We start from the raw sequence: 57,407 nt of genomic DNA, 5'->3' as shown, positions 1-57,407 counted from the left end.
GTCGCCTGCGGAGCCTCCGCGCCCGGCCCGGGGCTCAGCCGGCCGCGACCGGCAGGAGGCCGCGCCCGGCGAAGACCTTCTTGGCGACGAAGGTGGCGTTGAGGGCCTTGGGAAAGCCGCAGTAGGCCGCGGCGTGCAGCAGTGTTTCGACGATCTCCCCGGGGGTGAGGCCGACGTTGAGGGCGGCGTTGATGTGGACGTCCAGCTGGGGCTCGCAGCCGCCGAGCGCGGTGAGCATGCCCAGCGTCACCAACTGCCTGTCCCGCGGTGAGATTTCGGGTCGCCGGTAGATCTCGCCGAAGCCCCAGGCGACGATCTGGTGACCGAGTTCGGGGCTGACGTCGGCCAGGGAGTCGACCACCCGCTGTCCGGCCTCGCCGTCGATGCGGGTGAGCAGCTCGATGCCGCGGTCGTAGCGGTCCTGGCGGGTCTCGGCGGTGTCCGGGGTGCTGCTCATGGAGTCGCTCCGTTTCCGGTGGCGCACAGGCGCCCCCGCGTGCAGTCGGTTCTGGCACGACCGTAGAACGTGCGGTGCGCTCGAACCCGGCCCCGACACGCCGGCCGCCCGTCGATCGCCTTCGCGTCGCGCCGCGCCTCGGCCGGCCCTCGTCCACGACCGGGTTCCGCCGAGCCAGGTGGGAGCGAGCCGTCCCGGGCCGGCGCCGCCCGGCCGCGCGGTGACTGCTCAGCCGTGCGTGGCGCACGGGAGGCTATCCGGGCACGGCCGCGGGCCAGTTGGTTCTGACGACCGTCAGGGCGGTGCTCAGCTGGCTCTGGGTGGGGAAGAAGGGCGTGCCCTCGACGGTCGGCAGTTTCGAGGCCAGCGCGGTGTCCAGGGTGCCGTCGTGGGCCATGGCGTCCATCAGGACCGGTCGCGCGTAGTCCACGAGCCGCAGGTTCTGGCCTTCCGGTGAGGCGAGGTACTCCTCCCAGAGGCGGGCCGCGGCCGGATGCGGGGCGTCCTTGTTGATGGCCTGCGCGTAGTACTGGGCGAAGCTGCCGTCGAAGGGGATGGCCACCTTCCAGTCCACGCCCGCTCCCCTGAGCCCGTCGACGTGCTGCAGGTTGAGGTAGTCCCACTCGATGCTGATCGGGGTCTGGCCGGCGGCGATCGCGGCCACGCTAGCGTTGGTGTGGTTGAAGTTGCCGATCCGGTTCAGGTGGGCGAAGAAGTCGATTCCCGGCTGGATGTTGTCGAACGAGCCCCCGTTGGCGAGGGCGACCGCGTACACGGCGGCGAAGGCCGACCCTGCTGTGGTCGGCTCACCGGTGAGCGCGACCATGCCCTGGTACTCCGGTTTGAGCAGATCGGCGAACGACGCCGGGCAGGTCTTGACGCGCGCGGCGTCGCAGCCGATCGCGACGTAGCCGCCGTAGCTGTTGTACCAGCGGGCCTGGTGGTCCTTCTGGGAGGCCGGGATCCGGTGGTAGGTGGCGCTCCGGTACGGGGCCAGCAAGCCCTGGTCCGCTGCGGACTGGGCGAAGGAGTCGCCGAGGTCGAGCACGTCGGGGGCGTTCTGCTGCCCGTGGTAGCGCCTCATGTCGTCGATCTCCTGCTGGCTGGAGCCGTCCGGGTTGTCGTTGACGACCTTGATCCCGTACTTCTTCGAGAACCCGTCCATCAGGCCGCCGTAGTTCGCCCAGTGGGGCAGCAGGGTGGTGGTGTTGAGCTGGCCCTCGGCCTGCGCCTGCTTGATCAGCTCGTCCATGCCGCCCACCGCCTGGGCGGAGACTGCCTGGGACGGGGGCACCGTTCGGTCGGCGTTCTGCGCGTCGCAGGCGCCGAATCCGGCCGCCACGAAGCAGAGGCAGACGGAGAGCACGACTGCGCGGCCTCGGCGATGACTGGTCACGACGCCTCCACGGGCAGTGAGAGGACGGCACAGGCGGGTCGCCGTCGCGGGGCAGCGGCACGGCGTCGTCGGTGACCGCGGTGCCGGTGCGTGACCTGAGCCGCGCGGCCGGGACACCGCGGGACCGTCTCCCGCCGGACACGGTCCGAGCCTGCCGGGAGCGACATCGCCCGGACGGACCGCCGGACCGTCCCTGCGAGGTCACTGCGGGTTTCCATTCCCCCGCCGTGGTGACGGAGAGTTCCACCCTACCCGGCTGGCCTGCGAACTCGTCGGAAATGTCCCCTTCCTGCACGCAGGGACTGCACGGCCTCACCGTGGGTGCCGTTCCCGCCGGCACGACGTGGTCCACCGCCTGCGGGACCCGCCCGGCCGCCACGGACGTGGGTGCACCGGGTCCGAGGCCCGCGCGAAGGTCCCGGGCGCCGTCGGCGCAGCCCGCCGGTCGGCCGCCGGGGCAGCCGGCGATGACCGGCGGGGGCCGCTCTCGCAACAGATCCCGGGGGCTGGGCCGGTGCCCCTTGGGAGTGCCGGGTGTCAGTGGGGCCACAGCCGCAGCAGCCAGTGCTCGGCCCGGTGGGGGAGGGGGGCCCGGGTGGGACGGGAGGCGCTGCGGTGGACGGAGAGGGTGTAGCGGCCGGGCGGGAGACGCAGGGCCGCGTCGGCCGGGAGGTGCGAGACGCCGGAGGTGAGGGTGAGGCGGCCGCCTTCGAGGTCGACGGTGAGCCGGGTGTGGCGGGGCCAGCGGCCGGACGGGGGCGGGGGCGGCGGCGCGGACCAGTGCTGGACGGTGACGTGGGGGTAGTGGTCGGACAGCGCGCTGTTCAGGGTGACGGTGCCGGTGGCGGGCGCGGTGGTGGCGAGCTGGTCGTGCCGCGGGGTGGGCGGTCGGTCGTCGGGGTCGCCGCTGGGCGGGGTGGCGGTGTCGACGAGGTGGAAGAGGTGGTGCTCGGCCCGCACTTCGGTGGTCAGTTCGGCGACCGGTGCGGCGAGGGGGTGGCCGGTCATGGGATCCACCGGCGGGTCAGGGGTCGATCTGGACGTGGAAGGGGTCGTGGGTGAGGTCGCTGCCGAGGATGCGCCGGTTCTGGTAGAAGCCGCTGAGTTTGCCCCCGGCGCCGCGGTTGTCCCAGTCGTGGATCGGTTCGACGCTGTAGTTCTTGAGGTTGTCGTCGGCGCCTTCGAGGGTGGACGCGAACGGGTACTCGTCGCAGTCCAGGCCCTCGCGGGCGTAGTCGGGGAAGTACGTCAGGCAGGCGGCGACGGCGACGGCGCGGTGGGCGTCGATGGCGGCCTGGTCGGCGACGCGGTGCAGCGGCGCGGCCCCGGGGGCACCGGGGATCTGCTTGTTCGGGGCGTCGGGGGCGGTCTGGTCGGGGTGGTACTGGGCGGTGATGATGTGGTCGGCGGACTCGGGGTGGTCGGCGCGGTTGATGTGCAGGGTCTCGGTGACCCAGGGGAACACGCAGCCCTCGCCGGCCGCGGTGGTGACGAGGTAGGGGGCGGAGTCGCAGCGGATCCCGCTGTCGGGTCCGTCGTAGGGGTTGGCCGCGCCCTCGCCGATGACCGAGACGTGTGCGGCGAGGTCGGCGTAGCTGATGAGGGCGGTGCCGAGGCCGCCGGCGGCCTCCTGACGGAAGGAGTAGTAGCGGCTGGTGACGGAGCCTTCCGCGGCCCACAGCCCGATGGGCTGGACGTAGGGGCCGCCGAAGCCGCTGTCGACGACACAGGGCCCGAAGCCGGGCCGGGCGGTGCAGGTGACGTCGAGGCTGAGCGGTACTTCGGCGATGTCGCCTTCGAGGTGCCAGTCGTCGAGCACCTGGACGACGTCGACCTCGCGGCGGGCGTTGTGACCGTACTGGATGTCGGTCATCCCGGCGTCCGCACTGCCGGTGACGGAGCAGAAGATCCACCAGCAGGTGACGTGGGTGGGGTGGAGGTGGAAGGCCTGGCAGGTGACGAACCGCGATTTGCCGTATCCCTGGTCGTGGAAGGCGGAGTCCTGCTCGCGGCACTCGTAGGCGGGCAGTTCGTCCTGGCCCGAGCGCTTGGCGGTGCGGGAGGCGTGGTTCTCGTGGGGCCCGGGCTCCATGGCGCGAATGCCGTCGAGGAGCTGGTCGAGGGGCTGCGCGTGGCCGGGTTCGGTCAGCGGGACGTGGGTCGGGGCCAGCAGGACGTAGTCCCGGCGTGCGGGGACGTCGTCGGCGCCGGCCGCGCGTGCGGGGGCGGCGGCCGTGGCGGTGGCCAGCGTCAGCAGCGCCGTGACGAGGGCGGTCACGGCGGTCGCGGTGCCGCGGGGCCTGGGCCGGTGGCGGGGGGTGTGGCGGCCTGGACGCATCGTTGCCTCAGTTCCTGGTGCTGGGAGTCGGGGGCTCAGGAGCGGGGGTCGATGCGCCAGCCGCGGGCGTCGCCGATCACTTCGGTGGAGCTGTCGGTGATGACCTGCCGGGTGTAGTCGTCGCGGAAGAGCCGGTGCTTCACGTCGAACGCGGCGAGGTCGTTCGCGCACTTGCCGTTGGCGTAGCAGTGGTCGACGCGGATCCTGAGGACGACGGTGCGGTAGTCGGGCGTCTGGTCCTGGTTCTGGAACCAGGCGCGGATCTTCCAGCCGGCGAGGCCGTAGCCGCGGTTCGGAGCGGCCTGGACGACGTCGAACGTCCACTTGTCGGCGGGGGTGAAGGCGCACGCGTTGATCGAGGCGTCGACCTCGGCGGCGCGCTCCCAGTCGCCGTAGATGTTCTGCGACTGCAGGTGGTAGGTGGGCGAGGGGGCGCACGCCGTGGCGGCCCGGCCGGTCCGCGCGGAGGCGGCGGGCGCGGAGGTGGCCACGGCGGTGACCGTCAGGGCGGCGGCCGCGAGGCGGAGCCCCGTGCGGCGCGGGGTCGTGCTGTTCATCCGGTTTCTCCTCACGATTGACTGTTCGTGGGCTACCCATCGAGCGTGACACGTAGTCATCGGGCGCGCACACATTGTCGTCCGAGTGGATCCCGCCGGCCTGGGCCGTCCGGTGGAGGGCCGCACCGACCCCGCTCGACCTGCCCGACCGCTTCGATGCTGCGCGAGGAGTCCTGGCCGGAGGTCAGGAACGCCCGGTCGTCCGGCGGTCGCGCCGTCCCCCGGTGTCCCCGCTCGGGCTGCCCTTCCCGTTCCGGCGACGGGGTGGGTGTCCGGGGCTCACCGGAACCGCGCCCTTCGCGGCCGGCCGCCGGCCAGGGGCGCCGGAGCGGGGGAGCGGCCGGGGTCACAAGGCGGTCTCGGCCGTTCCGTTCCCTTGACGGTGCTGCCGTGACCGGGATCTTATATGCCCCATCGCGTTCAAGCGTGTTCGTTCCTGAGTGATTTCGTTGAAGTGATCCAGCGTGTCCACCGGTCCTCATCATCCCCTCGGGCCTTCGGCGACGCCCGGTCGCTGCGGCTGAGGCCCGGCCACCGCTTCCCGGGGCTTCCGCCTCGTCGAGTCTCCCGTGCCGGTTCCTCGACCGGATCCCTCGGCATCCGCGCCGCCGCACCCATGGCTGTTCGTGGAGTCGTCCGGGTCACCTCACCCCGGCTCCGGCCGGACCCGCCGGTGGATGCCACGCCCCCACCCCCGCTGTTCCCCCCTTCGCTCCCGTGCAGAGTCGCGCGTCCCAATGGAGTCGTCATGTCCGTCACCCCGCAGCGCCGTATCGCGGCTGCCACCGGTCTCCTGCTCACGGTCGCCGTGAGTACCGCGTGTTCCACCGGTCAGGAGCCCACGTCGTCCTCCGGCGCTTCGGTGGCGCCGGTGAGCGGCAGGATCTCGATGACCTACCTGCAGAAGCAGGGGGACCAGGAGTACTTCATCGGGGAGGCGGCCGGCGCCAAGGCCAAGGCCGCGGAGCTGGGCGTCGACCTGAAGGTGGTGAACCTCGGCAATGACGCGAACAGGACCGTCAGCGAGGTCCAGTCCGCGATCGCGCAGAAGTCCAACGGCCTGATCATCGTCGTTCCCGACCCCGCGGTGGGTCCGCAGGTCGTCCAGGCGGCCGAGCACGCCAAGGTCGCCCTGCTCACCTCCGACGACCAGATCTGTGCGACCGGCCCCGACCCGTCCGTCTGCGCCAAGGCGGACCTGGTGCCCCGGATCGGATTCTCCGGCGCCCAGATGGGCGGAGAGGTCGGCAAGCGCGCCGCCGAGGAGTTCAAGAAGGCCGGCTGGAACCCGGCCGAGACCCGGACCATCTCGGCGTGGAAGCAGGACGTCACCGTCTGCACGGACCGTGTGAACGCGGCCAAGGCGGCGTTCGCCGCGGGTGCGAGCGCGGGCGTGCCGAACATCGACGTCGCCACCGACAACACGCCCACCGGAGCGCAGGACAAGATCGCCGCGACGGTGACCGCCAACCCGGGCGTGAAGAACTGGGTCGTGTGGGGCTGCAACGACGAGAACGTGCAGGGCGGCGTCACCGCGCTGGAGAACGCCGGCTTCAAGGCCGACCACGTCATCGGCGTCGGCCTCGGCGCCTACCTCGCCTGCAAGAACTGGACCGGTGGCAAGCCCACCGGCATGCGGGCCGCCCTGTTCATCAACGGCAAGGACGTCGGGGCGCTGGCGGTCCAGACCCTCTACGACCACCTCAAGAACGGCAAGGCCATGCCCGCCGAGGCGTTCGCCCCCACCACCATGGTCGACGCCACCACCTTCAGGACCAGCGGCGCCGCCTGCAACTGAGCCCGGCCCCGCACGAAGCGGGACCACCCGGTGGCAGCGGGCAGTGCCGGGGCTCGTCCGTCATGTCCTCGGACCGGTGGCAGACGGTCCGAGGATGCGTCTCAGCGGAACGAGTGCGCGTCGGGCCGTACGAGTGACGGGCCGCCCATGCCGGGCAGGCCGCCCTCCCGGTAGAGGGAGAGGATCCGCCGGAGTCGGCGATGGACGCCGGAGAGCTGAAAGGTCACACCGGATTCGGCGGCGATCCGGCCGGAACGCTCCAGCGCCATGAGTCCATGGGAGTCACAGAACGTCACGGCGGCGAGGTCGACGGTCACTCGGCGCACTCCGTCGCGGAGGCAGGCACCGACGGCCCGGTCCACCAGCGGAGCCGAGTCGAGATCCAACTCGCCTGCCAGTCCCACCAGGACGGATTCGGTCGATGCGACCACGCGGACGTACAGCGGCTCTGAGCTGTTCATCGGCTGGACCCTCCCGAGCGGGCTGGGGCAGCGCGCGCCGTCCCGGAGAGGAAGCGGCGGACGCGTGAGGCCAAAGGCCGCACGCCGCCAGAATGCCCTAATCAACCCATTTGGGGTAGTCCTGGGCCGAAGTGCCTCCTACGGTCACCGTGTGTGTGCAGCCCGCCCCCGGGTGCCCTCGGCGGCGTTCTGGCCGAGGTGGCGGCCGGAGCAGTCGCCGGCGCCGAGCCTGGTGCAGAACGTGACGGCGGCATTGCCGTCCGGGGGCGTTCCCCCGGGACGGATCACCCGGTTCCCGGGCCGGCGGGAACCCCGGTCGTCGCTGTTGAGGATCTCGCATCGGGGACGTACTGCTGGACGGCGAGGAGTTGCCTGTCGCGTCTGTCGTCCGGGCGGTTTCGCGAAGGGCGTGCAGCCGGGCGATCCACGTCCCTGCCGCCTGCGTCGGGACGGCGCAGGCGTCGCCGAGCAGGAGTGGCGAGGCCGGACAGTGCCGAGCAGGAGCCCGGTGTGCAGGCGCACACGCGTGGCCTGATGGACCAGGGCCAGGTGGAGGGCAACGCCGGACGGGCGGAGCGGCCTTGCGGCAGCCCCGCCCGTCCGCGGCGGCGCAATTCCGTGCGGTCCCGGTTGCGTCCCGGCCGTTTGTGCCGGCGCCGGGGGTCTACCCCGGGTTCGGGGCCGTGGTGGCCCCTGTCGTGGTGGGCGTGCGGGTGGCGGCGGCGAGGTCGGCGCGCAGGGCGGTGACGTCCTGGGCGGCGCGGGCGGCGGGGAGGCCGGTGCCGTTCTCCTCGCAGACGCGGATCAGGTGCAGTTGTGCGCGCTGGAGCCGGTGGAGGGTGCGGGCGGCCTTGCGTCCGCGGGTCCTGCGCAGGTGGGTGCGCAGGTGGCGGCGCCGGTGCAGGGAGCCGAGGGCGGCGCGCTCCTCGGGGGTCATGAGGTCGTCGTCGAGGTAGTGGTCGGCGACGGCACGGATCTGGGTGCCTTCCTCGTGGCCGGCGAGCTTCCACAGCAGGTAGCCGGCGGCGAGGATCGGCAGGCCCTTGACCAGGGAGAGGACGACCATGCCGCCCACGCCGCCGCCTCCGACGTTCTGCAGCCAGGGGGAGTTCCAGAGGAAGTGCATGGACCAGGCCAGGGCGAACGCGCCGACGGCGACGGCGGTGCGCCGGATCAGGGGTTCGTGGCGGCGGGTGACGAAGTATCCGATGCCGAAGGCGGCGACCGAGGTGTAGAGGGCGTGGCTCCAGATGCCGGTGATCACTCCGCGCACCAGGAACATCAGCCCGACCGGGGCGATCTGGTTGGCGTAGGGGAACTGGATCGCGGTGTTGACCGAGTAGAGGAGGTCCTCCACGATCTGGAAACCGAGGCCGATCATCGCGCCGACGACCACGACGGACAGGATCGTCCGGAACTGGGTCCGGGCGATCATGATCAGCACGACAACGCCGAGCAGCTTGAGGATCTCCTCGTTGATCGGCCCGGCCAGCGCCGGGCCCCAGTCCGCGGTGAACTGCGGGCCGAAGAGTTTGGCGGACAACGACTCGACGGCGGAGTTGACGGGGAGCGCCAGGTAGCAGGCCGCGAAGCCGCCCCAGGCGAAGGCCATCGCGAAGCCCAGCGGCGGGTGCTGCTCGAACAGGTCGAGCGAGCGGAAGAACAGCAGGAACGGCACCGCGTACAGCGTCCAGAGCAGGGTGGCGAACACCACGGCCGCCGGCACGATGCGGAATCCGAGGGTGAAGTTCGACACCATCGAGAAGACGCCGTTGGCGAGGAGGAACACGTAGAGCCAGAACGCGGCGCGGCGGGGCTGGAAGAACCCGTCCACGCCGAGCGGCGCGCGCTCGTCGACCAGGGCGCCTGCGCTCAGTCGGCGGTGCGGGGTGAGCGGCTCGTGGAGTGTGCTCATGCCCGGGCCCCTGTCGTGACGCTGTCGACCATCTGCTGGAACTCGCCCGTCGCGGAGGGCTGTGCACCGGATGCGCTCTGCCCGTTGAGGGTGACCACGGTCTTCGCCCCGGGGTCGTAGGCGATCCACATGGTGCCCTCGATGCCGGAGGTGAAGTAGGAGAACTTCACGCCGGTCAGGCCGTTGCCGGTGTGGAAGGACTGGTCGTTGCCGTACAGGTGGACGGTGCCGTCGGCGCGGAGGATCTTCTTCTCCCTGGCGGTCTGCTCCTCCAGGGTGCCCATCCACTCCGCCGTCGAGACGACGAACGCACTGGACTTGCCGGTCACCACCGAACGCTGCCCCGGGGTGGTCCCGGCGCGCTCCAGCGACCAGCCGCTCGCCGGGACGAAGGAGACGCGGTCGGAGACGGCGATCACCGTGCCGGGCCGGACCTCCTCCTTGCCGGAGGTGTGCTCGTCCCAGAGCGTCCAGAACCCCACGTAGGCGAACACGAACGCCAGTACCAGGAGCGATCCCCTCAACGTCCCGTACCGCTCCCGTCGGGGTATCGCCGGCAACACCGCCGGCACCGGCGGTTGACCGCTGTGCATAAAGAATCCTCCTGCAAACCCTCAAATAAGCGTAAAGAGTGCACAGGATAGTCGAATTGCCGAAAACGGTCATAACGCTTCGATCCCGTGCCCGCAGGTGGATCCCGCCGGGATGCGGTGAAGTGTGCTCGGCGGTGGTCCGACAGACACCCGCAGTGCGTACGGAGAGCCGCTGGCGGGTCGACCGGGCTCCGGCGGGTGGGAGGTTCCTCCGAGTCCGATCCATGCCGACGGCCGGGCGGCGGCGGTCCACCGTCCGGTCGTCGGGGAGCAGCGCTCCGTCCGCGTCGCGCTGTCCGTGCTCCGCCCGGGCCGGGACGCCGTGACCACGGCCCGGGCGGCGGGTGCTGACCGAGCCCGTCAGGCGATGCGGCGGGCGCCGTCGGCGGGGGTGGCCGCGAACACGCGTGGCGGGGCGTGGCCGGCGGCCGCGAAGGCGGCGGTGACAGCGGCGGTGACGGGGTCGGCGCGGTCGGCGCGGACGAGCGCGATGACGGAGCCACCGAAGCCGCCGCCGGTCATCCGGGCACCGAGGGCGCCGGCGTCCTCGGCGGTGGCGGCGGCGAGGTCGGTCTCCGGGCAGGAGACCCGGTAGTCGTCGCGCAGGGAGGCGTGCCCGGCGGTGAGGACCGGACCGAGGCCGGCCGGCTCGCCGGCGTCGAGCAGGGCGGTGGCGTGCCGGACCCGGTCGTCCTCCGTGACCACGTGCCGGACCAGTGGTCGCAGCTCCTCCGGCAGTCGCTGGAGGGCCCCGGGCAGGGCAGCGGCCGTGAGGTCGCGCAGCGCGGGGAGACCGAGCAGCTCGGCGGCCCGCTCGCAGCCGGCCCGCAGCTTCGCGTACGCGCCGTCGGCGAGGTCGTGCTTGACCCGGGTGTCGATCACGAGCAGCCGCAGCCCGGCGCCCCGGAGGTCGAGCGGGACCTGCCGGGTGGTCAGGTCGCGGGTGTCCAGGAGCAGGGCGTGGCCCTCTCGGCAGCTCATCGAGGCGGTCTGGTCCATGATCCCGCAGGGGACGCCGACGTAGGCGTTCTCGGCGTGCTGGGCGAGCCGGGCGAGCCGCACACCGTCCAGGCCGAGGTGGTAGAGGTCGTTGTAGGCGGTGACGACGGCGCATTCCAGGGCGGCCGAGGAGGAGAGGCCGGCGCCCTCGGGTACGTCACTGTCGATGAGCAGATCCGCCCCGGCGACGACGTGGCCCGCGTTGCGCAGGGCCCAGACGGCGGCCGCGGGGTAGGCGGCCCAGCCTTTCGTGCCGCCGGGGGTGAGCCCGTCGAGGTCGAGAGTGGTGATCCCCTCGCCGCCCCGGGTGCTGTGCAGGCGCAGCAGGCCGTCCTCGCGGCGGCGGGCCTGGAGCCGCGTGGTGTGCGGGAGGGCGACGGGCAGCACGAGGCCGTCGTTGTAGTCGGTGTGCTCGCCGATCAGGTTGACCCGCCCGGGGGCTGCCCAGGTGCCTTCGGGCGCGGCGGAGTAGAGGGTCCGGAAGGCGGTCATGCGGGGTGCTCCAGGGTGAACTTCCAGGCGTCGGCCACGATGTCGTCCAGGTTCGGGCGGCGCGGCGTCCAGCCCAGGGCCTCGTGGGCGCGCTCGGCGGAGGCCACCAGCACGGCCGGGTCGCCCGCACGGCGGCCGGTGGTCCGCACCGGGATCTCCCGGCCGGTGACGCGCTTCACGGACTCGATGACCTCGCGCACCGAGAAGCCGCTGCCGTTGCCCAGGTTGCAGATCAGGTGCTCGCCCGGCTCGGCCGCGTCCAGCGCCAGCAGGTGCGCGTCGGCGAGGTCCGCGACGTGGATGTAGTCGCGGATGCAGGTGCCGTCCGGGGTCGGGTAGTCGTCGCCGTACACCGCGATGTGCGGGCGCTGTCCCAGCGCGGCCTGGAAGACCAGCGGGATCAGGTGCGACTCGGGGTCGTGGCGCTCGCCGTAGGCGCCGTACGCGCCCGCGACGTTGAAGTAGCGCAGCGAGACGGCGGCCAGGCCGTGGGCGACGGCCTCGCTGGTGATCAGGTGGTCGACGGCCAGCTTGGTGGCGCCGTAGGTGTTGGTCGGCGCGGTGCGGGCGGTCTCGGCGATCGGCACGACCTCGGGCTCGCCGTAGGTGGCGGCGGTGGAGGAGAAGACGAGCTTGCGCACGCCCGCCGCGCGCATCGCGGCGATCAGCTCCAGCGAACCGGCCACGTTGTTGCGCCAGTACTTCTCCGGGTCCTCGACGGACTCGCCGACCTGCGAGGAGGCGGCGAAGTGCAGCACCCCGTCGAAGGAGGCGTCCAGGACCTTCCCGGCCTCCTGGATCCGGCCCTCGACGAACTCGGCACCGGCCGGCACACCCTCCCGGAAGCCGGTGGAGAGGTCGTCCAGGACGGTCACCCGGTGTCCCGCCTCCAGCAGGCGCGCGGCGACCACGCTTCCGACATAGCCGGCACCACCCGTGACCAGGTACTTACTCATGATGCGACCTCCCGGAGGCGCTCGGCCGCCTGTTCCGGCGCGATGTCGTTGACGAAGGCGTCCATGCCGGATTCGACCCCGGCCAGGTACTTGAGCTTGCCGGCCGCGCGGCGGACGGTGAACAGCTCCAGATGCAGGGCGAGTTCCTCGCCGCCCGTGGCGGGGGCCTGGTGCCAGGCGGCGATGTACGGGGTCGGCGTGGCGGTTCCGCCGGCGCCGGCCGCGGGGAACAGGCGGTCGAAGCGCCGCAGCAGTTCCAGGTAGAGGCCGGGGAACTCGGCGCGTTCGGCCTCGGTGAGCCGGGTGAGGTCGGGGACGCGGCGGTGGGGGAAGAGGTGCACCTCGTAGGGCCAGCGGGCGGCGAAGGGCACGAAGGCGGTCCAGTGGCGCCCGGTGAGGACGGTGCGCCGGGGGTCGGTGTGTTCGGCGGCGAGGAGGTCCTCGAAGAGGTTGCGGCCGGTGGCGGCGCGGTGGCGGGCGGCCTGTTCGGTCATCCGGGCGGTGCGGGGCGTGGTGAAGGGGAAGGCGTAGATCTGGCCGTGCGGGTGGGCGAGGGTGACGCCGATCTCGGCGCCGCGGTTCTCGAAGCAGTAGACCTGCTCGACGCCGGGCAGGGCGGAGAGTTCGGCGGTGCGGTCGGTCCAGGCGTCCAGGACGAGCCGGGCCCGGGCCTCGTCGAGGTCGGCGAAGGAGGCGTGGTGGTCGGCGGTGAAGCAGACCACCTCGCAGCGGCCGGTGCCGGCGAGTGCGCCGCGCAGCGGGTCACCGGCGACGTAGCCGGGGTCGCGGCTGTCCGCGGCGAGTGACGGGAAGCGGTTCTCGAAGACGGCCACCTGGTAGTCGGAGGCGGGGATCTCGCTGAACCGGCCGTCCGCGGAGGGGCAGAGCGGACACTCGTCCGCGGGCGGCCGGTACGTCCGGGCCTGGCGGTGGGCGGCGATGGTCACCCACGCGCCGGTCATCGGGTCGCGGCGGATCTCCGAGCCGTTGGCCGGGGCGTCCAGCGGGCGGCGGTCGACGGTGTTGCGGGGGACGCGCCCATCGGTGTCGAAGTAGATCAGCTCGCGCCCGTCGGCGAGCTTGCTGGTCGTCCTGATCACGGCTTCCTCTCGGCGGGGCTCCGGGCGGCGAGTGCCTCGCTCTGCCGGAGGACTACGATGCAACATAATCAAACATTAATAAGCAAAAAGCAACAGAAGGTGGATGGAGTCTTCTGCGAACTCCCGTGCTCCGGAGGGCCCGTCGCGAAGAGCACGGGCGGGCATCGGCACGGGTCGGCCTCCGCGCGGGAACGAGCAGGGTGCTGTGCCGATCGAAGCCGTTTCCCCTGCGATAGGTGGACGGCAGCGTCGGCCGGCGTGGGGACGCGTCACGTTACGGGCGGCCGTGGGCGGGATGGAGACCGATCAGGAGCGTTGTGGCAGATCAGGGCTTGTTGGCGCACCAGCGCCGGGCGCTCATCCTGGAGCACGTGCGCAGGGACGGCGCGGTGCGGGTCGCCGACCTCGTCGAGGAGTCCGGCGTCTCGGACATGACCATCCGGCGGGACCTCGACGCGCTGGCCAGGGCCGGCGGTGTGGAGAAGGTCCACGGCGGGGCCGTCGTCGCGACCGGAGCCGCCACGGAGGAGCCCGGCTTCGAGGCCAAGTCCACCCGTGAGTCCGCGGCCAAGGCCGCCCCCGCCGGCCGTGCCACTGCCCCGGGGGACCTCACAGGGGCCGTGGCACGCGGAGGGCCGGGCCCGGCCTTCCGGCGGGGGTGTCCGCGGAGGCGTCGGGGGCGCCGGTGACGACCAGTTCGCCGACCCTCTCCGCGATGACCGCACGGGCCTCCGGCGGCATCCCGTCGTCGGTGATGAACCAGCCGACCTGGTCCAGGTCGGCGAAGGTGCTGAGCCCGGTGATGCCCCACTTCGTGTGGTCCGCGACCACCGCAACGCGGCGGGCGCGTGAGAGGAACACCCGATTGGTCTGCGCCTCCGCGAGGTTGGGGCTGGTCAGTCCCTCGCGCTCGGTGACTCCGTGGACGCCGAGGATCAGCAGGTCCACGTGCAGAGAGCTGATGGCGTGGTCGGCGATGGGCCCGACGAGAGCTTCGGTGGGCGTCGCACTTCCGCCCGTCAGGAGGACGACGGGCGGGCGGTGGGTGGTGTCCGCCGCGCCGCGGACGAGCCGCTCGATCGGGAGCGAGTTCGTGAGGATGGTGAGGTCCGGAACGTTCAGCAGGTGCGGCGCCACGGCGTGCGTGGTGGATCCGCCGCTGACGGCCACCACGGTGCCGGGCTTGACCAGGGCAGCGGTCGCCTCGGCGATGCGGGCCTTGGCCGCGGACTCGCGGGTGGACTTCACCGCGAAGCCGATTTCCTCACTGGTGCCGGCGGTGACCGCGCCGCCGTGCACCTTCTCCACCGCTCCGGAGCGGGCCAGGGCCTCGAGGTCGCGGCGGATCGTCATGTCCGAGACCCCGAACCTGGTCACGAGGTCGGACGCGCGCACGGCGCCGTCGCGTCGGACCAGCTCCACGATGAGGGCGCGGCGTTGCTCGGCGAGCAGTCCCTGGTCGGACATCAGCATGCTGTCGTCAACTCCCTCACGGATCGGACGGAAGGCCGGAGTTCGTGCGGCGGACCGCGGGCGCGGGGCCCGGCGCCGCCGGCTGCCGTGCGCGTGGCTCGCGGCCGGTCACGAACGTGCCGGTGGCGTCCGCTGGGGTGGACGCCACCGGCGTGGTTGGCGAGCAGGCCGACCCTCAGCGGCCGTCGCCGGTCCGCCGGGTGGCGTCCTGTCCGGCCGTCGCCCCTTCGCGACGGCTGTGTTCGACAGAGCTCCCGGCGGAGTTCGGGGTGGTGGTCAGGCGGGGAGGCCGATGGCGCGTTCGCCGTTGCGGCGTTGCTGGATGACGACGGCGATGACGAGGAGGGCGCCCTGGGCGACGTTCTGCCAGAAGGAGTTGATGCCCTGGACGGTGAGGCCGTTCTCCAGGCAGCCGAGGAGGGCGACGGCGAGGAGGGTGCCGCCGATGCCGCCCTTGCCGCCCTTGAGGGCGCAGCCGCCGAGGGCGGCGGCGGTGATGGCCTTGAGTTCGAGGCCTTCGCTGCCGGAGACGGGCTGTCCGGAGCCGGTGCGGGCGGTGAGGAGGATGCCGGCGACGGCGGCGACGGTGCCGATGAGGGCGTAGACGGCGATCAGGTACTTGTTGATGTTGATGCCGGCGAGGCGGGCGGCGGTGTCGTTGCCGCCGATGGCGTAGATGTTGCGGCCGATGTCGGTGTACTTGAGGAGGAGGTGGACGGCGACGGCGGTGAGGATGAGGATCCAGACCATGACGGGGAGTCCGGCGATCTTGCCGCGGCCGAGGAAGATGAAGATGTCGTCGTTGAGGACGTAGCCCTGGGCGCGGCCGTCGGAGAGGAGTTGGGCGAGGCCCTTGTAGGCGGCGAGTCCGGCGAGGGTGGCGATGGTGGGGTTGACCCGGCCGTAGACGATGACGATGCCGTTGAGGATGCCGACGAGGAGGCCGACGCCGATGGCTGCGGCGATGCCGGCGAGGGCGTTGGAGCCTGCGGAGGTGAAGGCCATGGCGGAGACGACGGAGGCGACGCCGGCCTGGGAGCCGACGGAGATGTCGAGGCCGCCGCAGATGATGACGACGGTCTGGACGACGGCGAGCAGGCCGGTGATGGTGGCTGCCTCGGCGATGACCTGCATGTTGGAGATCGACAGGTAGTTGTCGTTGAGGGTGCCGAAGAGGGTGAGGACGACGGCGAGGGCGCCGATGAGGCTGAGGTTCTGCCCACCGACCGAGGCCAGCAGCGTGCCGCCGGTCTCCTTGCGTCGGTGCGGGACGCCGTTCTTGGTGGTCGGCGGGGTACCGGCGGTGGTGCTCATGCGGAAGCTCCAGGAATGAGGGTGGTGGCGATGTCGTCGGCCATGGCGAGGTTGAGGATCGCTTCCTCGCTCGCGTCGGCGCGGTCGAGTTCGCCGGTGATGCGGCCGTTCTGCATGACGACGATGCGGTCGGCGAGGCCGAGGACTTCGGGGAGTTCGGAGGAGATGACGAGGACGGCGACGCCCTCCTTGGCGAGGTCGGCGATGATCTGGTAGATCTCGGCCTTGGCGCCGACGTCGATGCCGCGGGTGGGTTCGTCGAGGATGAGGACCTTGGGCTTGCGGGCCAGCCAGCGGGCGAGGACGACCTTCTGCTGGTTGCCGCCGGAGAGCTTGCGGACCTCGTGCTCGATGGACGGCGTGCGCACCCGCAGCCGGTCGGTGTAGTGCTGGGCGAGCTCGCGTTCGGCGCTGCGCCGGACGAAACGCAGGCGGCGCAGCCGTTCCAGGACGACGGTGGAGGTGTTGTCGCGGATCGAGCGCTGGAGGAAGAGGGCCTGGGCCTTGCGTTCCTCGGGGGCCAGGCCCAGGCCCGCACGGATGACGCCACCGGGGTTGCCGGAGGGCAGGCGCTTGCCGTCCAGGGTGACCGTGCCGGAGTGGATGGGCAGGTCCCCGGCCAGGGCGAGGGCGAGTTCGGAGCGTCCGGCGCCGATGAGGCCGGCGAGGCCGACGACCTCGCCGGCGTGGATCTGCAGGTCGATGTCGTGGACGACGTCGGTGGTGACGTTGCGCACGTCCAGGACCAGGCGGTCGGTGGCGACGTGCTCGCGGGAGAACATGGTGGACAGGTCGCGGCCGACCATGAGGCGGACGAGCTCGCCTTCGGTGGTGGTCGCGGCGTCCTGGACGCCGGCGAGGGTGCCGTCGCGCAGCACGGCGATGCGGTCGGCGAGCTGGAAGATCTCCTGCATCCGGTGGGAGACGTAGATGACGGCCACACCCTGGTCGCGCAGGCGGCGGATGAGGGCGAAGAGTGCGTCGACCTCGTGCTCGGACAGCGAGGAGGTCGGTTCGTCGAAGGCGATGACCTTGGCGTCGCCCGTGAGGGCTCGCATGATTTCGACGAGCTGGCGTTGGGCGGGGGTGAGCCGGGAGCCGAGGAGGTCGGGGTCGAGGACCTTGTCGAAGCCCAGGCGTTCGAGGTCGGCGGTGATGCGCCGGCGCAGCTCGGCGCGGTCCAGGCGGCGGCCGTTGCTGCGGGGCAGGGAACCGGCGTAGACGTTCTCGGCGACGGAGACGTGCGGGATGATCTCGGGTTCCTGCGGGATGATGCGGATGCCGGCGCGGCGGGCGTCGGTGGGTGAGGCCAGGGTGAGGGGCTGTCCGTCGAGGAGGACGTGGCCCTCGGTGGGCTGGTGGTCGCCGGTGAGGATCTTGAGCAGGGTGGACTTGCCGGCGCCGTTCTCCCCCATCAGCGCGGTGACCTGCCCGGCCGGGAAGTCGAGGGTGACACCGCCGAGCGCCTGGACCGCCCCGAAGCGCTTGGTCACCTGGTGCACACCGGCACTCCCGGTGGTCGGCGGACGGGGATCTGGGTTCGCGGCGGAAGCTGGACTCATCGGGTCACCTCGGCGTCGTGCGGGAGGGTTGGGTAGGGCGTGCGGCCGGTGCGCCGCGTTCGTCCGCGCACCGGGGTCGGGAGCGGGCCGGGTGCGGCCCGGCGCTCCGGTCTCGCTGGGTGTCGAAGAAAGGGGCTCTCCCGGGCCCGGCGGGGCAGCTGTCGGGCCCGGGAGAGCCCCGAGGCCGGCTGTGGGGGGAGCCGGCCCGACCGACGGGCGTCAGTTGCAGGTGACGCCGGCGCTCTGCCAGGTGGTGGCGTCGACCATGGTGGTCGGCGCGAAGGCCTCCTTGGGGAAGTCCTTGCCGTTCTTGAGCTTGTCGTACATGGTCTGGACGGCCAGCGCGCCGACGTCCTTGCCGTTGATGAACAGCGCGGCCTTCATGCCGGTGGGCTTGTTGCCGGTCCAGTTCTTGCAGGCGAGGTAGGCGCCCAGGCCGACGCCGATGACGTTGTCGGCGCCGATGCCGGCGTTCTGCAGGGCGGTGACGCCGCCCTGGACGTTCTCGTCGTTGCAGCCCCAGACGACCCAGTGCTTGACGCCGGCGTTGGCGGTGACGGTCGCGGCGATCTTGTCCTGGGCGCCGGTGGGGGTGTTGTCGGTGGCGACGTCGATGCCCTGCACGCCGGGGACGGCCGCGTTGAAGGCCTCCTTCGCGCCCTTGACGCGGTCGCCGCAGACGGTGACGTCCTGCTTCCAGGCGGAGATGACGCGGGTGTCGGCGGGGTTCCAGCCGGCCTTCTTGAACTCCTCACCGGCGCGCTTGCCGACCTCGGTGCCCATCTGCTGCCCCGAGAACCCGATCCGGGCCACCAGGTCGTCCTTCGCGCACGCGGCCGGGTCCGGGCCGGTGGAACAGATCTGGTCGTCCGAGGTCAGCAGCGCCACCTTGGCGTCACGCGCGGTCTGCACGACCTGCGGGCCCACCGCCGGGTCGGGTACCACGATGATCACGCCGTTGGACTTCTGCGCGACCGCGGACTGCACCTCGCTGATGGTCTTGTTGGCGTCGCTGCCGAGGTTCACCACCTTCAGGTCGACCCCCAGCTCCGCCGCCTTCGCCTTCGCACCGGCCGCCTCACCGACGAAGTACTCCTGGTCGCCCTGCTTCTGCAGGTAGGTGATCGAGATCTTCCCGCTGACCGGTGCGACCGAGGCATCGCCTCCGGCGACGGACTCCTGGCCGGTGGAACACGCGGTCATCAGGCCCAGCGAGAGCAGCAGGCCGGCCGCGGCGGCGGCACGGGTGGTGGGACGCAACATGGGAGCTCCTTCGAGGCCGCACCCGTCTTGGGGGACGGGACGGGTGCGAGGGGTGGGGCACGGGGTGCACACACTGGTGGATTGCGAGCGGTGAAGTGCGCTGCGGAGCGGGCCAGATGGTGGTTTGTGGCCCGAACCTCTCCGCCTGCGCTGGCTAATCCAACGTAAACAGCCAGTAACGAACACTTCCGAACGCGATGGAGATATGACACCCCTGTTTCGGAAGCCCGTCAAGCCACCTGCTGGGTCGAGATCACCTTGTGACGTCCCGCCGCCGCCTGCGCCGACCGGGCGGGCCGTGCGCGGGCCGCCCGGGTGTTCCGGCGCCGGAACGCATCGGTAACGCTTCTGTAAAGCCCCGGGACGGCGGTGGGTCACGGCGCTCCCACCAGTGACCGCCGCACCCGGACCGTCGTGTTCCGAGCCGCACGTGCAAGGAGAACAGTGAGAGAGCCCTCAGCCTCCCGGAGTGCCTTCGAGTCCCGTGGCCCGATGGTGCGGCAGGGCGACGGTGCCGCCAAGCCGTGTCCGAGGGGTGGGCGTGGCCCCCGGCCCGCCGGCGTCGCGCGGGCCGGTACGGCGGTGGCCGGCCCCGCGCTCGCGCGGGGCCGGCCGGGGTTGCGCCGGGTCGTTCAGTTGCCGAGGGTGACGGCGGTGTCGTCGATCAGGTACGTGGTCCGGGCCGCGAGGTCCTCCCGGCCCACGAAGGTCACGGTGACGTACTGCCCGGCGTACGCGGACAGGTCGACGCTCCTGCGCACGTAGCCGGTGGTGGCGTCCAGGTTGGACCAGGTGGCCAGGGCGGTGCCGTCGGCCTGGACGGTCAGCGTGTCGTACGGGACGGTCCTGGTCTCCTCGTCGGTCGTGATGTCCACCCAGAAGCTGAGGGTGGCCCGGCAGCCGTAGGGGATGTGGACGGGCTGGGACAGCGTGTCGGTGCGGGTGCTGCCGTAGCCGTTCAGCCAGGCCTTCCAGGAGCCGCTGCGCGGCGACGTGTAGGGGTTGGTGGAGTCGATGGTCCGGCTGTTCGACGCCGTCCACCCGATGGGGCCGGACTCGAAGCCTGGGTTGGCGAACAGCTGGGCGGTGGCGCACTGGCCGACGGTGTAGGTCGTCCAGGTGAAGGTCAGGCGGTCGAGGGCGCCGGTGGGGTCCGTGGCCGTGAGGGTGACGGTGCTCGTGGCCGGGGTGGTGGGGGCGCCGGAGATCAGGCCGGTCGAGGCGTCGATCGTCAGGCCGGCCGGCAGGCCGGTGGCGCCGTAGGTGAGCGGGCCGGGGTTGCTGCTGGTGGCCGTCGGCCGGAGGTGCACGGCGGTGCCGGTCTCGGTGACCTGGTCGCCGGGGTTGACCAGGGTCACGCCTGCGGTGAGGCGGGGGCCGACGTTGACGGCGGCCCAGGCGTTGGCGGTGTTCCGGTAGGCGGGGCTGTCGGTGCCGTACAGGTCGGCGGCGGCCCGGAGGGTGGCGGTGCGGGCGCCCGCGTAGTCGGTGGCGGACGTCATGTAGGTGCTGAGCGCCCGGTACCAGACGGTCGCGGCGGCGTCCCGGCCGATCGGGTTCACCGGCAGGCCGTCGGAGGTCGGCGAGTCGTAGGCGACGCCGTTGACGCGCTTGGCGCCGCTGCCCTCGGAGGCCAGGTAGAACCAGTGGTTGGCCGGGCCGGAGGACCGGTGGACGTCGGTGGAGCCGATGCCGGAGTACCAGTAGTCCCGGGAGTCGCCGTCCTTGGAGGGTTTGTCCATGGAGCGCAGCGGCGTGCCGTCGCCGTTGATGTCGATCTTCTCGCCGATCAGGTAGTCACCCGGGTCGGAGGCGTTGTCGGCCCAGAACTCCACGGCGGTGGCCATGATGTCGGAGGTGGCCTCGTTCAGGCCGCCGGACTCCCCGCTGTAGACCAGGCCGGCGGTGGCGGAGGTGACACCGTGCGTCATCTCGTGGGCGGCCACGTCGATGGAGGTGAGCGGGTGGGCGTTGTCGTTGCCGTCGCCGTAGGTCATGCAGAAGCAGGTGTCCCACCAGTACGCGTTGGCGTAGCCGTTGCCGTGGTGCACGCGGCTGGTGGCGGCCACGCCGTCGTTCCGGATGCCGTTGCGGCCCTGGACGTCCTTGTAGTAGTCCCAGGTCAGCTGGGCGCCGTAGGCCGCGTCGACGCCGGCGGTCTGCGGCTGGTCGGGGCGGCCGTTGCCCCACACGTCGTCGTCGTCGGTGAACAGGCTCCCGGTGTTCCCGTCGTCCTCGCTGTGCCGCTGATCGTACGTCCGGTGCCCGCCACGGGTGTCGTCGGTCAGGACGTGGCCGCCGTCGGCCGCCGTGGTCCCGATGGTGACCTGGCCGGAGTACTGGCTGTTGCCGGTGCCGTTCCTGACGTCCTGGTACTCGAACAGCTCGGCGCCGGTGCCCGCGTCGGTGACGACGTGCAGCTCCGACGGCGTCCCGTCGTGCTGCACGCCGCCGACGACGCTCTCCCAGGCGAGCACCGGAGTGCCGGAGGCGGCCCACACCACCTGGCGGACGGACTCCGCCGCCGCGTCCGACCCGCCCGCGGCCCGGGCGCGCTCCAGGGCACGGGCCTCGGCGGCCGCGGCGGGGACGGCGGCGATGCCGGAGGTGATCCCGAGGGTCGCGGCCGTGGCCTTGTCGACGCCCTCGACCGCGCCGTTCACGGTCGTGTGGACGACCAGATCGCCGCCGAGGACGGGCAGCCCGGCGAAGGTGCGGTCGTAGCGGGTGTGCCGCGTGCCGTCCGCGTCCTGCGTGACGGACTTCGGGACCAACTCCTCCTGGGCGCCCAGGCCCAGGGCTGCGGCGGTGTCGTAGCGGCGGGCCCGGGCGTCGGCCAGCAGTGCCGTCCGCCGGTCCGGGTCCAGTGCTGCCGCCAGCGCACCCGGGCGGGGAGCGGCGCCGCCGGAGGCGGCCCGACCGGCCCCGTCGTGCCCGGGGACGCTCGCGGAGGTGGCACCCGCGCCGACCGGGGTGGCGCCGGCCGGATGGACGGGAGCGACCAGGACGGCACCGAGCACCAGCGCGCTCGTGACGCCGGCCTTGTGGCGGAATCGTTTCAACGGAGCTCCTCAGGGGTGCGGTGAGCTCGACCGGTTCGGTCCGGTCGGGCCGGGGGAGGGCGTCCAGCGGGTGGTCAGGACCGCGCCGTGCACTCAACAAGCCCGTCCTGCACAGGCGATGAGGGTGCGTCAGGCAGGCAGCAGCGTGCCATGTTTGCGCAGCCATGTCATGGCCGCCCTCAGGGGAACGGCCGAAAGGCGAGCACCGGCGGCGGGGCGTCCGGCCCGCCGCCGGGCGCCCGGCGCCGGCCCCCGTGCGCGGGCGGCCGTGGCTCCGTCGGCCTGCTCGGGGCGCGTGCGGCGGTGGCGGAGGCGGTGCGTCGCCGGGGTGTGTCCGGGCGCGGCCGGGCCGGTAGGGCCGCGGCGGTGGTGATGGCCGAATGCGATCCGTCGGCGTGCCGGCGGGATCCGGGCCGTCCGCCGCCGATACCGACGCCGGCGGCTGGGCGGCGTCGGCAGTGTCGACGCCGCGGGGGAGGCGGTCGCGGGCCGCGGCGTCGGCGGCCCGGACGGCCTCCGGTGGACGGCCGGCCGCCCGCGTCCGGCCCGTCACCTCCGGGGCGGCGGCCCCCCGCACCGGTCTCCCGCCGGCGACTGTTCGAGGGCCGCCCGGCTCCGAGCACCGTAGAGGGCGAGATCGCGCTCCTCGCCGCGGATGCCGGCAGCCTGCTGGAACCCGGCCAGGGCGCGCTCGGTCACGGCGTCGAAGCGCCCTCGCACGAAGGCCGACTCCGGCGGGACGCACCCGGCCCGCACCAGCAGCCTCTGCAGGGCCACCACCTCGGGCCCGCTGTCGCCCCGCCGGAGTCCGGGAGTGGCGGGCGACGCGGTGGCGGACGGCGAAGCGGTCGGGGTCGGAACGACCGGTGGTGCCGGTGCGACCGGGACGCCCGATGCGCCCGATGCGCCCGGCGGGCCCGGTACGGCTGCGGTCGGGCCTTCGGCGGACGGCGCGGGCGGCAGGGCCGAGCGGGTGGGGGTCGGAGCGGGAGTCGTGGCCCTGACCCTGCTCGGAGCGGGTGTCGGCCGGGCCGGCGGTGATTCGCGCGCCGGTGTCGGCTGCGTCGTGCTCGGGGGCGCCGGGGCCGGGGCGACGACGTCCGCGGTGGTGGCCGAGGCCCCGCCCGACGACGCCGAGCCGGTGACGTCGCCCGGGGGGGTTTCGGCCATCGCCAGCCCGAGGGCCAGCGCGACCGTGCCGACGCCGGCGGCGCCGATGGCGAGACGCCGACGTGCCGTGCCGTGCTTCGGCCTGGTCCGGCGGTGGGTCCCGCCCAGGACGATCCCGTCGGACGGCTCCTCAGGTGGTGGCGGCCCCCCGGGGCGGGCCGGCTGCGAGCGGCCGGGCTGCGGGGGGACGGGCTCGGAGGCGGGCGGGGACGTCGGCCGGGCAACGGTCGCCGGCCGGAAGCGCACCAGCAGGGCGTCCCGCAGGTGGCCGGCCTCCCAGCGGTGCACGGCCCGCAGGTCGGCCAGCGCCCGGCGGCAGCGGTCGCACCGGGAGAGGTGGGAGGCGAGTTCGACGGGAGCGGGCGTGCGGGCGGTGGCCGACTCCGCGAGCAGGGCGGCCAGATGCCGGCACCGGCGCTCCGGCGCCCCGACGGCGTGGACCCGGACGTACGCGTCCGCCAGCGCCGTGCGGGCCTCCGCCGGGACGGCCGGAGCGGTGGCGGACGACGTCGGCGCGGCCCCGGTGTCCGGTGCGAGCGCCCGCCACAGCTCCGACGCCGGGTCGTCCGGCAGCTGCCCCAGCGCACCGAGCAGCGGGCTGTTCTCCTCGGCCACGGCGACGACCTCGCGGAAGCCCTGGTGGGGTGCCCTGCGGACGGACAACCAGATCCGGAAGTCCGGTGACAGGTCACCGCCCCGGCCGGCGGCGGCCCACCCGGCGGCGAGCAGGCGCGCCTCGCCCAGCAGGAGGCAGACCCAGGGCGGGCCCGGGAGCTGCCCACGGCGCGAGGCATCGAGCGACCTGTCGAAGACGGCGGCCGCCAGGGTCTGTGCCTCCTTCGCCGTCGCGCAGAGGGTGCCGGCGTAGGCCAGCACCAGGTCGCCGTAGCGGCGCGTCAGCTCCCGGGTCGCGGCGTGCCGCGCGGAGTCCGAGAGCAGGAGCTCGTCGAGCTCCGCGTCGCTGAAGGAGTGGGGGGAGGGTGGCATCGAGGGTCCTCGGTGGCATCGGCCTTGGGGCGGACGGGTACGAACCCCATGCCTGCCGCAGGCGGCGTTGCGCTTGCGGGCGTCCGGTCCCGGCGCGGCACGGCGGCCACGGCCGGTGGGACACCGGGCGATCGGTGGTGCGGGAGCTCGCGGCGCCACGGACGTCGACGACACGGTTGGACGGCACAGCACACTCCTCGGGGCCAGGGGGCTCGCAGAGAGGGAGCCGGGAGGGCCGCCGGCGTCCTGCCGCGTGACGTGATCGTTATCCGGACCGGCGGGGTGCCGCGGCCGATCGAGCAAGTCACCAGAAGTGCACAGGCCCGGACGTGATCGCCCGGGGACGAGCCACCGGGCCGAGAATCCGGGCGGGCCTCACGCACCACCGCTCCGTCGTGGCTCTGTGTTCCCAGGTTCTGACGGTCTGCTGACGCGTCCGGGGCGATGGTGCCGGAATGTGTCGAAGTTTGATGGATCTCTTGACATGCCGGGCATGCGCTTCGAAACTCTCGGTCGACCCCACTTGTTTGCGCCAACACAGCGGGACGGCTGTGTCCGGCGCAGGCAAGTGGGGCGGACGCCCCGGGACGTTCCCGCCCCGAGGGGCGGCAGCTCGCCGAGGCCGCCGGTAGCCGGGCCCGAGTCCGATCGGTCCGGTCCGCGCACCACCCCCACCAGGGCATTCGCTCTCCCCGGCACGGTGCCGGAAGGCACTCCGCACCCCCGGTTCGAGCAACGGGCCCCACCCCCACCCCCACCCACGATGCATGCGCGGACCGCACGCACCCCTTCCCGGCACGGGACGCCGGGGAACGGGCAGTACCCGCCGAGACGGTTCGGCGGATCCGTCGGCCGTGTCCTGTTCGCGTTGCCACGGCTCGCGGTCGTTCGGCGCATGCACCGGAGAACGAAGGTATGTGACCATGCCGAGACTTCGAACGATCCTGTTCGGCGCCGTACTGGCGCTGCTCCTCCCGCTCCTCCAGGGAGTCGCCACCGCCGAGGCCGCCACGGTGACGATCACCAACGGCACCCGCTTCACGGACACCGCCGGCAACCCCGTGCAGGCCCACGGCGGCGGTGTCATCAAGGTCGGTAAGTACTACTACTGGTTCGGCGAGGACCGGAACGCCGACAACACCTTCCACTACGTCTCGGTCTACCGCTCCACCGACCTGAAGAGCTGGGAGTTCCGCAACCACGCCCTGACCCAGGCGGCCGACCCGGAGCTCGGTTACGCCGTCATCGAGCGGCCCAAGGTCATGTACAACGCGGCGACCGGCCGGTTCGTCATGTGGATGCACAAGGAGAACGGCTCCGACTACGGCGAGGCCCGCGCGGCGGTCGCCGTCTCCAGCACGGTCGACGGCACCTACACCTACCGGGGCAGTTTCCGGCCGCTGGGCGAGATGTCCCGTGACATCACGACCTTCGTGGACGACGACGGCACCGGCTACATGATCTCCGCCGCCAACGAGAACCGTGACCTGCACGTCTACCGGCTGACGGCGGACTACACGGGCATCGACGCCCAGGTCCAGAACCTCTGGGCCGGCCAGTCCCGCGAGGCGCCGGCGATGTTCAAGCGCAACGGCGTGTACTTCCTGCTCAGCTCCACCACGAGCGGCTGGAACCCCAACCAGCAGCGGTACGGCACCGCCACCAGCATCACCGGCGCCTGGAGCGGTCTCTCGGACATCGGCGACGGCGTCACCTACGGCAGCCAGACCGCGTTCGTGCTGCCCGTGCAGGGCACCGGCGGCACCGGCTACCTCTACATGGGCGACCGCTGGGGCAACTCCTTCGGCGGGACGGTCAACGACTCCCAGTACGTCTGGCTGCCGCTGGCCTTCCCCACCGACACCACCATGACCATGGGGGCGTCGCCCCAGATCCAGGTGAACGCCGCGACCGGCGCCATCACCCCGATGAAGGCCACCTGGGAGAGCCTGACCGGCCGCGGGAGCGGCCGGTGCGCCGACGTGGGGAACTACTCCTTCGCCCCGAACGCCCAGCTCCTCCAGTGGAGTTGCGGCAACGGCGCCAACCAGAACTTCTGGCTCAAGAACCTCGGCACCGGCTACGTGCAGATCATGGCCAGGCACAGCGGTCTGTGCCTGGACGTGAGCGGCGCGTCCACCGACGACGGCGCGCCCGCCGTGCAGAACACCTGCGACGGCCGGACCTCCCAGCAGTGGCAGGTCCAGAAGGTCACCGGCGTCGGCTACGTCCGCCTCGTCGCCCGCCACAGCGGCAAGTGCCTGGACGTCATCAACCAGTCCACCGCGGACGGCACCGCGCTGGAGCAGTGGACCTGCGGCACCGGTACCAACCAGCAGTGGCTGCGCACCACCACCCCCTGACCGTCCCCACCCGATCCGCGCTCGACGACGCCCCTCCACTCCCCGTACGGCGGAGGGGCGTCGTCGTGGGCGCCCGCACCCAGTCCAGGAGTCTTCGTGTTCCCACCCAAGCAGCCGCCCGCCCGCTCCGGCCGGGCCCGGTTCGGCGCCGCCGCCGCCGCGGTCGCGGCCCTCACCGCGAGCACCCTGGGTGCCGCGCCCGCCACGGCCGCCGAAGCGACCGCTCACGTCACCGTCCGCCTCGATCCCGGCTACCAGCAGCAGCCGTTCCAGGGCTGGGGCACGGCGCTGGCCTGGTTCGCCAATGTCACGGGGGGCTGGCCGGACGCCCGGCGCAACCAGCTCGCCGACTACCTCTACGGCGCCGACGGTCTGGGCTTCACCGTCGCCCGTTACAACATCGGCGGCGGCGACAGCCCCGAGACCGCGCCGTACCTGCGTCCGGGCGCCGCGGTCCCGGGGTACTGGAACCGCCCCGCCGCCGACGGCCCGCCGGCGGGCGGCGCGGACGGCTGGACGGAGCCCGTCGACTGGTGGAACGCGGCCGACCCGACCCACTGGAGCGCCGACCCCGACCCGAACCAGCTCTGGTGGCTGAAGGCCGCGAAGAGCCGTGGCGCGGACACCTTCGAGGCCTTCTCCAACTCCGCGCCGTACTTCATGACCAACAGCGGCCTGGTGTCCGGTGCGACCGACAGCGGGCGGGACAACCTCCGCGCCGACCAGTACGACCGGTTCGCCGCGTACCTGACCGGGGCCGTGCAGCGGGCGCAGTCCGCCACCGGCGTCACCTTCGGCTCCGTCTCCCCGGTGAACGAGCCGGGGACGTCCTACTGGGGTGCGGGCGGGCGGCAGGAGGGCTCGCACTGGGACCAGGCCTCCCAGGCCCGCATCATCGCCGGCCTGCGCAGCGCGCTGACCGGAGCCGGCCTCGGCACGCCGGTGGCGGCGATGGACGAGACCAACGCGGACATGTTCCGGGACGCCTGGGACTCCTACGACGCGACGACCCGCGCTGCCGTGGGCAAGCTGAACAGCCACACCTACGGCCAGGGCGGCCGGACCGGCGCGCGCGACATCGCCAAGGGCTCCGCCAAGCCGCTCTGGATGTCCGAGGTCGATCTGGGCGGCAGCGTGCCGCAGAGCTTCACCGACATGTCCCCGGCCCTCGACTTCGCGCGGCACATCAACGACGACATCAGGGAGCTGGAGCCCAGCGCCTGGGTGATGTGGCAGGCCGTCGACGACTACGTCAACATGACCCCCGGCCACGAGGACTCCAACTGGGGCCTGATCCAGACGGACCTCGCGTCCACCCACCCGGCGACCGAACCGCTGCGGCTGAACAAGAAGTACTGGGCGATGGCCAACTACAGCCGGTTCATCCGTCCCGGGGCCCGGGTCGTCGGGAGCGACGACCCGGACGCACTCGCGGCCCTGCGGCCCGGCGGCACGGGTGCGGTGGTCGTCTACACGAACCCCACCGGCGCGGACCGGACGGTCACCTTCGACCTCGGGGGCTTCCAGAACGTCGACACCGCCGTCCCCGTCGAGCGCTACACCACGGACGCCGGCAAGAACGTGCAGCGTGAGGGCGACCTCTCGGCCACCGCCGCCAAGACCCTCACCGCGACGGTCGGCCCGGGCTCGGTGACCACCTTCGTCGTTCCCGGCGCCACGGGCGTCGACAGCTCGGTGTCGACGGATCCGACCGGCCAGGTGCGGCAACTGCTGGCGGAGAACAGCGGCATGGCGCTGTCGACCGGCGCGACTGCCGGCAGCGGCCCCGTCCAGCGCCGTTCCGACCCCGCGGACACCGCGCAGCAGTGGAAGTTCACCAAGGTCTCCGGCGCCTGGGAGAACACCACCGCGTACCGGATCACCAGTGCCAGAACCGGCAAGGCCCTCAGCGTCAACGCGGGGGTGCTCGGCTTCGCCGCGCCGGGCTCGTCCACGCAGCAGCGGTGGATGCTCTCCACGACCGGCGACGGCCGCAGCACGCTGGTCAACGCAGCCGGCGGGAACCTCCTGGATGTGACGGGCGCGTCCGGGGCCGACGGTGCCCCGGTCGGCGTGTACAGGCCGACGACCGGGAGCAACCAGTCCTGGAGCGTGCGCAGTGCCGCTGCCGACGTCTGGAAGGCACTGCGCGTGGCCGGCAGCAACAAGTGCGTCGACATCCAGGGTTCCTCCACCGCGGACGGCGCGCCCGCCCTGCAGTACACCTGTGTCGGCGCCTCGAACCAGAAGTGGTCCCTGAGGCCCGCCGGCCCCGGCTACGTCAACCTGGTGGGCCTGCAGAGCGGCAAGTGCCTGGACGTCTCGGGCGCCTCCACCGCCGACGGCGCGGCCCTCCTGCTCTACGGCTGCAACGGCGGCCGGAACCAGCAGTGGTCGGTGCGCACCACCGTCCCCGGCCACGTGACCCTGATGGCCCGGCACAGCGGCAAGTGCCTGGACGTCTCCGGCGGCTCCCCGAACAACAGCGCCCCGCTGGTGCAGTACCCGTGCAGCGGGAGCGCCGACCAGCAGATCAAGGTCGGCTGACAGCTGACGCCGGGCCGTTGGGCCGCGGACGGTGCCGCCGTCCGCGGCCCAACGGCCCAACGGCCCAACGGCCCAACGGCCCGGCGTCGCGCGTCCGCGCCGGGGGAGGGCGGGCCCTACCTGCGTGCGCCGGCCGGCGGGCGGGCGGAGCTGGAGCGGACGACCAGCTCCGGGGTGACGGAGATCGTCCGGGTCGAGGGGGGCTCGCCGGGGTTGCGGTCGATCTGGTCCAGGAGGAGCGCGACGCACTGGCGGCCGACCTCCTCGAAGTCCTGCCGGACGGTGCTGAGCGGCGGGGCGAAGTACGCGGCTTCGGGCACGTCGTCGAAGCCCACGACGCTGACGTCCTCCGGCACCCGGCGGCCGGCGTCGCGCAGTGCCAGCATCAGGCCGAGCGCCATGTGGTCGTTGGCGGCGAAGACCGCGGTGACCTCCGGGCGGGCGGCGAGCTCCTTGCCGACCCGGTAGCCGGACTCGGCGGTCCAGTCGCCCAGAGCGAGCGGCGGGACGGGCGCGCCGTCGCCCTTCAGGGTGGCGTGCCAGGCGGCGGCCCGGCGGTGGGCGGCGTAGGAGTCCTGCGGGCCGCCGATGTGCCAGACGGTCCGGTGGCCGAGGCCGAGGAGGTGCTCGACCGCCGCCGTCGCACCGGCCGCCTGGTCGGTGTCCACCGCGTGGAAGCGGCGCTCCGGGTCGCCGTCGGCGACGACGACCGGGACTCCGCCGGAGACGGTGAACCCCTTCCGGTCGAGGATCTGCGCCTCGATGACGACGAGGCCGTCCACCGCCTGCTCGGTCAGCTGTCGGACCGCCTGCTGGACGGCGTCCTCGGTCTGCGCCTCCGCGCAGACCACGTTCACCGAGTACCCGGCGGCCTGGGCGGCGTGCGAGATGGCGGCGAGCGTGCGGGCGTTCCCCTGCGCGGCGAGGTCGAAGGTGACCACGCCGAGCACGTGGAAGCGGCCGAGGGTGAGTGCGCGGGCGGCGCTGTTGCGCTGGTAGCCGAGCATCCGCATCGCCGACAGGACCCGTTCCCGGGTCTCCGGCTCCACGTTGGAGCGGTGGTTGGCGACCCGCGAGACCGTCTGCGAGGAGACGCCGGCGAGGGCGGCGACGTCGGCCTGCGACGGCGGGCGCTGCCGGCCCCGGGTGCCCGTCCCGGGCGTCGTCGCTCTTCGTTCCATGCCGGTCCTTCCTCGCGTGTCTGCGTGAACATCGTAACGGTCGGACGCGGAGGGGAACGATGCGGGTCGGCGGCCACGAGGGAAGGCCGCCGGCCCCTGCCCGGAGCGGGCAGGGGCCGGCGGCCCGTGGCGGTACGGCCGACCCTCGGCGGCCTACCGCCGGCTTCGACGGACAACGCGGAACAGGGGTCGCTCCTGGTGCGCACACCCCGATCGACTGCGTACGCACGTGCGTAGGCCAGGAGGCGCGGCGGGGACGGGCGGTCGTGGAATCCGGGGGAGGAGAAGGTTTGAGGGCGGGAGCCCGGACAGGCGGGACCAGGCCGGCCAGGTGAACGGCCGAACAGGATTCGACGCATTCCACCGTGTTCCAACGCATTCCCGTGTGCTGGAACGATGACACGCGGTCGTGGGCCCGCGCGTCAAGTGGGTGGGCGGACCGATATCCGCCCGTAACCTTCGGTTCGCCCGCACCGGCTGCGCGTGGGGTCATGCCGGCAGGGTCGGCCCAACCGGCCGGCCCTCGACGGGCGTTGCCGATGCCGGCGACAGGCTGTCTGCCGAAGCCGCTTCCACCGCGCCGACCAGGGGAAACCCGTTGGGATCAGTGCGGACCGCCTGTTGTCCGGGGGGTCGGCCGCAGGGCGTGTGCTTGGCCGGGAGGTCGCATCACGAAGGTGCATCGCGCTGTTACGGGCACTTGACGGCCCCGCTACCGGCGGTCAAGACTCGTCGCCAGCTTCATGTTGGCGTAAACATCAGCCGTGAAGGGCACCTCCGTGAGCACGACGCACCCTCCCGCCCAGTCCACCCCGGTTCGGACGACGAGCCGGTCCCGGCCGGCCACCCGCTCCGCCCGCCGCGGTCACGGCGCCTTCGGCTACGTGTTCTTCGCCCCGTTCCTGATCGTCTTCGTGATCGGCATCGCGGCACCGCTCGGCTACGCCGCCTACCTGAGCCTCTTCCAGGACCGGCTGGTCGGCGGGACCGTCTTCGTCGGGCTCGACAACTACACCCGTGCACTGGGCGACGAGCTCTTCCGGGCCGGGCTCTGGCGGGTCACGCTCTTCCTGCTCGTCCAGGTGCCCGTGATGCTGTCCCTCGCACTGCTGGCCGCGCTGGCCGTCGACAGCGGGCGGCTCCGGTGGCCGGGCCTGTTCCGCATCGGCATCTTCGTCCCGTACGCCGTCCCGGCCGTCGTGGCGTCCCTGATGTGGGGCTACCTGTACGGCGACCGCTTCGGGCTGATCCGTCAGGTCGGTGACGCCCTGCACGTCGGCGTCCCCCGGCTGCTCGGCGACTCCTGGATGCTCGCCTCGATCGGCAACGTCGTGACGTGGGAGTACGCGGGCTACAACATGCTGATCCTGTACGCGGCGCTGCGCACCGTCCCGCAGGAGCTGTACGAGGCCGCGGAGGTCGACGGCGCCGGCGAGCTGCGCAAGGCCTGGAGCATCAAACTCCCCGCCCTCAGGCCTGCGTTGGCACTGGCCACGGTGTTCTCGATCATCGGCACGTTCCAGCTGTTCAACGAGCCGAACGTGATGCAGTCGCTGGCCCCGGACGTGATCTCCACGAGCTACACGCCCAACATGTACGCCTTCAACCTGGCCTTCAACGGCCAGCAGTTCAACTATTCGGCAGCCGTCGCCGTCGTCCTCGGCGGGGTGACCGCAGTGGTCGCCTACGCCGTCCAGGCCCGGTCGATGCGGAAGGAACAGAGCCAGTGAGTGTCAAGACCCCCGCGACCGGCGGACGGCCACGCCGATCCAGCCCCGCGCTCACCGCCGCGATGGGGCTCATGCTCCTCTACGCGCTGCTTCCGCTGGCCTGGCTGCTGCTCTCCAGCACGAAGGACTCCAACTCCCTGAGCACCAGCTTCGGGCTGTGGTTCGGGCACGGGTTCCACTTCTTCGACAACGTGTGGAACGTCGTGACCTACGACGACGGCATCTACCTCCGCTGGTTCGCCAACACGCTGCTCTACGCGGTGGTGGGCGCCGGCGGGGCCGCGTTCATCTCCACCGCGGCCGGATACGCGCTGGCGAAGTACCGGTTCCGGGGCCGCACCGCCCTCGCCGCGGTGGTCCTCGGAGCCGTCGCGATCCCCGGCACCGCCCTGGCCGTACCGACCTACCTGCTGTTCAGCAAGATCGGCGTCATCGACACTCCGTGGGCCGTCCTGCTGCCCTCCCTGGTCAGCCCGTTCGGCGTCTACCTGATGCGCGTCTACGCCCTCTCCGCCGTCCCGGACTCCATGCTCGAAGCGGCCCGCATCGACGGCTCCGGCGAGATCAGGACGTTCTTCACCATCTCGCTGCGCCTGCTCGCCCCCGGCTTCGTGACGGTGCTGCTGTTCTCGCTGGTCGCCACCTGGAACAACTACTTCCTGCCGCTGATCGTGCTGAGCGACCCGCAGTGGTTCCCCCTCACGGTGGGCCTCAACCAGTGGAACGCCCTGGCCACCGGTGCGGCCGGCAGCGGAGCCACGACCACCGGCTTCTATCCCCTCGTGATCACCGGCAGCGTGCTCGCGATCGTCCCGCTCGTCGTCGCGTTCCTCTTCCTCCAGCGGTTCTGGCAGTCCGGTCTGGCCGCCGGGAGCGTCAAGGAGTAGCCCGCTCCCCTCCCTCCGCTCCCCTCCCTCCGCTCCACTCCCCTTCCTCCCCTCCCCTTCTTCCGTTTCCCTTCCTCCGGTTCCCTCTCTCGGTTTCCCTTCCTCCGGGCCCCTTTGCTCCGGCCTCCCTCCGGCCCGCCCCCGTGTCCGGGCCTGCCGCACGGGCCGCCCCGGCGGCCCTCCCCACCCGACCCAGCAAGGAATCCACGCCATGACCCGTGCAAGCCTCCCGTCGCGCCGCAGACTCCTGGCACTCGTGCCGGCAGCCGCGCTCGCCTTCACCCTGACCGCCTGCGGCTCGGACGCCGCTCCCGCCGTCTCCGCCGATCCGAGCGCCGCCCTGGACACCGAGACCACGCTGACCTTCTGGACCTGGGCCCCGAACATCGACAAGACGGTCGCCCTGTTCGAGAAGAAGTACCCGAAGATCAAGGTGAACGTCGTCAACGCCGGCCAGTCGGCTGCCGAGTACACCAAGCTCCAGACCGCGGTGAAGGCCGGCAGCGGGGGCCCCGACGTCGCCCAGGTCGAGTACTTCGCCCTGCCCGAGCTCGCGCTCTCCAAGCGCCTGGTCAACCTCAAGGACTACGGCGCGGCGGCCCTGGAGCCCAAGTTCGCGGCCTCCGCCTGGTCGCAGGTGTCGATGGCCGACGGTGTCTACGCCGTCCCGCAGGATTCCGGACCGCTGGCCATGTTCTACAACAAGAAGGTCCTCGACGAGCTGAAGATCGAGCCGCCCAGGACCTGGGCGGAGTTCGAGGCCGCGGCCGTCAGGATCAAGGAGTCCGACCCGAAGCGGTTCATCACCTCCATCGACCCGGGCGACGCCGGTGGGGTGGACAGCCTGATCTGGCAGGCCGGCGGCCGGCCCTTCCAGCGGAAGGACGCCTCCTCCGTCTCGGTGAACCTCCAGGACACCGGCACCAGGAAGACCGCCGACTTCTGGACGTCCCTGATCAACCGCAAGCTCGTCGACACCGCCCCGGGCTGGACCAACGAGTGGTGGCAGTCCATGGGCAGCGGCCAGTACGCCATGTGGATCATCGGGGCCTGGGCCCCCGGCAACCTCGCCTCCACCATCCCGGACACCGCGGGCGACTGGCGTGCCGCGCCCGTTCCGCAGTGGAACGCGGGCGACAACGTCTCCTCCGAGAACGGTGGCTCCGCCGTCGCGGTGCCCGCCACCAGCAAGAACAAGGCAGCCGCGGCCGCCTTCGCGATCTGGCTGAACTCCGACCCCGAGGCGGTCCGCTCGCTCTCCGCCAACGGCCTGTTCCCCGCCACCGCCGAACTGCTCAACGACCCGGCGTTCCTGGACCAGCCTGTGGCCGGTCTCGGCGGTCAGAAGGCCAACCGGCTCTTCGCCGACTCCTCCGCCGCCGTCGGCAAGGGCTGGCAGTACCTGCCGTACCAGCTCTACTCCAACTCGGTCTTCAAGGACACCGTCGGCCAGAACATCTCGACCGACATGAGTGCGGGCCTGAGCGCCTGGCAGAAGCGCATCGTCGACTACGGCAACCAGCAGGGCTTCAAGGTCACCTCCCCCTGATCCGCGGTGGCGCCGGCCGGCCGCCGACCCGGCCGGCCGGCGCCACCGCGACCGGTCCTGCGCCGCACCCACTCTCCCCCAGGAGCTCCAGCACCATGCCCGTCCTGCAGATCACCGACGAGGGATTCCGCCTCGACGACCAGCCCTTCCGGATCATCTCCGGCGGCCTGCACTACTTCCGCGTCCACCCCGGGCTCTGGGCCGACCGGCTGCGCAAGGCCCGGCTCATGGGCCTCAACACGGTCGAGACGTACGTCCCCTGGAACCTCCACCAGCCGAACCCGGGCGACTTCCGCCTCGACGGCGAGCTGGACCTGCCGGCCTTCCTCGACCTGGCCGCCGCCGAAGGGCTCCACGTCCTGCTGCGACCGGGCCCCTACATCTGCGCGGAGTGGGAGGGCGGAGGGCTGCCCTCGTGGCTGCTCGCCGACCCCGGCATCCTCCTCCGCAGCCAGGACCCCCGCTACCTGGCCGCGGTGGACGACTACTTCGAGCGCCTGCTGCCGGCGGTGCGCCGCCACCTGTCGACCAACGGCGGCCCCGTCCTGGCGGTCCAGATCGAGAACGAGTACGGCGCCTACGGGGACGACACCGCGCACCTGGCCCACCTCGCCCGGCTCCTGCGCCGGGGCGGCGTCGACGTCCCGCTCTTCACCTGCGACCAGCCCGGCGACCTGGCGCGCGGATCCCTCCCCGGGTTCCTCGCCACGGCCAACTTCGGCAGCCGCTCCGAGCAGGGGCTCGCCGCCCTGCGCGCGCACCAGCCGACCGGCCCGCTGATGTGCACCGAGTTCTGGATCGGCTGGTTCGACCGCTGGGGCGGCCACCACGTCGTCCGCGACCCCGCGCAGGCCGCCCGGGAACTCGACACCGTGCTCGCCACCGGCGCCTCGGTCAACCTCTACATGTTCCACGGCGGCACCAGCTTCGGCTTCACCAACGGCGCCAACGACAAGCACACCTACCGGCCGACCGTCGGCTCCTACGACTACGACTCCCCGCTGGACGAGGCCGGCGACCCGACCGACAAGTACGAGGCCTTCCGCGAGGTGATCGCCAAGTACGCCCCCGTCCCGGCCGAACCGGTGCCCGCCCCCGGTCCGAAGATCGCCGCCACGGGCATCCGGCTCGGCGCCCGCGCGCCGCTGTTCGACGACCTGGACGTACTCGGCGCCGCCGTCGTCTCCGAGCGGCCGCTCACCATGGAGCAGCTGGGCCAGGACTTCGGATTCGTCCTCTACGAGACCACCCTGCCGGCGGCCGGCCCCGTCCTGCTGGAGCTCGGCGCCGTCCACGACCGTGCCCAGGTCTTCGTGGACGGGCAGCCCGTCGGGGTGCTGGAACGCGAGAACCACGAGCAGGCCGTGGCCTTCACCGTGCCGCGCGAGGGCAGTCGGCTCGGCATTCTGGTCGAGAACCAGGGCCGGGTGAACTACGGCAGCGGGATCCACGACCGCAAGGGGGTGCTGGGAAGGGTCCTGCTGGACGGTACGGAGCCGGCCGGCTGGACCAGCCGGCCCCTGCCGCTCGGCTCCCTCGACGGGCTCCGCTTCACCGAGAACACCCCGACGGCGGTCGGCCCGACGTTCCACCGGGGCACGGTGCAGCTCGACGAAGTCGCCGACACCTTCCTCCACCTGCCCGGATGGACCAAGGGCAACGTCTGGGTCAACGGCTTCCACCTCGGCCGTCACTGGTCCCGGGGGCCGCAGCGCTCGCTCTACGTGCCCGGCCCCGTCCTGCGTCAGGGGTCGAACGAGATCATCGTGCTGGAACTCCACGCCGCACCCCGCGCGCTGACCGTCGAACTGTGTGAGACGCCCGACCTCGGACCGACCGAGGAGTAGGAACCGGACCGGCTCCCGGCCTCCCGGCGCGCCGGCGTATCCGCAACCCGCACCCCGGATCGCGCGTGCGGGCGGCCGCTCGCTGGGCGCGGGCCGGCCTGCCGCGGCACCCCCGTACCCCGGGGGCTGTCGCCGGGCTCCTGGACGGCTGGGACCGGGAGGAGCTCGGGGGCGGAGCCGTGCCGTGCCGGGCCGTGGCGGGTGTGTACGCGGTGGCGGCGGTCGGCGGCGACGGCGCAAGGTGACGGCGAAGGTCTCCGGCACCGGGCACCGGCCCGTCACGCCGGATGTCTGCGCCGAGCGCTCGGGTGAGGGGAAGCACTGCCCAGTGGACGGCGCTGCCGTGATCGCGGACGGCGCCGTGGGCGATGGCGAGGGCGGCGACGATGCCGCGCCCGCGCCCGCTCTCCGCCGGACCGCCGCGCTGCTCGGGAGCGGTCCCGGCGTACGAAGGACCGCCGTCCGAGACCTCGATGCGCACGCTGTCGTCCGAGGTGCGACGGAGGGTCATCACGACCGGGGGCATGGCGTGCACGACCGCGTTGGTCACGAGTTCGGACACCACCAGCAGCGCGTCGCCCGCCGCGCCGGTCGCCCGCCCCACGTCTCCCACGTCAGCCGGGCCCGCTTCCGCGCCTGCGCGCGGGGGTGGCCCCTCCCGGCCGTCGAGGAGCGGAAGTCCCTGCTGCTGCTCCCTGCGGCCCCGCGGCCGCCGCCCGAGCCCGCGCGGGCCGGTCTGCTCCCCGGGCCCGCACGGATGGTCCCCATCCACCGGTCACCGGGCGGTCGCGGGGTCGTGACGCGCCGTCGTCGGATGGGATAGCTTCTCCCTCGGTCAAGATCTATAACTCGGGGGAGTCAGTGAACCGTAGATCGTTGCTGAAGGGCGCCGCTGCCGCAGTCGTCGGCGCGCCGCTCGCATCCCTGGCGCTGCCGACCGGCGCACACGCTGTCGGCGGCACGTACGACGTGGCCGTCTGCGAGCAGGCCAAGAACCAGATCCTCATCCATCCGGCCAACGCGGACTGGACGCCGCAGAACCGCAGGTGGGCCTGGACGCCACCGTCCGCGGTCGTGAACGGCTTCAACACCTGGACCAACCTGTCCGACGTCAGGTTCCGGGACACCACCGCGCACGGCTGGGTGGCTCTGGTCGCCGCGTCCTACGGCAAGGTCGGCATGGTCGACATCGGGGACGGTGACGCGCTGCTCTGGTCCGCCAGGCCCTACGGCAACCCGCACGCGATCGAACGCATACCCGGCGTCGGGGCCGTCGTGGTGGCGTCCTCGGAGCAGGACACAGGGTTCGGCGGCCCTGGCAACCACCCCGCGGTGACCACCATCGAGGGTGGGAAGCCGGTGACCCGGCAGGGTTTCCTCACCGTCTACGCTCCCCGGCCCGGGCAGTCCGACAACCCCGCGAGCCTCACCAAGGTCGACGAGTTCGAGTTCAACGGCGCGCACGGTCTCTGGTACGACGGCACCTACCTGTGGGTGCTCGGTACCGATCTGCTCGTCAGGTACGCATGCACTGGCACCGCCCTGGGCTTCAGGCTCGCGGACAGTGGCGTGCGGATCCCCGTCTCCAACGGCCACGGCCTCGACGCGGACTACGGCGACTCCCGATACCTGCTCCTCACCGAGGGCGGCACGGTGAGGAGATTGGACAAGTCGGGCACAACCCCGCAGCTGTGGACCCCGACCGGGGCCGGCGTGAAGTCCTACTCCCGAACTGCCTCCGGCGAGTCATTCTGGCTGCAGGCGATCAACGTCACGGATCCCGTGAACTTTCCGGACCCGGACAAGGGCTACTGGAATACGTACGTGCAGTTCTTCGACGGCGCCGGAAGCAAGTACTTCACGCGCCCCCTGACGGGCTACGGGTACGACGCCAAGTTCTACAAGGCCCGAGTGTCCGGCGTCGCCTTCAGCTGACCCGGGCCGGCCCTCTGCAGACCAGGGGCAACCGCCCAGGGCCTACAGAGGGCTCAAGACGCGGCGCCGAGCACAACCGAAAGCACAAGCAGCCTGCCCGATACCGCTCCGGCGACCGGGGGAGTGGTCCCCGCCCGGGTGCTGCGGTGCCGTCAGGTGAGCGCGTGCACCGCCGCCCGGACGACATCGGGCCGGGCGAGGAGGTCGGTGCTGTCGGCCCACTGGTCGACGCTTCCGGTCAGGGGCAGGTCGCGCAGTTGCGGATCGGTGAGTGTGCGTGCGAGGGCGCTGCTGAACCGCTCCGCGTGGAGAACCAGGAATGGGCGGCTGTGGTAGGGGCGGCGGGTCGGTTCCACGGGAGCGGTGAGGCCGGCGGCGTTGTGCATCCGGGCGACGGTCTCGTACGCGTCGCACAGGTGCCGCTCCCGGTCCGCGTAGTCGGTGGCGGCCAGCGTGCCCCGCAGGGACGGCATCAGCCGCTCCGCCGCTTCCAGTTGCGCGAAGGCGCTGCCGAGCCACTTCGTGTAGGGCGCGTAACGGCGCTCCAGCAGTAGGCACAGTCGCATCAGGTCGCGCACCAGGCGCCCAGCCGTGACCGCGGAGCCGAGCTCGTCGCCGGCCTCCGCGCAGCGGCCGACGAACGCCTCCTCCTGCGAGAGGCGCTGCCACTGGCAGGCCAGCAGATACCGCCAGACCTGATCCGGGTACCACGCCAGCCGCTGCCGGGCCTCGGTGAGAGTGCCCGGGCCGTCGTGGAAGACCTCCCCGCCGGTCACCTCGGCCAGCTTCTGCTGCGGCATCGCCAGCCAGTCACGTGCGGTCAGCTTCCCGTCCGTCCCGGCCGCAGCAGATCCCAGCTGCGTGGCCAACCAGGTGTTCACCTCCCGCACCACCACCCGGTGGGCGACCGGCCCCGCTGTCACCTCCAGGTGGGCAACCGGATCACTCGGGTCACCGCTGGGCCGGAAGTGGGTGGGCCAGCCGTGCACCTGCTTCGGCAGCCGGTGTGCCAGCAGCTCGTTGAGGTCCGCGGCGTGCCGGGCAACGTCCTCGGCGGCGAGGAACAGGTCCAGACGCGGACCCCAGTCGTGGTCGGCCGACCTCGGGGTGTCGAAACCGAGCACCTCCGAACCCGGCCCGACCCGCGCGGCCGCGTACCGCAGGCCCGGGTAGGCGCCATCGAGGAGCGGTTGTACGGCTTCCTCGTACAGGATCCTGGAGAGTTCAAGGCCGGGGACGAAAGCGGCCGTAGGTGTGACCATGAGGCCACTGTGGCCAACGGCGGGCGCCGGGGTCCACTCGATATCAGGCACCTCGCAGGTGCAGCATCCCGGCGGTCTCGGCCGTGGGCCCGCTGCCCTCGTACTTGACCGGTCCGGGCGACACTCCGAGGCGCCGGACCTGGGTGGCGGCCGTCCGTGCGGCCCGCCCACCCTGGCGATGGTCGACGGCGTAGCGGCCGACGACGTTGGCCGCCAAGCGCTGGACGTCGGTGGCGCCGGTCCGTTGCCCCGGCCGGCGCGGGCAGCACCGCGGTGCCGACCGCACGGGACGGCGGGCGGGTGCGCGCACGGTGAGGTGATGGGCCGCTTCTTGCAGAGTGCAGATGGGTCGTCACCGCCGCAGCGGTGACGACCCATCGCGGGTGATGCTCATACGGTCGGGCCGACCAGGCCCGCCAGGGCCAGGTGTGCCCGTCGGGCGGTGCGCTCGGCGCGGCTCTTGAGTCGGAGCGCGCGCGCGAGGCGGTGCTTCTCGGCCTCGCGCAGACGCTCGTCGATCGTCGCCCGCGCCACCTCGATGTGGTAGGTCATGATGCTCCCCCTGTTCGCGGCTGATCCGTCGACATCACCGCGATGCCGACCCTTCGGACCACCCTCTGCGCTTCAGAGCCTACACCCAAATACGAGGTGCAGGCTTGCATTTAACGCTCCGTTCAGAGAATCGCCTGCTGATCGAAGGTATTGGTAACGACTGACTCCCAGGTTCTGCGTGGCGGTGATTCGGCGGCCGTGAGGTCCTGCCGGAACGGAGTGCCCCGGGGACCGTCCGGGGCGATGAAGCGGGCACCCGGGTTGCCGTTCGGGACCGCTCGAAGGCCGACAGGGATCCGGCGGACCGGCTGCCGGTCCGCCGGCCGGTCCGTGAGCAGGCCGCCTTCGACAGCCGCCGCGCACGGTGTGAGCACGGGCGATCCGGGTACACGACCGCTCCAGCGTAAGGGAGTTGGAGGGGTGGAGATGGTGGGGCGGATCGTTGGTGCGGGCAGGGCGTGGGGCCGGCGTCGTCGGGATCGCATGGACGCCGGCGAGTACGGCGAGTACGGCAAACGGCCTCGTGACGAGGGGGTGGGGGAGGGCCTGACGGGAGGGGAGCCGGTCGGTGCGGCAGTGGGCGGAGGAGCCGGAGCGGCGCAGGCCTCCGTCGCCCGCCGCGAGGCCTGGATGGCGATCGCCGTCCGCTGGCTCGTCCTGATCGCGGCCTTCCTGGCCGCGGTCGTCTTCGCTGCGGCGCTGGCCCGCGTCACCCTGGTGGCCGTCCCCGGAGCGGTCGGCCAGGTGCACAGCAACGTGCGGCCCGGCGACTCGCTGCGCCACTACCTGCTGCATGCCACCACGTTCGATGCCGGCCGGCAGGTGGGCGGCAACGTGCTGCTCGGCGTCCCGTTCGGGCTGCTGCTCCCGGTGCTCTGGCCGAAAGCCCGCGGGTTGTTCCGGGTGCTGTTGCGGACAGCAGCGGTGATGGTGCTGGTCGAGCTGGTTCAGGGCGCCCTGATCACCGGTCGCGCCTTCGACATCGACGACGTGCTGCTCAACACCACCGGCGCGCTGGTCGGCTACCTGCTGCTGGGGCGCCGACTGGCCGGGACGGTCCAGCGGCGCCCCGGTCGGCGCGGTGCCGACGGCCCGGGGCGGTGAGGCGCCGAGCCTTCGAGGTGTCGACTGCTCGGTCGGCTGCACGTAGGTCGCGGCCTCGCCGGTTGCCGCCTCGTACTGCCGGGTTCCGGCCCGGTTGCCGCTGCGTGCCGCCACGCTGCCGGGCTGTCGGGTTCACGCCGGGCGCGGGCCCAGCCCCGCGGCGTGGACGACCACGGCGTCCGGTGTGCGGTCGGGGAGGGTGTGGGTCCGCGCCGGGGCCGATGCGTGGTTCAGGACGCGTCGGGGCTGTCCGGGCGGTCCACAGGGCGTTTGTAGTAGCCCCAGGGGAAGGATCCGGAGCCCACCTGTGTCCACCCGTCCGCGTTCATGCGGCGGCGCTGGCCGACGAAGACGCGTCGGTGCTCCCAGGCCCGGTCGGAGGCCTCCACGACGAGGAACAGCGTTCCGTAGTCGACAAGATGCCAGCCGTCGTGCCCGGCCGCGTCGAGTTCGGCCATCTCGTTGAAGGCGGTGACGGGCGTAATGACCCGGCGCACCGGTCCGCCGTCCGGGGCAGCGGTCCCGTCCGCCCCGCCCTCGGCGGAGCCCGGTTTCACGGCCGACGCCTTGACGGCGAACCGTTGCTGGGCGGCCTGCCGGCTCACGCCGAGGACACTGCCGACGCTGTCCCAGCTGTGGCCCGCGGCCCGGGCTCCCTGAATGGCCTCGCGCAGGAGCCGACTGGACTCCTCGGCGCCGATCCGGGCCGCGGCCACCAGGCGCAGGAAGCTCTCCGGGTCGCGTTCCAGGGATTCGGCGAGCCCCTCGGGGGTGCGGAGCACAGCGCCCGCGATCTCCTCCCGGATGGCGGCGATCTCCTGCCGGCTGAGAAGTTCGGAGTCGCTCATCGCTGGTGGCCCCGAGCGTCGTCGGCAGGGCCCAAGGGCTCCAGGGCGTCGAGCAGTTCGTCGTCCCGCAGTCGCCGGACAGCACGCTCCGGAGCATCCGGATCATCCGGAGCGCCCCGGCCGTTCGAGGTGGCGGCGGGGGCGGACTGCGGCCGTTGCGTGGCGAGCAGGGCCCCCATCGCGGCGACGAGGGCGACGTCCGCCGCGATGAGCGCGGTGGTGGCGCCCGCCCCGAGGTCGTCGGCGAGCGACAGGACGACGGCGATCAGGCTGGTCGCGACAGCGAGGGGCCCCAGCGCGGGGGCGAAGGCGGAAGAGGCGGCGCTGGAGGGGGCGGCCCCGGTCGGAATGTCCTGGGAAGCGTTCACAACGTCAAGGATTCCTTGACGCGGCCTCCGTGTCAAGGAATCCTTGACGCCGAAGATTCGCTCACGGAGGTACCCGGCGAGCCGGCTCGAACGGTCGCCGACCCCGATCGGGAAAAGGGATGGTGCAGCGGTGCCCGGCCCGGGTCAGTCCGACGGCCCGATGGCGAGTGCCGTGCCTGTCCGGGTGCGCAGGTGTACGGCCGTGCGGCCCGTGCGGCGAGTCGTCACGAGCCCCGCACCGCGCAGGGCGCCGAGGTGTTGGGAGACGGCGCCGGCGGTGACACCCAGCCGGGCGGCGAGGTCGGGGGTGCTCAGCGGTTCGCCGAGCTCGGCGAGCAGCGCGGCACGGGTGCGACCGAGGACGGCGGCGAGGCCGTCGGGCGTCGGGCGCGGCTGTTCCCAGAGCAGCCCGACACCGGACGCCGGGTAGCGGATGGAGGCAGCGACGCGCGGGGCGTAGTCGACGATCACGTCCGGCCAGCCGAAGACGGACGGCATCAGCACCAGTCCGTGGCCACCCGCCGAGACCGTCCACGCGGTACCCGGGCGGCGGCGCCCGTGCACCACCAACTCGCCCTCCCGCCACACCACATCGCGGTGCAACTGCGCGAAGAGTCCTTCCAGTCCGCTGTCCGCCAGCGCCACCGCACGCCGGCCCAGGTCCGCCTCCAGCACTGTCCGCATCCGCCCCCAGTGCGGGTCCACCAGCCTGGCGTGGCAGCGCGCCAGCGCGCCGGCGACCCGTTCCAGCAGCAGCGTCGGCCCCGGCAGTTCTCCGGCCCGGGGCCCCAGCGCGGCGGCGCATTCCGCCGCGACGTATGCCGGGTCCGTTGTCCGCAGCCCCGCCAACTCGGCGTCGAACGTCGGCAGACGCTCCTGCGGCACCGGGAACAGGAACGACGGCAGGCAGCCTTCGAGCAGCATCCGCAGCAACGGCGACTCCGGCTCCGCTGCCAGTACCGGTTCCGCGTCGCGCACCCACCGCCGGTGCACCTCGTGCCCGCCGACACCGAGGGCCGCTCGTACCCCGAGCACCGTCTCGGCCAGCGGCGACACCGCGAGCCGCACGCGCGCCACCTCGGCTGCCGAGAGCCGGATCTCCACCGCCATGTCTGCCCGCCCCCTGATCGTTTAGCTGTGGCTGAACGATAGCCGGGCCCGGCCGGCACCCCACAGGCTGTCCGGCATGGAGTTCTTCACCTCGTACGACGGAACCGTGCTCGCCTTCCGCACGATCGGCGACGGCCCGCCGTTGCTCTGCCTCCCCGGCGGCCCCGGCCGCGCCGCCGAGTACCTGGGCGACCTGGGCGGCCTGTCCGCCCGTCGCACCCTGATCCTGCCCGACACGCGCGGCACCGGCGCCTCCGCGATGCCCGCCGACCTGGCCACCTGCCGTGTGGACCGCCTGGTGGCCGACATCGAGGCGTTGCGCCGCCACCTCGGTCTGGACCATCTCGACCTGCTCGGCCATTCCGCCGGCGGCAGCCTGGCCATGCTCTACGCCGCCGCACACCCCGACCGGCTCGACAGCCTGACCCTGGTCGCCCCCTCGCTCGCCGGTGTCGGACTGCCCTCCGACACCGGAGCGGACGAGGTGATCGCCGCCCGTGCGGGCGAACCCTGGCACGCCGAAGCCGTGACGGCGCACCGGCACGTGAAGGCCGCGAACACCTTCGCCGAGGCGGCGCCGCATCGCCTCGCTTTCGAGCCGCTGATGTACGGCCGGTGGGACGACGCCGCCCGCGCCCACGCCGCCGCCGACCCCGCCCAGCGTGCGCTCCCCGTCAGCGAGCACTACTACAAGGACTACACGCCCGACACCGAGGAACTCCGGCGCAGTCTGGGCGCCCTGCCCTGCCCCGTGCTGCTCGTCGCGGGCGAGGTGGACCTGTGGCCCACCTCCCGGGCCGCCGCCGACGCCGCCCCACTCTTTCCCGAGGTGACGCTCGCCATCCAGCCGGGCGCCGGCCACTATCCGTGGCTGGACGACCAGCGGGCGTTCACGGCCACGGTGGAGGGCTTCCTCTCCACCGTCCGCTGACAGTGCGCCCCGGGCGGGCTGCCGCGCTCCGAGGGCCGTCGGGGGTGTCGCGTTCGTGCTCGGGTTCTCCTCGGCCGGGGCCGGCCGCAGGGCCGGTACTGGGCCGGCGGGCCCCCGGGGTGTTAACTTAGGCAAACCTAACTACATCCTTATGATCATGTCGAGGGGGCCTCATGGCAGATCGACCTACCCGCCGGACACCGCAGGTCCGTGAAGCGCAGGTGCTGCGTACCGAGCGGATCACGCCGCACATGGTGCGTCTGGTCCTCGGTGGTGCGGGGCTGGAGGGCTTCGAAGCCGGCGAGTTCACCGACCACTACATCAAGGTGCTCTTCGCACCCGAGGGCGTGCGCTACCCGGAGCCGTTCGACCTGGCGCGCATCCGCGAGGAGTTCGCGCCCGAGCAGTGGCCGGCGACCCGGACGTACACCGTACGGGCCTGGGATCCGGCGCTGCGGGAGCTGAGCGTCGACTTCGTGGTGCACGGTGACGACGGCCTGGCCGGGCCGTGGGCGGCCCGCGCACAACCCGGCGAGACGGTACGTTTCCAGGGTCCCGGCGGCGGCTATGCCCCCGACCCGGGCGCCGACTGGCACCTGCTGGCGGGCGACGAGAGCGCGCTGCCCGCGATCGCCGCGGCACTGGAGCGGATGCCGGCCGGTGCCGCGGTGCACGCCTTCGTCGAGGTCGCGGACGCCGCGGAGGAGCAGAAGATCGTCTCGCCCGCCGGGGTCGAGGTCAACTGGCTGCACCGCGGCGCGCGTCCGGTGGGCGAGATGCTGGTCGAGGCGGTGAGGGCGCTGGAATTCCCCGCGGGCACGGCATCCGTGTTCGTCCACGGCGAGGCGGGCTTCGTCAAGGAGCTGCGGCGCCTGCTGCGTCTGGAGCGCGGGATCGCGCGCGAGGGGCTGTCGGTCTCGGGCTACTGGCGGTTCGGCCAGAGCGACGAGGCCTGGCGGGCGGCCAAGCGCGAGTGGAACGCGCGGGTGGAGGCCGAGCAGGAGAGCACCGGCTGATCCGGGCCGCGCGCGTCGTGGGGCAGCGGCCCCCGCCGCCGGACGCCGCCGGACGCCGCCGGACGCCGGCCCGCGTCCGGCGGCGGGTGTACCGGGCGGCGACGGTGCCCCGCAGGGTGGTGATCCGGCCGCCGCCCGCTCGCACGCCGCGGCCGGCCCCGCCCTGCTGTGGGGGAGGAGTTGGCGCAGGGGAGGGCGGGACAGCTCCTGGTCCCTCCCCGCCGCGCTGCGGAGGGGCGGCCGTTCGGGCGCGTCCGGACGCGTGTCCCGAGGAGATGCCGGCCGACATGCTGTCTGTTGCGCCGCCGACCGACGCCGTACGGTGATGTTCGGCATCTGGGGGCAGAGTTGGAGACGACGCAACGGATCGTTCGGCGGAACTGGATCTTCTGGCAGCTTCTGATCTGCCTGGCGGGGGTGGCCGGCCTGCTCCTCGTGTACACGATCGTCCAGCAGAATCTCGCGGCGACGAACCCCGGCGCCGCGCCGATCCAGCTCCTCGACATCCAGAGCGCGACTGCGGCGGTGTTGGCGACCAGCGGCGGTCTGCTCGCCCGGGCGCAGTACGCCACCGCGATACGCCCGATGATCGGGTTCGACGGACGAGTGGTCCGGCTGTCACCGGACGCGGACGTACTGGTCTGGGGCTGCCAGATCCGCAACGGCGCGCAGGACGCAGCGACCGTCCGGGAGGTCAGGTACTCCGTGCGGTTCCTGGGGCACGAGCAGCCGGCTGTCGAGTCATGGCTCGATCTCGACGGGCTGACGGACGAGTTGAAGCGCGTCGGACTGCGCGCGGACGTCGACTACATGGTCAAGATGTGGGCACGCGGGGCGCCACTGGCTGGGCAGGAACGTGCCGTGCTCGGTTGGTTCACCCCGCACGCGATGGGCGTGATCGACACGCTCCGCGTCCGCGTCCAGGTGGTCGATCGCGTCGGCGATCTGCACGAACGCTCGAACAACCTGCTCACCGGGGCGCGGCGGACGCCGCAGCAGGTCAATCCGGACTGGTGACACCAGTGCGGTCGGACGGCCGGGCAGATCCGGTGGTAACGGCGCCGAGCCGGCCCAGTCCGTGAGCGGGCCCGTGCGGGTCCGTGGTTCGTCACCTGTCGGGTCGGCTGAACAGATGTGCCCGCCGCACCCCGGCCTTGCGGAGTTCGTCGGTCACGATGCGCAGCGCGGTGCGGGCCATGTGCGGATAGATCCCGTCCTTGCAGTCCATCCAGATGCGGGGCACCGTGGCGTCGACGGCGGCGTAGTTGGGACTGTAGGGAGGGCAGGCGTCGTCCCAGAGTTCCTCGGCCGCCTCCGGGGAGAGTTCGCGGCCGTCCTCGAACACGCGCATCAGGCGGGGTTCAGCGGCGGTGAGTGCGGCGACCACGCCGGCCGGTTCATCCGACTCGACGACGATCTCCCAGTTCTGGACCAGCGGACGGCCACCGCCCCCGAGGATCCCGAAGGCCTCGGGGTCGACCGTGATTCCGCCCGGTTCGCTCTCCGTGACCACGGCCCGCCGCATCCACGATGCTGCCTCGTCGCTGTCCAGGCAGGACTCTGTCACGCGCCAGAGCATGTGCGGGTCCGAGTCCGCACTGCTGACCGCCTTCTCGAACAGCTCCCGGGCGTGCTCCCACTGCCCTGCCTCATGGGCCAGGCACCCACGCCTGAACAAGGCTTCGGCCGAGTGATCGACGGACGGCGGCAGAGCTTCGGAATCCATGGACCTTCTCTATCACCGGAGACTGACATCCCGTCACCGGATCCTGAGCGGAACGGGCACGGGTTGACCGGTGAGGCTCTCCCGGAAACCTGACGAGATCGCCTGCGAGGGTGCCCTGGTTCCTGCTGCCCGGGTGGGGGCGGAAGGTGCTCGGACAGCGCATGGAAGGGTCTGGGGATCGGGGGTGGCCGAGGTCGGGCGATCCACCCTGGCCTCGGCCCGGGCATCGTCGCGCTGATTCGCCGCGAGGGCCGGGTCGGTGGCGGAGGTCAGTGTGGCATCGCGTGCCGCAACCCGGCTTCCAATGCCGCGTCCGGCGAGGCAGCCAGATGGGTGGAGCGCGCCCCGGTGCTGGAGACCTGCAAGGGTGCCGCCGGTCTGCACGGCCCGGCCGCCGACGCGTGAGCGGCGCAGGGCCGGCCGGTGCGGGTACGGCCCCGACCCGGTCCGACCAGGCTCGGATCGCTTCGTCCGGTGGATCTCCGCACAGACCACTGCCTGCCGCCGTGTGTGGTGCTCGCTACTCTCTTCGGCCATGGGACTTTCCATCACCGTGGGGCTGCTGGACGACCAGGCCCGCCACGACGCCGAGGGACTCGCGTACCACCGTCGCGCGTTCGCGCGCCTCACCACGGCACTCGCAGCCGTCGGCATCGACTGGCAGGAACCGGAGATCGGCGATCCTCCGGTCGTCCCCGCCGTCATGGCGGGCTTCCCGTACGGCCATCTGACCCACCTGCGCCGCGCCTTCGTGCTGGCCGAGCACGGTGAGCCGATCACCTCCGCCCTGGAGACCGACGCCGCGCAGTACGAGCGCGACTGCCGGAAGATCGATGACGAGACGGCCATGTTCGCCTCCCATCTCCTCTGCCACGCGGACGACTCGGGCTACTTACATACCGGTCGACTTCGGCGATCCGCTCCTCCTCGGACCGGAGGCGGGCGTCGACGGTCACGCCATCGTCTTCCACTGACACCCGACCGCAGGGCCGGTACCCGCCGACCGGCTGCCCGGAGCCGACCATCCCGACGCCGAAACCACCCGGTAGTCGCTGGTCATCGAGCTCACCACTACGCACCGTCGGCACCGCTTGACGTAGGCTCACACCTCGTGTGCGGGAAGCACGTTCACCGGCTGTGCGCAGTTCGTGCCGTCGGCCGGGTGATGGGAGGTAATGTGCGTAAGTGACTAACGTGATCATCCTTCACGGAGCCTGGCACCAGCCCGCTCACTACGCCGGACTTGCCGCTCTGCTGCGCGCCCGGGATCTGTCCGTGGAGGTGCCCGACCTCTACGGGCTGTCGCTCGCCGAGAGCACCGCGAAGGTCGAGGCCATCGTCTCGGGCTCGTCGGAGCCGTCGGTGGTGGTGGGACATTCGTTCGGGGGTGTCACTGCGGGGACGGTGCGTGGTGCTGCCGCGTTGGTCTTCCTCAACAGCTGGATTCTCGACATCGGTGAATCCCCGGCCAGAGTGCTCGCGGAGACCCCTGGCGAGCCCGGCGAGGGGTTGCTCGTGCTGCCGGACGTGGACGGGCGGCTCTACGTGGACCCGGACGATGCCCGGGCGAAGCTCTACGGCGACGTCGACGAACCGGCGGCCACGCGTGCGGTGGAGTTGCTCCGTCCGGAACCTCCGTCGATCTTCGACGCCACACCTACGCGCGTGAGTTGGCGGGACACCCCGTCGATCTACCTCCGCGGACTGCGGGACCGGACCATCGCGACTCCCCTTCCGGACCGCTTCGCCGGGCGTTGCTCGCGCACGGAAGTGTGGGACACCGGCCACTCGCCCTACCTGGCCCGCCCGGTCGCCGTGGCCGACCTGATTGAGCGTCAGCAGGTGGGCGCCGCCGATTGAAGTCGGCGCCGATCACTCGGCCGGAGAACGAGGAGAGGGCACCGAGTCCCACCTGCTCACCGTTCCTGAGGAGCAATCCAGGAGCCTGCGCCGGGGCAGAGCCGGGGCCATCACCGGTGTTGACCGCGCCGATCACACACCACGGAAGCACTCTCGATCGTCCCAGCCCACGTTCGGTGAGGCCGCTGGAATCGATCCTCACTCCCATGACACAGCTGCGGAACACAATCCAGAAGCCACCCGCGCCGATGACGGAGTAGATCACTGCGCCAGCAGGATCCTCGGCAAGCTCCCCACTGATCAGCATCCCGGCAGCCAACAGGGAAAACACGCCCCCACGATGAACAGGGCTACCTGCTGCCCTGGCCTGCGGAGGGTCTGGGCAGGTAGTGGTCTCGGTGAAGTCGGCTCCATGGGCCACGATCGTAAGCCGCAGCCGTGCACCGTGTACGGGCTTTCGCGATCGCAAGATCGGCGACGGAGCTCATCGATGGGTACGCCGACAGTCATTCGGGTTGTCCCGTAACCCCGAGGAGTTGCGCCACGGCCCTCTGGTGAGGAGGGGCAGCAGGAGGAGTCGGGGCCGCGGTGTCGTGCACGCCGGGTGCGGCCAGGTCGGGCGTCTCGGCAATGTGCGCGATGTCGCGCCAGGACAGGCCCGGTCCGTTCCAGTCGCCGTCGTGGCCGGCCAGCTTCTCTGCCCGGGGCCAATCCGGTTGGGCCAGCAGGTGGTCGATCCCGGAGTCACCGATGAGGTTCCGGTGGACGACGATCTTGCCCAGGCGCACCGGTCGTCCGTAGTGGTGGCCCCGGTCCTCGCCGACCGGGCCGTCCAGCACGTGGCCGGCGGTGCGGGCGGGTTCTTCCAGGGCCGGGCTCAGGTCACCCGGTGGATGCCGGGCCGTGTTTCGCGGCTTCCTGGAAGTCGGTTTCCTGGAAGTCGACGACGGCCTCCCCGTGCGACCGGGCCCAGTCGGTCAGCGCAGCGATCGGTTCGACGAGCGTCAGGCCGAGTTCGGTCAGGCTGTACTCGACGCGTGGGGGCGCTTCGGCGTACGCGCGGCGTTCGACCAGGCCGTAGCCCTGCAGTCTGCGCAGGGTCTGGGTGAGCACCTTGCGCGAGACGCCGCCGATGAGGTCGGCGAGTTCGCCGTGCCGGCGCGGCTCGCGGCTGAGGGCGAACAGGATGACGACCGCCCACTTGCTGGTGATGATCTCGATCGCCAGCCGGGCCGGGCAGTCGGCGAGGAAGACCTGTCCCGCTGAGTCGCGCATGGGTCGGAGGGTACCAAGAGGTAACTGTCGGGTCCGTAGCGTCCTGTGCCATGAGTACACCGCGAACGGAAACATACGTCCTCATCCACGGCGCTTGGCACAACGGCCGTGTCTGGGACCGGGTTGCGCCCCTGTTGACCCGGGCCGGGCACCGGGTGCTCGCCCCCTCGCTCACCGGGCACGGTGAACGGGCGCACCTGCTCGGCCCGGAGGTGGGGCTCGACACGCACGTCGCCGACGTCGTGGGCCTGTTCCTCGGCGAGGACCTCACGGACGTGGTTCTGGTCGGGCACAGTTATGCCGGGATGGTCGTGTCCGCCGTGGCCGAGCTGGTCCCGGACCGGATCGCCGCCCTGGTCTACCTCGACGCGATGGTCCCGGCCGACGGCGAGAGCGTGCTCGACGTCATGCCCGCGACGAGGTACCTGCTGGACCGCGCCGCCGGCTCCGACGCCCCTTGGCGCATCCCGCCCATGCCGCAAGGAGCTGCTCCCGCAGGCCTGTTCGGGGTCACCGAACCGGCGGACGTGGCCTGGCTGCGCACGTTGCTCTCGGACGAGTCGGCGCGCTGCTTCCAGCAGCCCGTCCGCCTGGGCAACCCGGCCGCGGCGGCCGTCCCCCGGACGCACATCCACTGCGTCGGCAGCATGCCGGAGGGCGTCGCCCGCCGTCCCGTCCCCGCGACGCAGCCCAACGGCGCCCCGTCGCGGGTGCGGCAGTTGCGGAGCGGCCACGACTGCATGGTGACCGTGCCGGACCGGCTGGCCGAGCTCCTGCTGGACGTATCGTCGCGGGTCTGCACTTCGCCTGGAACACCGCGGAGCAGCTGCTCGGCATCCCGGTCTCCGGGCACGCCCCCGAGGGCCTGTTCACCGTGGGCGTCCACGGTTCGGCGCTCCTGACCGGCGGCGGCTTCGGTCTGGAGGCATCGGTGGCGCCGGTCCTGATGGCCCTGGCCCTCGCCGCCCCGATGCTCGTGCTCGCCCACCGCGAGGGCGGCATCAGGACCCGCCGACACGCGGGCCACTGAGCCGGACCCACTGGAGGAAGAGGAAATGACACTCCGTCGGGCGCCACGGAGCCTCGCATCGCTGCGGCCGCCGTTCGACCGGTGGCGGGAGCGGGACGCCCTCCTCAAGGACGGCGTCCTCGCCCTCGCGCTCGCCCTGGCGGCCTTCGTGCCGACGCTGTCCGGCATCGGTGCGCAGATCGGCGACCTGCCCGAGCACCCGGCGAACCTGCCGGGCACCGGGCTGGCCCTCGCCCAGGCCCTGCCTCTGGTGGTCCGCCGCAGGTGGCCCGCGGCCTGTCTGGCCGTCATCGCGGGAGCGTTCGCCGTGCACCAGGCGCTGGGCTTCGGGACGACGTTCGCGAGCGTGGGGCTGTACGTGGCCCTGTACTCCGCCGGGGCCCACCAGGTCCGCTTCCGCCACGGCCTGGCCCTCGCGACGGGCGCGGGCGGCGCGGTGCTGGCCGTCGTCCTGCACCGTCTCGGTTCGCCGCAGTCGGTGCCGGACTACCTCGCGTTCTTCCTGATCCTGGCCACGGTCTGGCTGGCGGGGAGCAGGGTGCGCGCGTGGCGGGCGGAGGAGGCGCGGCGGCGGCTGCTGGCCGCCGAGGCGGCCACCGTCACCGAGCGGGCGCGGGTCGCCCGCGAGCTGCATGACGTGGTCACCCACCACGTGACGGCGATGGTGATCCAGGCCGACGCGGCGCAGTTCCTGATCACGTCCGCGCCGGAACGCGCCGTGGAGGGGCTGGCTGCCGTCAGCGACGCCGGCCGGCGGGCCCTGACCGAACTGCGCTACCTGTTCGGTGTTCTGGAGGCGACGGGCGACTCGGCGGCCGTGGACCGGGAACCCGTGGATCGCGCACCCGTCGACCGGGCACCTGCGGACCGGGCACCCGCCCTGGGCCGGGTGGGGGACCTGGTCGAGCGGGCCCGCAGTGCGGGTCAGCCGGTCGAGTTCAGCCGGCGGGGCGAGCGGCGCCCGCAGGCCGTGGGCGTGGAACTGGCCGCGTACCGGGTGGTGCAGGAGGCGCTCACCAACGCCCTCAAGCACGCGCCCGGGGCACCGACCCGGGTCCTGCTCCGGTACGGCGACGAACACCTCCGGATCGAGGTCGCCACGGACGGACCCGCCACCGCACCGGCCGCGCGCGGAACCGCCGTGCACCCAAAGGTCCCCGGGGGCGGACGGGGACGGGCCGGGCTGCGTGCCCGGGTGCGGATGCTCGACGGTATCCGGGCGACGCGGCAGCTGGCCGGCCCCGGCGCCGAGGACGCGCCGAAGGTCCTGGTCGTCACCACGTTCAACGTCGATGCCCACGTCTACGACGCGCTGCGTGCCGGAGCGAGCGGCTTCCTTCTCAAGGACGCGCCTCCGGCGGAGCTGCTCAACGGCATCCGCACCGTCGCCCGGGGCGAGGCCCTGCTGGCCCCCGCCGTCACCCGCCACCTCATCGGCCACTTCGCCCGGCACCTGCGCCCGGCCGACGACTCCCGGACGGCCGGGCGCGACGTCGTACGCGTGCTGACCCCCGCGAGCTGGAAGTGTTCCGGTTCATCGCCGAGGGGCTGTCGAACGCGGAGATCGCCGCGGAGATGTTCATCACGCCCGAGACCGTCAAGACCTACGTGTCACGCATCCTGGCGAAACTCGGCCTGCGGGACCGCGTCCAGGCGGTCGTCCTCGCCCACCGGGCCGGACTGGCGCCCGATCCGCTGTGAACCGGCGGGTCGGGCGCGGTCGACACCGGAATGCTGGAGGTCGCCGGCCAGGGAGGTCGCCGGCCACGAATGGGGGGGTGCTCATTCAGGGGGCTGACATCTGGGGCACAGCTCGTGGCGGCCCTCGGGTGTGATCACGGTGCCCCAGCTGCGGCATTCTTCGCAGCCGCGGGCCCGGTCGATGTTGGCGCGGATGGTAGGAGCGTGGGGGTGGGCTCCATGAGTCATGGGTGATTTTCCTCTGTAGAGCACTATCACTTACGCCCAGCTTGCCATAGTTCGTATAGGTATACGGCATGGGCCGCCGGCGCTCGTGATCTGCTCGGGCGGCAGGACGCAGGTCCACGGCGAGCGCAAGGTGCGCCGGGCCGGGGCGCCGGCGCTCGTGATCTGCTCGGGCGGTGTCACGCAGGAGGGGGTGGCAGGGCGTGGAGCCCGATCGCCTCGGCTGCGACGGTCATGGCGGCGTCGAAGTACGCGGGGCGGTCCGTGATCACCTCGGTCAGATGGCCGAACAGCTCGAAGCTGATCGTGCCGATCAGGGAGATCCACAGGGTGAGCGACCGTTCCACCAGGTCCGCGTACGGTTCGGCCGGCGCCCCGCCCGCGCCGTCGAGCACCTGCTGGGTGACGAGTCTCGGCCCGGGGAGCGGGTGCGTGGGGGGTCGCAGGAGGCCCGAGGCGTGTGCCTCGACGACGAGGCCGGCCATCAGGCGGGTGATCCGGGTGGCGGGGTCGACCGTGTCGGTCGGGGCCTGGTAGCCGGGGACGGGCGAGCCGTAGACCAGGGCGAACTCGTGCGGGTGGGCCAGGGCCCACTGGCGGACCGCCCGGCATGCGGCAAGCCACCGGGTGCCCGGATCGGCGGGAGCGGCGGACTCCGCCCCTGACTCCGCGGCCGCTCCGACCGCGTTGAACGCGTCGATGATCAGCGCCGTGAGCAGTGCGTCCCGGCTGGGGAAGTAGCGGTACAGCGCCGAGGAGGCCAGGCCCAGGTCGCGCGCCACCGCGCGGAGCGACAACGCGGCCGCCCCGGTCTCGGCGAGCTGGCGGGTGGCGGCTTCCTTGATCGCGCGAGTGAGCTCGGCGCGGGCCAGCTGCCGCGCGGTCTGCGATGCCGTCATGCCGTCCATTCTGTCATTCGAGAGCAGTGCACACAACAGAGAGCACTGCTCTTGACTTCTCCCCGCCACTGCGAGAACACTCCTCGACGAAGAGAGAGCACTGCTCTCTCAATTTTCCAGGAGGACCTGCATGGCACGGCACATCGTCATCGGCAAGGGGCCCGTCGGCGCCACCACGGCGCGACTGCTCGACGAACAGGGGCACGAGGTCGTCCTCGTGAGTCGCTCCGGCGGCGACGGGAGTACGGCGCTCGACGTCACCGACACGGCGTCGCTCCGGCAAGCCACCAAGGGCGCCGACGTGATCTACAACTGCGCGAGCCCGCTGTACCACCGGTGGCCCACCGACTGGCCACCGATCGCGAACGCCCTCCTCGACGCGGCGGAGTCCGCCGGCTCGGTGCTGGTGACGATGGGCAACCTGTACGGCTACGGCCCCGTCGACGGCCCCATCACGGAGGACCTGCCGCTCGCAGGCACCGGCGCCAAGGCCCGGGTCCGCATCGGCATGTGGCGTGACGCGTCGGCCCGGCACCGGGCCGGCCGGATCCGCGCCGCGGAGGCGCGGGCCTCGGACTTCTTCGGGCCCGGCGTCACCGAGACCGGCCACCTCGCCCAACGGATGATGCCCGCCCTCCTGGCCGGCCGGGCAGTCAGGCTGATCGGCGACCCGGACGCACCGCACAGCTTCACCTACGTCCCCGACATCGCCCGTGCGCTCGTACGGCTCGGTACCGACGAGCGGGCATGGGGACGCGCCTGGCACGTTCCCACCGCCCCGCCGCTCTCGACCCGGGAGGCGGTCCGGCACCTGTGCCGGCTGGCGGGTCTGCCGCCGGCCCGGGTCGGCCGGATTCCTTGGTGGCCACTCCACCTGGTCGGCCTGGTCAACCCCATGCTCGGGGAACTGCGGGAGGTGCAGTACCAGTTCGACCGGCCGTTCGTCCTCGACTCCCGGGCGTACACCGCGACCTTCGGCGAGGTGTCGACCCCGATCGACGAGGCACTGGGGGCGACCGTCGAGTGGTGGCGGGCGCGGCTCGGCCGGTAGCGCCACGTGCGCGGCACCGGCTGTCGGGCTGTCGGGCTGTGCGTGCCCTGCGGCGAAGCCGGGAGCGGGCCGAAGCCGCGTTCAGCGAAATCAACGCCGAGCACAGCGTGGCGTGGAGCGACGCGGTGCCGTCCACTCTCCGAGGAAATGATGACGATCCGCCTCTGGCACCGCCCGCTGATACTGCTCGCCACTGCCATGGCGGCCCTCGCCCTGGTGTCCGCCGTCGGCCTCGCGGTCGACGACCGGATCCTGGTGGGGGCCGCCGGTCGGCGGCTCTGCGTGGACGGCGAAGGAGCGTGCGGCCTACGCCGACGACCTGGCCGACCCGCGCACGCCGATCGCGGTCACCGCCCGGTCGACACCCAGGACCGGGTCGCGGTGGAGACCCGGTGGGGCCTGGTTGTTGACCCGACGGAACCGGACGCCCTGCACCGGAGCGCACCCGGCTGCCAGGACGTGCCGATCACCGTCGCCCTCGACCTCGTCGTTGCCCAGACCGCGCGGCACCGCGTGCGCCCGATCCGGCCGGACGCGAAACCGGTTTTCACCTGTCACTGACAGCGGGCGCCCAGGAGGGCGCCTCGCCCTTCGCGGAGGACCGAGCCGGGCGGGGCGGGCGCTCCGTCAGGCGGGAACGTTCTTGATGACGGCGTCGGTCAGCGGCGAGAGGTGATCGGACAGCTTGTCGAGGTCTGCGGTCCGGCCGTCGGACCACTGGGCCGAACCGACGACCACGCCGTGCCCGTAGGACGCGAAGTTCTGCACGCGGCCGCTGTTGGCCGGCAACGGGCGTAGGCCCGAATCCGTGGGCGGGACATGGATGGCGACCTGGAAGGAGTCGGCGTGGGAGGCGAGAAAGTTCACCAGGTGCACGCCGTCGCCCTGGTCCGCCATGGTGAACAGCGCCACGTTGTACTGGTTACCCTCGGCGTCCTTGTACAGGGCCAGGTCGACTCCGAGACAGCCGTGGCCCTGCGTGATCAACCCGGCGAGGGTCGGTGCCACGGTGTCGGGGCCGGTGCAGTTCGGCCGCGCCAGGCCCGCCACCAGCGTGTACCCCTGGACCTGCGCCGGAAGGACGGACAGCGGCATCGCCGAGGCCGGAGCGCCGGGTTCTGCCGACGAAGCACCGATCGACGGCGTCGCCACGTGCGGTGCGCGATCGGACGATGCCGGCGCGGCCGGCGCGGCCGGCGCGGCCGGTATACGGCTCGACGGCCGGAGCAGGTACGCCCCCGCGCCCGCTGTCACCAGCAGCGCAGCGGCCACCGGAAAGAGCAGCCGGCGTCGCGCGTTTCGTCTCACGGGCCGGCTCGCCTGTTCGGGGGCACTCGGCTCCCGTGCCGCGTTGTTCTTCTCGAACTCCTTGACGAAGTCTTCCCACAGGTCGTCACCGGATCCATGCATGCTCACAGCTTCCACACCTTAATGATCACCGGCACCTCTGGGAAGCCGCGCCCCGTGCCGTCGCCGGTGCCGGTCCTGCCGAACCGGATGAGGCAGCCGTGCCGCCGGCCGGCACAGGATGCGAATCGGGAGTGATACCTCCATCGAGCCGTTGATGCTCAGCAAGCGCGACCGAGGGGAGGGCCGGCGGAACGCCCGTCCCTCGCGTCCGGTCGACAAGCCCTAAACCCGCTCCGGCCGCGGCCCGGTGTACACGCCGCGTGCCCGCATCCGCAGCGGCTCCGCCCGGTACTCCTCCATCGCGTGGGCCAGCCACCCCGCGGTCCGGGCCACCGAGAAGATCACCTCGCCGGCCTCCGCCGACATCCCGGTGAGTTGCGCGAAGGCGGCCAGCGCCAGGTCCACGTTGGCGGTCTCGGCGGCCGGCGCCCGGTGCCCGCCGGCTGCCCGGACCAGCTCCTCGACCGCGGCCAGCACCGGCCCGGCGCCGGGCAGCCGGCCGACCGCGGCGAGCAGCGCGACGGCGCGGGGGTCGCCCTGCGGGTAGAGCCGGTGCCCCAGGCCGGGGATCGGGCGGCCGGTGCGCAGGTACTCGGAGACCACCGGCACCGCACTCCCGGCGGCCAGCACCTCGTCGAGCAGCCGGTGGGCCGGCGCACTGGCGGCGCCGTGCAGCGGCCCGTCACTCGCCCCCAGGCCGGCCGAGACCACCGCGTACGGGTGCGCCCGCGCCGAGGCGGCGACCCGGGCGGCGACCGTGGAGACCGCCAGCTCGTGGTCGGCGAGCAGCACCAGGGCCCGGTCGAGGCAGTCGACGGCCCCGGCCGGCGGCGGTCCGGCGGTCAACCGGGTCCACAGCCGGGCCGCGAGCGAGCCCCCGGGAGCGTCCGCCCCGACGAGCTCTCCCGCCGGGTCGGGCTCCCCCGGCAGCGCTTCCACAAGGGCGGCGATCAGCGTCGCACCGGTGGCCCGCACGTTCTCGGTGCGCAGGTCGAAGCGGAGCGGGTCCAGCGAGGCCGCGACCGCGGCCGTGACCAGCAGTCGGTCGGGCAGCCGGGTGCCGGCCGGCAGCGTGTCGCCGGCCCGGCGCAGCGCGGCGACCAGGTC

The 57,407-nt window shown here is 72.4% G+C and carries 48 protein-coding genes and 3 pseudogenes (1 of these 51 running past the window's edge); 19 read left to right on the top strand and 32 right to left on the bottom strand.

The features are described 5' to 3' along the window. Positions 1-34 precede the first annotated feature (34 nt). From OH807_RS01360 to OH807_RS01340, 5 genes are all read right to left on the bottom strand, one after another. A complete protein-coding gene (locus OH807_RS01360) occupies positions 35-457 on the bottom strand; it encodes a carboxymuconolactone decarboxylase family protein (RefSeq protein WP_406192671.1) in 423 nt (140 codons plus the stop codon). Between the two features lie 253 nt (positions 458-710). Beyond that, positions 711-1,853 carry an ABC transporter substrate-binding protein gene (locus OH807_RS01355; RefSeq protein WP_406192668.1) on the bottom strand — a complete coding sequence of 381 codons (1,143 nt, stop codon included), beginning with the start codon at positions 1,851-1,853 and terminating at the stop codon, positions 711-713. A gap of 537 nt (positions 1,854-2,390) precedes the next feature. Then, the gene (locus OH807_RS01350; RefSeq protein WP_406192665.1) at positions 2,391-2,861 is read right to left on the bottom strand and encodes a hypothetical protein; all 471 of its coding nucleotides are present in this window, start codon (positions 2,859-2,861) and stop codon (positions 2,391-2,393) included. A gap of 16 nt (positions 2,862-2,877) precedes the next feature. Next, positions 2,878-4,131: a NucA/NucB deoxyribonuclease domain-containing protein gene (locus OH807_RS01345; protein ID WP_406192662.1), complete on the bottom strand. Its 1,254-nt coding sequence runs from the start codon at positions 4,129-4,131 to the stop codon at positions 2,878-2,880. A 95-nt stretch (positions 4,132-4,226) separates the two neighbouring features. Next, a complete protein-coding gene (locus OH807_RS01340; protein WP_406192659.1) occupies positions 4,227-4,748 on the bottom strand; it encodes a hypothetical protein in 522 nt (173 codons plus the stop codon). Positions 4,749-5,496: 748 nt separating this feature from the next. Here OH807_RS01340 and OH807_RS01335 point away from each other — a divergent pair. Next, complete coding sequence (locus tag OH807_RS01335) at positions 5,497-6,546, top strand: substrate-binding domain-containing protein (protein WP_406192656.1); 1,050 nt, start codon at positions 5,497-5,499, stop codon at positions 6,544-6,546. 101 nt (positions 6,547-6,647) lie between these two features. On the opposite strand, the gene OH807_RS01330 is transcribed toward OH807_RS01335, so the two are convergent. The 6 genes from OH807_RS01330 to galT all read right to left on the bottom strand — a co-directional run bounded on the left by OH807_RS01330 (position 6,648) and on the right by galT (position 13,062). Then, positions 6,648-7,007, bottom strand: a complete 360-nt coding sequence (locus OH807_RS01330) for an STAS domain-containing protein (protein ID WP_406192653.1) — start codon at positions 7,005-7,007, stop codon at positions 6,648-6,650. Between the two features lie 664 nt (positions 7,008-7,671). Further along, the gene (locus OH807_RS01325) at positions 7,672-8,922 is read right to left on the bottom strand and encodes a PrsW family intramembrane metalloprotease (protein ID WP_406192650.1); all 1,251 of its coding nucleotides are present in this window, start codon (positions 8,920-8,922) and stop codon (positions 7,672-7,674) included. Next, positions 8,919-9,446 carry a hypothetical protein gene (locus OH807_RS01320; RefSeq protein WP_406192647.1) on the bottom strand — a complete coding sequence of 176 codons (528 nt, stop codon included), beginning with the start codon at positions 9,444-9,446 and terminating at the stop codon, positions 8,919-8,921. The genes OH807_RS01325 and OH807_RS01320 overlap by 4 nt, the downstream gene beginning before the upstream one ends. A gap of 429 nt (positions 9,447-9,875) precedes the next feature. Further along, positions 9,876-11,006, bottom strand: a complete 1,131-nt coding sequence (galK, locus tag OH807_RS01315) for a galactokinase (protein WP_406192644.1) — start codon at positions 11,004-11,006, stop codon at positions 9,876-9,878. Continuing rightward, on the bottom strand, positions 11,003-11,962 hold the full coding sequence (gene galE, locus OH807_RS01310) for a UDP-glucose 4-epimerase GalE (RefSeq protein ID WP_406192641.1): 960 nt from the start codon (positions 11,960-11,962) through the stop codon (positions 11,003-11,005). The genes galK and galE overlap by 4 nt, the downstream gene beginning before the upstream one ends. Beyond that, complete coding sequence (gene galT, locus OH807_RS01305; protein WP_406192638.1) at positions 11,959-13,062, bottom strand: galactose-1-phosphate uridylyltransferase; 1,104 nt, start codon at positions 13,060-13,062, stop codon at positions 11,959-11,961. The genes galE and galT overlap by 4 nt, the downstream gene beginning before the upstream one ends. A gap of 317 nt (positions 13,063-13,379) precedes the next feature. Between galT and OH807_RS01300 the strand changes: the two are divergent. Beyond that, positions 13,380-13,697 (top strand): annotated as a pseudogene (locus tag OH807_RS01300) (DeoR family transcriptional regulator); the annotation flags it as partial. Here the strand turns inward: OH807_RS01300 and OH807_RS01295 are convergent. The 6 genes from OH807_RS01295 to OH807_RS01270 form a co-directional block, all read right to left on the bottom strand. Next, positions 13,672-14,529 carry a DeoR/GlpR family DNA-binding transcription regulator gene (locus OH807_RS01295; RefSeq protein WP_406210625.1) on the bottom strand — a complete coding sequence of 286 codons (858 nt, stop codon included), beginning with the start codon at positions 14,527-14,529 and terminating at the stop codon, positions 13,672-13,674. The pseudogene OH807_RS01300 and the gene OH807_RS01295 overlap by 26 nt on opposite strands. Before the next feature lie 282 nt (positions 14,530-14,811). After that, a complete protein-coding gene (locus OH807_RS01290; RefSeq protein WP_406192635.1) occupies positions 14,812-15,849 on the bottom strand; it encodes an ABC transporter permease in 1,038 nt (345 codons plus the stop codon). Continuing rightward, positions 15,846-17,351: a sugar ABC transporter ATP-binding protein gene (locus OH807_RS01285; RefSeq protein WP_406192632.1), complete on the bottom strand. Its 1,506-nt coding sequence runs from the start codon at positions 17,349-17,351 to the stop codon at positions 15,846-15,848. Before OH807_RS01285 ends, OH807_RS01290 begins: the two co-directional genes overlap by 4 nt. 279 nt (positions 17,352-17,630) lie before the next feature. Continuing rightward, complete coding sequence (locus OH807_RS01280) at positions 17,631-18,674, bottom strand: substrate-binding domain-containing protein (RefSeq protein ID WP_406192629.1); 1,044 nt, start codon at positions 18,672-18,674, stop codon at positions 17,631-17,633. A gap of 632 nt (positions 18,675-19,306) precedes the next feature. Further along, positions 19,307-21,736 carry a M4 family metallopeptidase gene (locus tag OH807_RS01275; protein WP_406192626.1) on the bottom strand — a complete coding sequence of 810 codons (2,430 nt, stop codon included), beginning with the start codon at positions 21,734-21,736 and terminating at the stop codon, positions 19,307-19,309. Between the two features lie 549 nt (positions 21,737-22,285). Next, positions 22,286-23,893 (bottom strand): peptidoglycan-binding protein, encoded by a 1,608-nt coding sequence (locus tag OH807_RS01270; RefSeq protein WP_406192623.1) that lies wholly within the window; start codon positions 23,891-23,893, stop codon positions 22,286-22,288. A 923-nt stretch (positions 23,894-24,816) separates the two neighbouring features. Between OH807_RS01270 and OH807_RS01265 the strand changes: the two genes are divergently transcribed. Together OH807_RS01265 and OH807_RS01260 are read left to right on the top strand one after the other, a co-directional pair. Then, positions 24,817-26,256: an RICIN domain-containing protein gene (locus OH807_RS01265; protein WP_406192620.1), complete on the top strand. Its 1,440-nt coding sequence runs from the start codon at positions 24,817-24,819 to the stop codon at positions 26,254-26,256. 96 nt (positions 26,257-26,352) lie between these two features. Further along, positions 26,353-28,803, top strand: a complete 2,451-nt coding sequence (locus tag OH807_RS01260) for an RICIN domain-containing protein (protein WP_406192617.1) — start codon at positions 26,353-26,355, stop codon at positions 28,801-28,803. Positions 28,804-28,919: 116 nt separating this feature from the next. Here OH807_RS01260 and OH807_RS01255 read toward each other — a convergent pair whose 3' ends face one another. Further along, the gene (locus OH807_RS01255; RefSeq protein WP_406192614.1) at positions 28,920-29,984 is read right to left on the bottom strand and encodes a LacI family DNA-binding transcriptional regulator; all 1,065 of its coding nucleotides are present in this window, start codon (positions 29,982-29,984) and stop codon (positions 28,920-28,922) included. A 779-nt stretch (positions 29,985-30,763) separates the two neighbouring features. On the opposite strand from OH807_RS01255, the gene OH807_RS01250 reads away from it, so the two are divergent. The 4 genes from OH807_RS01250 to OH807_RS01235 all read left to right on the top strand — a co-directional run bounded on the left by OH807_RS01250 (position 30,764) and on the right by OH807_RS01235 (position 35,997). Continuing rightward, positions 30,764-31,714: a carbohydrate ABC transporter permease gene (locus tag OH807_RS01250; RefSeq protein WP_406192611.1), complete on the top strand. Its 951-nt coding sequence runs from the start codon at positions 30,764-30,766 to the stop codon at positions 31,712-31,714. Then, positions 31,711-32,601, top strand: coding sequence for a carbohydrate ABC transporter permease (locus OH807_RS01245; RefSeq protein WP_406192608.1), 891 nt, complete (start codon positions 31,711-31,713; stop codon positions 32,599-32,601). Before OH807_RS01250 ends, OH807_RS01245 begins: the two co-directional genes overlap by 4 nt. A 211-nt stretch (positions 32,602-32,812) precedes the next feature. Further along, on the top strand, positions 32,813-34,150 hold the full coding sequence (locus tag OH807_RS01240) for an ABC transporter substrate-binding protein (protein WP_406192605.1): 1,338 nt from the start codon (positions 32,813-32,815) through the stop codon (positions 34,148-34,150). Between the two features lie 95 nt (positions 34,151-34,245). Beyond that, on the top strand, positions 34,246-35,997 hold the full coding sequence (locus OH807_RS01235) for a glycoside hydrolase family 35 protein (protein WP_406192602.1): 1,752 nt from the start codon (positions 34,246-34,248) through the stop codon (positions 35,995-35,997). Here OH807_RS01235 and OH807_RS01230 read toward each other — a convergent pair. Beyond that, positions 35,912-36,601 carry an ATP-binding protein gene (locus OH807_RS01230; protein WP_406192599.1) on the bottom strand — a complete coding sequence of 230 codons (690 nt, stop codon included), beginning with the start codon at positions 36,599-36,601 and terminating at the stop codon, positions 35,912-35,914. The genes OH807_RS01235 and OH807_RS01230 overlap by 86 nt on opposite strands. A gap of 257 nt (positions 36,602-36,858) precedes the next feature. Between OH807_RS01230 and OH807_RS01225 the strand changes: the two genes are divergently transcribed. Further along, the gene (locus tag OH807_RS01225) at positions 36,859-37,932 is read left to right on the top strand and encodes a twin-arginine translocation signal domain-containing protein (protein WP_406192596.1); all 1,074 of its coding nucleotides are present in this window, start codon (positions 36,859-36,861) and stop codon (positions 37,930-37,932) included. Between the two features lie 152 nt (positions 37,933-38,084). On the opposite strand, the gene OH807_RS01220 is transcribed toward OH807_RS01225, so the two are convergent. From OH807_RS01220 to OH807_RS01210, 3 genes are all read right to left on the bottom strand, one after another. Then, positions 38,085-39,194, bottom strand: a complete 1,110-nt coding sequence (locus OH807_RS01220; RefSeq protein WP_406192593.1) for a DUF4037 domain-containing protein — start codon at positions 39,192-39,194, stop codon at positions 38,085-38,087. A gap of 43 nt (positions 39,195-39,237) precedes the next feature. Next, a complete protein-coding gene (locus OH807_RS01215; RefSeq protein WP_406192590.1) occupies positions 39,238-39,411 on the bottom strand; it encodes a hypothetical protein in 174 nt (57 codons plus the stop codon). A 173-nt stretch (positions 39,412-39,584) separates the two neighbouring features. After that, positions 39,585-39,746 carry a hypothetical protein gene (locus OH807_RS01210; RefSeq protein WP_406192587.1) on the bottom strand — a complete coding sequence of 54 codons (162 nt, stop codon included), beginning with the start codon at positions 39,744-39,746 and terminating at the stop codon, positions 39,585-39,587. A 483-nt stretch (positions 39,747-40,229) separates the two neighbouring features. Here OH807_RS01210 and OH807_RS01205 point away from each other — a divergent pair, with 483 nt between their 5' ends. Beyond that, a complete protein-coding gene (locus OH807_RS01205; protein WP_406192584.1) occupies positions 40,230-40,850 on the top strand; it encodes a VanZ family protein in 621 nt (206 codons plus the stop codon). A gap of 230 nt (positions 40,851-41,080) precedes the next feature. Here the strand turns inward: OH807_RS01205 and OH807_RS01200 are convergent, their stop codons facing one another. From OH807_RS01200 to OH807_RS01190, 3 genes are all read right to left on the bottom strand, one after another. Then, positions 41,081-41,698, bottom strand: coding sequence for a hypothetical protein (locus OH807_RS01200; protein ID WP_406192581.1), 618 nt, complete (start codon positions 41,696-41,698; stop codon positions 41,081-41,083). Next, a complete protein-coding gene (locus tag OH807_RS01195) occupies positions 41,695-42,066 on the bottom strand; it encodes a hypothetical protein (protein WP_406192578.1) in 372 nt (123 codons plus the stop codon). Before OH807_RS01195 ends, OH807_RS01200 begins: the two co-directional genes overlap by 4 nt. Positions 42,067-42,210: 144 nt before the next feature. Beyond that, on the bottom strand, positions 42,211-43,176 hold the full coding sequence (locus OH807_RS01190; RefSeq protein WP_406192575.1) for a DUF5937 family protein: 966 nt from the start codon (positions 43,174-43,176) through the stop codon (positions 42,211-42,213). Between the two features lie 76 nt (positions 43,177-43,252). Here OH807_RS01190 and OH807_RS01185 point away from each other — a divergent pair, with 76 nt between their 5' ends. The 3 genes from OH807_RS01185 to OH807_RS01175 all read left to right on the top strand — a co-directional run bounded on the left by OH807_RS01185 (position 43,253) and on the right by OH807_RS01175 (position 46,140). Next, the gene (locus OH807_RS01185) at positions 43,253-44,107 is read left to right on the top strand and encodes an alpha/beta fold hydrolase (protein WP_406192572.1); all 855 of its coding nucleotides are present in this window, start codon (positions 43,253-43,255) and stop codon (positions 44,105-44,107) included. A gap of 173 nt (positions 44,108-44,280) precedes the next feature. Continuing rightward, positions 44,281-45,123 (top strand): siderophore-interacting protein, encoded by an 843-nt coding sequence (locus OH807_RS01180; RefSeq protein WP_406192569.1) that lies wholly within the window; start codon positions 44,281-44,283, stop codon positions 45,121-45,123. Between the two features lie 348 nt (positions 45,124-45,471). After that, positions 45,472-46,140 (top strand): hypothetical protein, encoded by a 669-nt coding sequence (locus OH807_RS01175; RefSeq protein ID WP_406192566.1) that lies wholly within the window; start codon positions 45,472-45,474, stop codon positions 46,138-46,140. A gap of 91 nt (positions 46,141-46,231) precedes the next feature. On the opposite strand, the gene OH807_RS01170 is transcribed toward OH807_RS01175, so the two are convergent. Then, positions 46,232-46,849, bottom strand: a complete 618-nt coding sequence (locus tag OH807_RS01170) for a tetratricopeptide repeat protein (protein ID WP_406192563.1) — start codon at positions 46,847-46,849, stop codon at positions 46,232-46,234. Positions 46,850-47,369: 520 nt separating this feature from the next. After that, complete coding sequence (locus OH807_RS01165) at positions 47,370-47,723, bottom strand: hypothetical protein (protein ID WP_406192560.1); 354 nt, start codon at positions 47,721-47,723, stop codon at positions 47,370-47,372. Between the two features lie 311 nt (positions 47,724-48,034). On the opposite strand from OH807_RS01165, the gene OH807_RS01160 reads away from it, so the two are divergent. Beyond that, the gene (locus tag OH807_RS01160; protein ID WP_406192557.1) at positions 48,035-48,709 is read left to right on the top strand and encodes an alpha/beta hydrolase; all 675 of its coding nucleotides are present in this window, start codon (positions 48,035-48,037) and stop codon (positions 48,707-48,709) included. A gap of 506 nt (positions 48,710-49,215) precedes the next feature. Here OH807_RS01160 and OH807_RS01155 read toward each other — a convergent pair. Together OH807_RS01155 and OH807_RS01150 are read right to left on the bottom strand one after the other, a co-directional pair. Beyond that, entirely contained in the window at positions 49,216-49,548 is a 333-nt protein-coding gene (locus OH807_RS01155; RefSeq protein WP_406192554.1) for a hypothetical protein, read from the bottom strand. 43 nt (positions 49,549-49,591) lie between these two features. After that, positions 49,592-49,984 carry a winged helix-turn-helix transcriptional regulator gene (locus OH807_RS01150; protein WP_406192551.1) on the bottom strand — a complete coding sequence of 131 codons (393 nt, stop codon included), beginning with the start codon at positions 49,982-49,984 and terminating at the stop codon, positions 49,592-49,594. A 50-nt stretch (positions 49,985-50,034) separates the two neighbouring features. Between OH807_RS01150 and OH807_RS01145 the strand changes: the two genes are divergently transcribed. The 3 genes and pseudogenes from OH807_RS01145 to OH807_RS01135 all read left to right on the top strand — a co-directional run bounded on the left by OH807_RS01145 (position 50,035) and on the right by OH807_RS01135 (position 52,715). After that, a complete protein-coding gene (locus tag OH807_RS01145) occupies positions 50,035-50,886 on the top strand; it encodes an alpha/beta fold hydrolase (protein ID WP_406192548.1) in 852 nt (283 codons plus the stop codon). A 153-nt stretch (positions 50,887-51,039) separates the two neighbouring features. Further along, positions 51,040-51,801: pseudogene (locus tag OH807_RS01140) on the top strand (histidine kinase); the annotation flags it as partial. A 30-nt stretch (positions 51,802-51,831) separates the two neighbouring features. Next, positions 51,832-52,715: pseudogene (locus OH807_RS01135) on the top strand (LuxR C-terminal-related transcriptional regulator). 404 nt (positions 52,716-53,119) lie between these two features. Here OH807_RS01135 and OH807_RS01130 read toward each other — a convergent pair. Next, complete coding sequence (locus OH807_RS01130) at positions 53,120-53,839, bottom strand: TetR/AcrR family transcriptional regulator (RefSeq protein ID WP_406192545.1); 720 nt, start codon at positions 53,837-53,839, stop codon at positions 53,120-53,122. Between the two features lie 130 nt (positions 53,840-53,969). Between OH807_RS01130 and OH807_RS01125 the strand changes: the two genes are divergently transcribed. Together OH807_RS01125 and OH807_RS01120 are read left to right on the top strand one after the other, a co-directional pair. After that, complete coding sequence (locus tag OH807_RS01125) at positions 53,970-54,890, top strand: NAD-dependent epimerase/dehydratase family protein (RefSeq protein ID WP_406192542.1); 921 nt, start codon at positions 53,970-53,972, stop codon at positions 54,888-54,890. Positions 54,891-55,037: 147 nt separating this feature from the next. After that, complete coding sequence (locus tag OH807_RS01120) at positions 55,038-55,451, top strand: hypothetical protein (RefSeq protein ID WP_406192539.1); 414 nt, start codon at positions 55,038-55,040, stop codon at positions 55,449-55,451. Between the two features lie 66 nt (positions 55,452-55,517). Here OH807_RS01120 and OH807_RS01115 read toward each other — a convergent pair whose 3' ends face one another. Beyond that, positions 55,518-56,315 carry a hypothetical protein gene (locus OH807_RS01115; protein WP_406192536.1) on the bottom strand — a complete coding sequence of 266 codons (798 nt, stop codon included), beginning with the start codon at positions 56,313-56,315 and terminating at the stop codon, positions 55,518-55,520. A gap of 207 nt (positions 56,316-56,522) precedes the next feature. Next, a protein-coding gene (locus OH807_RS01110; protein ID WP_406192533.1) for a citrate/2-methylcitrate synthase crosses the window boundary here: on the bottom strand, positions 56,523-57,407 show its 3' portion. It continues 423 nt past the right edge of the window; only the last 885 of its 1,308 coding nucleotides appear in the window; its start codon lies beyond the right edge, outside the window — the gene reads right to left on this strand; the stop codon is at positions 56,523-56,525.

Origin of the sequence: Kitasatospora sp. NBC_01560 (assembly GCF_045208415.1) — a bacterium.
GTDB lineage: Bacteria > Actinomycetota > Actinomycetes > Streptomycetales > Streptomycetaceae > Kitasatospora.
This window is presented reverse-complemented; position numbering and strand designations above follow the sequence as displayed.

Coding starts and splice junctions, on each gene's coding strand:
- OH807_RS01360 (WP_406192671.1), bottom strand. CDS start 457: ATGAGCAGCACCCCGGACACCGCCGAGACCCGCCAGGACCGCTACGAC.
- OH807_RS01350 (WP_406192665.1), bottom strand. CDS start 2,861: ATGACCGGCCACCCCCTCGCCGCACCGGTCGCCGAACTGACCACCGAA.
- OH807_RS01340 (WP_406192659.1), bottom strand. CDS start 4,748: ATGAACAGCACGACCCCGCGCCGCACGGGGCTCCGCCTCGCGGCCGCC.
- OH807_RS01335 (WP_406192656.1), top strand. CDS start 5,497: ATGTCCGTCACCCCGCAGCGCCGTATCGCGGCTGCCACCGGTCTCCTG.
- OH807_RS01330 (WP_406192653.1), bottom strand. CDS start 7,007: ATGAACAGCTCAGAGCCGCTGTACGTCCGCGTGGTCGCATCGACCGAA.
- OH807_RS01325 (WP_406192650.1), bottom strand. CDS start 8,922: ATGAGCACACTCCACGAGCCGCTCACCCCGCACCGCCGACTGAGCGCA.
- galK (WP_406192644.1), bottom strand. CDS start 11,006: ATGACCGCCTTCCGGACCCTCTACTCCGCCGCGCCCGAAGGCACCTGG.
- galE (WP_406192641.1), bottom strand. CDS start 11,962: ATGAGTAAGTACCTGGTCACGGGTGGTGCCGGCTATGTCGGAAGCGTG.
- OH807_RS01295 (WP_406210625.1), bottom strand. CDS start 14,529: ATGTCCGACCAGGGACTGCTCGCCGAGCAACGCCGCGCCCTCATCGTG.
- OH807_RS01290 (WP_406192635.1), bottom strand. CDS start 15,849: ATGAGCACCACCGCCGGTACCCCGCCGACCACCAAGAACGGCGTCCCG.
- OH807_RS01280 (WP_406192629.1), bottom strand. CDS start 18,674: ATGTTGCGTCCCACCACCCGTGCCGCCGCCGCGGCCGGCCTGCTGCTC.
- OH807_RS01270 (WP_406192623.1), bottom strand. CDS start 23,893: ATGCCACCCTCCCCCCACTCCTTCAGCGACGCGGAGCTCGACGAGCTC.
- OH807_RS01265 (WP_406192620.1), top strand. CDS start 24,817: ATGCCGAGACTTCGAACGATCCTGTTCGGCGCCGTACTGGCGCTGCTC.
- OH807_RS01255 (WP_406192614.1), bottom strand. CDS start 29,984: ATGGAACGAAGAGCGACGACGCCCGGGACGGGCACCCGGGGCCGGCAG.
- OH807_RS01240 (WP_406192605.1), top strand. CDS start 32,813: ATGACCCGTGCAAGCCTCCCGTCGCGCCGCAGACTCCTGGCACTCGTG.
- OH807_RS01235 (WP_406192602.1), top strand. CDS start 34,246: ATGCCCGTCCTGCAGATCACCGACGAGGGATTCCGCCTCGACGACCAG.
- OH807_RS01220 (WP_406192593.1), bottom strand. CDS start 39,194: ATGGTCACACCTACGGCCGCTTTCGTCCCCGGCCTTGAACTCTCCAGG.
- OH807_RS01210 (WP_406192587.1), bottom strand. CDS start 39,746: ATGACCTACCACATCGAGGTGGCGCGGGCGACGATCGACGAGCGTCTG.
- OH807_RS01205 (WP_406192584.1), top strand. CDS start 40,230: ATGGACGCCGGCGAGTACGGCGAGTACGGCAAACGGCCTCGTGACGAG.
- OH807_RS01200 (WP_406192581.1), bottom strand. CDS start 41,698: ATGAGCGACTCCGAACTTCTCAGCCGGCAGGAGATCGCCGCCATCCGG.
- OH807_RS01190 (WP_406192575.1), bottom strand. CDS start 43,176: ATGGCGGTGGAGATCCGGCTCTCGGCAGCCGAGGTGGCGCGCGTGCGG.
- OH807_RS01185 (WP_406192572.1), top strand. CDS start 43,253: ATGGAGTTCTTCACCTCGTACGACGGAACCGTGCTCGCCTTCCGCACG.
- OH807_RS01180 (WP_406192569.1), top strand. CDS start 44,281: ATGGCAGATCGACCTACCCGCCGGACACCGCAGGTCCGTGAAGCGCAG.
- OH807_RS01170 (WP_406192563.1), bottom strand. CDS start 46,849: ATGGATTCCGAAGCTCTGCCGCCGTCCGTCGATCACTCGGCCGAAGCC.
- OH807_RS01150 (WP_406192551.1), bottom strand. CDS start 49,984: ATGCGCGACTCAGCGGGACAGGTCTTCCTCGCCGACTGCCCGGCCCGG.
- OH807_RS01145 (WP_406192548.1), top strand. CDS start 50,035: ATGAGTACACCGCGAACGGAAACATACGTCCTCATCCACGGCGCTTGG.
- OH807_RS01130 (WP_406192545.1), bottom strand. CDS start 53,839: ATGACGGCATCGCAGACCGCGCGGCAGCTGGCCCGCGCCGAGCTCACT.
- OH807_RS01125 (WP_406192542.1), top strand. CDS start 53,970: ATGGCACGGCACATCGTCATCGGCAAGGGGCCCGTCGGCGCCACCACG.
- OH807_RS01120 (WP_406192539.1), top strand. CDS start 55,038: ATGATGACGATCCGCCTCTGGCACCGCCCGCTGATACTGCTCGCCACT.